Consider the following 57671-nt stretch of genomic DNA (forward strand, 5'->3'; position numbering starts at 1 on the left):
AACCGAGGATGCAACCGGCCAGGCCCGCCATGATCGCCGCCAGCGGCAGTACCGTCCAGAAGCCCAGGCCCAGGTACTGGTAACCGAGTGCCAGGCCGTAGGCGCCAATGGCGTAGAACGCCACGTAGCCCAGGTCGAGCAGGCCGGCCAGACCGACCACGATGTTCAAGCCGAGGCCGAGCAGCACGTAGATCAGGCCGAGGATGACCACGCCCAGCAGGTAGGAGTTGGAGAAAAACGGGAAGACTACGGCGATGACAATCAACAGCGGGATTATCCAGCGCAACCGTGATTTGTAATCCGGTGGCAGCACGTGCACGCCGGAGCCAGTGCTTTCAAAACCTTCGAGGATTTTCAGGCCTTTGGGGGTCTGCAGGAACAGGCTCAGGGCAAAGCGCCCCGCCATGACGATCGCGACAATCCAGGCCACGCGCGTCGTTTCCAGATTGAAGCCGTATCCGTCGAGGACCACGCCGACAATCGGGCCGAACACAATCAGGGCAACCAGACCGGCAAGAATCGCGTCAACCAGGCTTCTTTTGAGATCAATGGTTTTTTTAGTGGTTGAAGACATCGCTTACACCTTCGACACAAGAGGACGGCCGAGCAGGCCTTGGGGCCGAAAGACCAGAACGAGAACGAGCAGCGAGAAGCTGAAGACGTCTTTGTAGTCCGAGTTGACCAGGCCGGAGAACAGCGACTCGGAGATCCCGAGAATGATCCCGCCGAGCATCGCTCCCGGTAGCGAGCCAATCCCGCCGAGTACCGCAGCGGTAAACGCCTTGATCCCGATGATGAAGCCGGCATAGAAGTCGAAAGTGCCGTAGTTCATGGTGATCAGCACGCCGGCCAGGGCTGCCATGGCTGCACCGATGATGAACACGTAGGAAATCACCCGGTCGGTGTTGATCCCCAGGATCGAGGCCATCTTGCGGTCTTGCTGGGTCGCGCGGCACATGCGGCCGAGCTTGGTGTACTTGATGATGTAGGTCAGCAACGCCATGCCGGCAAATGCTGCGACCAGAATGAACACCTTGGTGTAGGTCAGTTGCACAAAACCTGTGCCGACCTCGACACGCCAGGCCCCCGTAAGCAGGGTGGGTACGCCTTGTTGCTTGGCGCCCTGGGCGATCTGTGCATAGTTTTGCAGGATCAGGGAGATGCCGATGGCGCTGATCAGCGGTGCCAGGCGGGTGGAGTTACGCAGGGGTTTATAGGCGACGCGCTCGATGACCCAGCCATACACCGCCGTGACGATGATGGTGAAGATCAGCGTGCCGAGCATCAGCAGCGGGAAGGATTCAATACCGAAGTATGCCAGCAGAGCCAGACTGATCGCCGCGAGGTAAGCGGAAATCATGTAAACCTCGCCATGGGCGAAGTTGATCATGCCAATGATGCCATAGACCATTGTGTAGCCGATGGCGATCAGGCCATAGACCGACCCGAGGGTCAGGCCGTTGACCAGTTGCTGCAGGAAAATACCATCCATAACGCAATCTCACGCAGTGAGAACCTGCGCACCGTCGGTGCGCGGTTCTTCTAAGGAAAATACAGATATACGTCGGAGCAATGTCAGTCAGGATCAGACTTCACACCACAGCCCCCCTGTAGCAGCGAGCTTGCTCGCGATTGCGGTTTAACATTCAACGAATGCGTTGCCTGTCAGTCCGTCATCGCGAGCAAGCTCGCTCCTACAGGGGAACTGTGGATTCAGCCGATCGAGTCAGCCCTTACTTCTGTTTTTCCAGCTGGTGGTATTTGCCATCCTTGTCCCACTGGTAAACCACGTAGTCGGAGACTTTCAGGTCGCCCTTGCTGTCCCAGGTCTTTTCACCCATGACAGTCTTGACCGGGTTCTTCTTCAGCCACTCAGCCGCTTTTTCGCCACTGTTGGACTTGGCGCCGTTGAACGCTGCCGCCAGGGTCTGAACCGAAGCGTAGGCGTACAGGGTGTAGCCTTCAGGCTCGGTGCCAGCTTTGCGGAACGCATCCACCACAGCCTTGCTGTCTGGCAGCAGGCGCGGATCAGCGCCGAAAGTCATCAGCACGCCATCAACGAATTGCGGACCGCCAGCGGTGGTCACCAGTTCGTCGGTCACGATGCCGTCATCGGACATGAACTTGACGTCTTTCAGGCCTTGCTCACGCAGCTGGCGAACCAGAGGACCGGCTTCAGGGTGCAGGCCACCGAAGTAAACGACATCGGCGCCAGCGCCGCGGACTTTGGTAACAATGGTGCTGAAGTCTTTTTCGCCGCGGGTCAGGCCTTCATACAGCACTGGCGTAACGCCGCGCTTGACCAGTTGAGCCTTGGTAGCATCAGCCAGGCCCTGGCCGTAGGTGTCCTTGTCGTGCAGCACGACCACTTTTTTGCCCTTGAGCACATCGACAATGTAATCGCCAGCGACGATGCCCTGCTGGTCGTCACGCCCGCACATACGGAACATGGCGCTCAAGCCGCGCTCGGTCACCTGTGGGTTGGTGGAACCCGGGGTGATGGCGATAATGCCCGCTTCGTCGTAGATCTCGGAAGCCGGGATTGTCGACGAGGAGCAGAAATGGCCGACCACGCCTGCCACTTTCTGGTTGGTCAGGTCCTTGGCGACCGTCACAGCCTGTTTCGGTTCGCAGGCGTCATCGCCCTTCACCAGTACGATTTTTTCCCCGTTGACACCGCCTGCTGCGTTGACCGCATCGGCCGCAGCCTGTGCACCCTTCATGTACTGCTCGCCAAATGCCGCGTTAGCGCCAGTCATGGGACCCGCCACACCGATTTTCACATCAGCTTGTGCAAACGCAGAAACACCCAACGCAGCTGCCACTGCGAGGGCCAGAAAGCCTTTCTTGTAAAACGTCTGGGACATGAGGTGGTGCTCCAAGGTTTTTTTTAGTTGGCACTGCGACTTCACTGAATGCTCAGAGCAAGGGCCGTGCCATCGGTTTTTTATTCTTGAAAAAGTCGCTGAGTTATTGTTATTCCGACTGTTTTGAACCCGTCTTCATTGGGCGTGCAACCGTCTAAACCGCAGAAGGTAAAACCATTAATTCCCGAAGGCGCAACCCGCCCGCGCCATCATTGCAACCGCGACACCAAACGACGTGCAACCAGCCTGTAACATCGTGCGTCACCGAAGTGCACACCGCTGGTGCGGGACTGCTACAACCCGCACCATTACAGGCTAGTCGCTGCTCGAAAAAGCGCCGCTTTTCAGTAACATCTTTCAACAATCAAATGACGATGCGCAGGCACTGGCCTGCGTGATACAGCGAGAAGCCCGCCTCGTAGAGGCAACTGCGTATGCCCACGCCTGTCAGGGGTTGCATGGGTGCAAACGGAATCGGCAACGCCTGAGGATTGCCGTTACACAGGTAATCGGCAAACGCCTTGCCAACCACCGTCCCCGTGGTGACCCCGCGCCCGTTGTATCCGGTGACTGCCACTATTCCGGGCGCTGGTTCGAACAGGCGCATCAGGTGATCCGGGGTGAAGGCGATGCAGCCGGTCCAGGTGCACTCCCACTCCACCGGCTTGAGATAGGGGAAGTAATGCTGCTGTACCCGATCCGCCCACGCCTTGAGGAACCACACCGGCTTTTGATTGCCGTTGCCGAGGCTACCGAGCAGCAGACGCCCGTCTTTATCGCGACGAATACTGCTGAGCACTTGCCGGGTATCCCAGGACCCCTGGCCACCGGGCAGGATCTGTTGCGCGGCTTCTTCAGTCAGCGGGACTGACGCCACCTGGTAGTAATAACCGGGAAAGAAATTACGCCGCAGTTCGGTCCAGTCGCCCTCGGTGTAGGCGTTGGACGCGATGACCACCTGTTCGGCCAACACCGAACCCTGCGCAGTCTGCACCGACCATTTCTGGCCCTGACGCTCCAGCCGAGTCACCGCTGAATGGTCGAACAGCTGCCCGCCCAGGCCAATGGCTGCCTTGGCCAGGCCACTGGTGTAGGCCATCGGGTTAATCGTACCGGCACGCCGATCCAGCAGTGCGGCGGCAATTTTGCGGGTACCGGTGGCTTGCTCGCAGGCCTGGCCTGTCAACAATTCCACAGGCGCGCCGCGACGTTTCCATTGTTCTTCACGACTGCGCAGATCCGCTTCGCCACGGGCGTTATGCGCCATGTGCAGCGTGCCTTCGCGGCGCAATTGGCAATCGATGTTGTACTTGTCGACCAGGCTGAACACCAGGGACGGCGCTGCACCGAGCATGCGATTGAGCTGACTGCCCACTGCCTCGCCGAACCCGGCTTCGATCTCGTCAGGCGGGATCCACATACCGGCGTTGACCAGGCCGACGTTACGCCCGGAACCGCCATGCCCGGCCCGATGCGCTTCCAGCACACAGACCGTCTTGCCCTGCTCCAGCAGATGCACCGCCGCCGACAGCCCGGTGAAGCCCGCGCCAATCACGCAGACATCGGCCTTGACCTCGCCTTTGAGCGAAGCATTGTCGGGCCTTTGCGGCGTCAGTTTTTCCCACAGACATTCTTCGCGTAGCGGCATTGCCAGACTCCAACAGAAACCTAACCAACACATCAAAAGATCGCAGCCTTCGGCAGCTCCTACACAACCGCAGCCAGGCACGATCCTGTAGGAGCTGCCGAAGGCTGCGATCTTTTCAAGCTCACCACCATCACTTAGTCAAACGTGATCCCCTGAGCCAACGGCAACTCCAGCGAATAGTTCACGGTATTGGTCTGGCGACGCATATAACCGCGCCATGCATCCGAGCCCGACTCGCGTCCGCCGCCGGTCTCTTTCTCGCCACCAAATGCGCCACCGATTTCCGCGCCGCTCGGGCCGATGTTGACGTTGGCAATACCACAGTCGCTGCCGACCGCTGACATGAATTGCTCGGCTTCGCGCACGTCAGTGGTGAAGATGCACGAAGACAGGCCTTGAGGCACTGCATTGTTCAGGCGCAAGGCTTCCTCGAAATCCTTGTAACCGACCACGTAGAGAATCGGTGCGAAGGTTTCGCTGCACACTACATCGCTCTGCTCCGGCATCTCGACGATCGCAGGCTGAACGTAATAGGCGTTCGGGTATTGGTCTTCCAGCTGGCGCTTGCCGCCGAATACCCGGCCACCTTCGCTCAAAGCCTGCTCCAGCGCGTCCTGCATGTTCTCGAAGCTGTGCTTGTCGATCAGCGGGCCAATCAGGTTGCCTTCCAGCGGGTTGCCGATGCGCACTTTTGAGTAAGCGGCTTTCAGGCGGGTCACGATCTCTTCTTTGACCGATTCATGGGCAATCAGGCGGCGCAAGGTGGTGCAGCGCTGGCCGGCGGTGCCGACAGCACTGAACAGGATGGCGCGCACGGCCATGTCCAGGTCGGCACTTGGGCCAAGGATCATCGCATTGTTGCCGCCCAGCTCAAGGATGCTGCGGGCAAAACGCGCAGCGATTTTCGGGGCCACTTCGCGGCCCATGCGGGTGCTGCCGGTGGCGCTGACCAACGCCACGCGCGGGTCATCCACCAAGGCTTCACCGGCATCGCGACCGCCAATGATGACCTGGCTCAAATGCGGCGGTGCGTCGCTGAAGTTTTTCAGCACCCGATCAAACAGTGCCTGGCATGCCAGGGCGGTCAGCGGAGTTTTCTCGGACGGCTTCCAGATCACCGGGTTACCGCACACCAGTGCCAGGGTGGTGTTCCAGGCCCAGACGGCCACCGGGAAGTTGAACGCGCTGATCACCCCGACCACGCCCAGCGGATGCCAGGTCTCACGCATGTGGTGGCCCGGGCGCTCGGAGGCGATGGTCAAACCGTACAGCTGTCGTGACAAACCGACAGCGAAATCGCAAATATCGATCATTTCCTGAACTTCACCCAGGCCTTCCTGGGTGATCTTGCCCGCTTCCCACGACACCAGCTCGCCGAGGTCGGCCTTGTATTCGCGAAGAATGTCACCCAGTTGGCGCACCAATTCGCCCCGGCGCGGTGCCGGCACCTTGCGCCACAATTCGAACGCATGATCGGCACGACTGATGTGCTGCTCGACTTCGGCAGCCCCTTCCCAGTTGACGGCAGCAATCTGGCTGCCATCGATCGGTGAGTGCACCGGCACTTTGCCGTTCTGGTACAGGGCCGGGTTTACACCAAGACGATCAAGCAATGCGGCAACCATGGGTCACTCCTCAAACAAAAGACAGAACGTGTGCAGCCGCACGATCACGGCTGATCAGGCCTGTAGTTTTAGCTTTCCGGAGGTTACTCAACAAACGACCTTTAAGAGAGATATCATTCCGTTTATTCATGCTGTGCATTGCTGGCAATAAAGAGACAAGAAGAAAGGATCGCCCATGCTGAACAAACGCTACCTGCCATCGATCACCGCGCTGCAGTGTTTCGAGGCTGTCACCCGGCATTTGAGCTTCACCCGGGCCGCCGAAGAGCTGAACCTGACCCAAAGCGCCGTTAGCAAACAGGTGGCGCAACTTGAAGAGTTATTGCAACACCTGCTGTTTCGCCGGGTGCGTCGCCGCCTGCAGATGACTCCGGCAGGCGATCTGTACTTGGTGGAGGTACGAAAAATCCTCACTCAGGTCGAGATGTCGACCCATTATCTGCGTTCCTACGGTGGAGAAACCGAAGTCCTGCGGGTCTCGACGCCGCCGACCTTTGGCGCGCGCTGGCTGGTGCCGCGCCTGAAAGGCTGGCGCCTGCGGCATCCGTCGATCCATCTGGACCTGTGCAGCGAACAGGAAGCCGATGATTTGCTGCAAGGCCGCAGCGACCTGGCGTTCTACTTTGGCCAAGGGTCACGCCCGGGCACCGAATGCCTGAAGCTGTTCAGCGAGGAGCTGGTTCCGGTGTGTGCCCCGGGCAGCCTTCCGGCCACACCTTTCACCGACCCAACCCAGCTCGCTGACCTGGTCCTGCTGCAAAACGCCTCCCGGCCACAGGCCTGGCACGACTGGTTCGACAGTCAGGGCTATCACACCGAACACAGCTACCACGGGCCGCGCTTCGAAACCTTCTACATGTGCATCCGCGCCGCCCAGGTAGGCTGTGGCGTGGCGTTGTTGCCCAGGTTTCTGGTGGAAGAGGAATTGGCCGACGGCAAACTGGTCATACCCTGGAAGCATGCGATGCCCAGCACTGATTCTTACTACCTGGCATACCCGGAACATTCGGCGGACGTGCCGAAGGTGCGCGATTTCGTGAAGTGGATGCTGGAGCAGATTGATAGCCCGGAAATGCCGCAAAACTGAGGCATCACACCGTCTTCTGCGGGAGCGAGCCTGCTCGCGATAGCGTCGACACATCCGACATTCAGGTGACTGACACACCGCTATCGCGAGCAGGCTCGCTCCCACGGGATCTCCAGCGTCTAAAAAATCGCTGGCAATAACTGCCGTTGATATGCGCCACTAGCCCCATTCATTGAATCAGCTGCAATGTCGCCGCCACAGGCCGCGGCCAGCCTGGAGAACCCCGTTATGAGCGACAGCGTATTTGCCGATCGCATCGTGCAGAACCTGCTCGACACCGACTTCTACAAACTGACGATGATGCAGGCGGTGCTGCACAATTACCCGAACGTGGAAGTGGAATGGGAGTTTCGTTGCCGCAACAGCGAGGATCTGCGCCCGTACCTGGCCGAGATTCGCTTTCAGATCGAGCGCCTCGCCGAGCTGAGCCTGACCGCCGATCAACTGGGTTTCATGGAGCGCATCAGCTTCATGAAACCGGATTTCCTGCGCTTTCTCGGACTGTTTCGTTTCAACCTGCGCTACGTGCACACCGGGATCGAGAACGGCGAGCTGTTCATCCGTCTGCGCGGGCCCTGGCTGCATGTGATTTTGTTCGAAGTACCGCTGCTGTCCATCGTCAGCGAAGTGCGCAACCGCTATCGGTACCGGGAAGTCGTCCTGGAACAGGCGCGCGAGCAGCTTTATCGCAAATTCGACTGGCTGACGGCCAATGCTGCTGCCGATGAGTTATCCGAGCTGCAGGTCGCCGATTTCGGCACCCGCCGCAGGTTTTCCTACCGGGTTCAGGAAGAAGTGGTGAACGTGCTCAAGCACGACTTTCCCGGGCGTTTTGTCGGCACCAGTAACGTCCACCTGTCCCGGGAGCTGGACATGAAGCCCTTGGGCACCATGGCCCACGAATGGATCATGGCGCACCAGCAACTCGGACCGCGCCTGATCGACAGCCAGATTGCCGCGCTGGATTGCTGGGTCCGCGAGTATCGGGGCCTGCTCGGCATCGCACTGACTGACTGCATTACCACCGATGCCTTCCTGGGCGATTTCGACCTGTACTTCGCCAAGCTTTTCGATGGCCTGCGCCACGACTCCGGGGATCCGATAATCTGGGCGGAAAAAGCCATCGCCCACTACCACAAGCTCGGCATCGACCCGATGAGCAAGACCCTGGTGTTCTCCGACAGCCTGACGCTGCCCAAGTCCCTGGAAATATTCCGGGCGCTGCGCGGGCGGATCAATGTCAGCTTTGGCATCGGCACCAACCTGACCTGCGATATTCCAGGGGTTGAACCGATGAGCATCGTGCTTAAAATGGCCGCCTGCAACGGTCAGCCGGTGGCCAAGATTTCCGATGAACCGGGCAAGACCCACTGCAAAGACCCCAACTTCGTCGCCTATTTGCGACACGTTTTCAAAGTTCCTGCCGCCCTTTCCAGCACATCAAGCAAGGAGTGAATTCATGCAGGCCGTACAGCGTGAGATTGCTGAGCAGCTCAAGGTTCAACCACCATTCGCCGACGATGCCGCCCTTGAGGCTGAAGTCGCTCGACGGATCACGTTCATTCAGGATTGCCTGGTCAATTCCGGGCTCAAGGCCCTGGTGCTGGGGATCAGCGGCGGCGTTGATTCCCTCACCGCCGGCCTGTTGGCCCAGCGTGCCATGCGCGAGTTGCGCGACAGCACCGGTGACGACAGCTACAAGTTCATTGCCGTCCGCCTGCCCTACGAGACCCAGTTCGACGAACACGATGCCCAGGCGTCGGTGGATTTCATCGAACCGGATGAGCGCCACACCGTGAACATTGGCCCGGCAGTCAAGGCGCTGGCCAGCGAAGTCGCAGCGTTCGAAGGCAAACACGCGGTGTCGGTCGACTTTGTGCTGGGCAACACCAAGGCGCGTATGCGCATGGTCGCCCAATACACCATCGCCGGCGCGGCCCATGGCCTGGTGATCGGCACTGACCATGCGGCGGAAGCGGTGATGGGATTCTTCACCAAGTTTGGTGACGGCGCCTGCGACCTGGCGCCACTGAGCGGGCTGGTGAAAAACCAGGTGCGCAGCATCGCCCGCAGCTTTGGCGCACCGGAATCGCTGGTGGAGAAGATCCCCACTGCCGATCTCGAGGACCTGTCCCCGGGCAAGCCGGATGAGGCGTCCCATGGGGTGACCTATGCCGAAATTGATGCTTTTCTGCATGGCGAGCCGGTACGTGAGGAAGCGTTCAGGATTATTTGTGAAACGTACAACAAGACCCATCACAAGCGAGTGATGCCGTTCGCGCCTTGAATGCGGCGGCGCCTGTACCGGCGCCATCGCGGGCAAGGCTTGCCCGCGATGAACGCTGACGCGGTCAAAGGCCAGGCACAAAAAAAAGCGTCCGCAATGGACGCTTTTTTTGAAGCTGATTCGCTTACTTCAGTGTAACCGTGCCTTTCATCATCGAGATGTGGCCCGGGAACGAGCAGAAGAAACCGTATTTCTCATCCGCACTCAGCTTCGACACATCAAAAGTCACCGAATCGGTTTCCTTGGCGCCGATGATCTTGGTGTGGGCGATGATGCGGGTGTCGCCGTCTTTCAGGTAGTTCTTGTCGATACCGGCAGCCAGGCCATCGGTGGCGATCGGCTGCATGTCAGCTTCTTTACTCAGCACCCAGTTATGACCCATGACGTTCTTCGGCAAGCTGCCAGAGTGGGTCAACTCGACGGTGAAGGTTTTGCAGCTCTTGTCGATCTCAATGGCCTTGCTGTTGAAGGTCATCTGGTCGGTGGAGTCGATGGTGGTCTTGCACTCGGCAGCCATCAGTTGGCTGCTGGCCAGTGTCAGCAGGGATACCGCAACAAGTTTGGCAAACATGGTGAATCTCCAAGGCAGGGTTAACAAAAGTGCGAATGGACAGAAGACTGCCTGAAAACTGCGCAAGTTCCTATGACCTGAATCAAAAATTGTATACAACTTTCGGGCTATGACACCGATCGAAACAATCTACCAGCCAGATGCCTGGCCCGGCCCTATCATCGGTCCATCGCCACCTACCTGGAATCCGTCATGACCCTCAATAGCCTGTTGTGCAGCCTGCTTGCCGCGTATGCCTGTGGTGCCAGCGGCAGTTACGAAACCCCTGCCCGCGACCTTTAACCCTTGGATCGCTAACGCCGTGCCTTTACCCTGTGGTCATCGTGACCGTGGAGCAAAGCATGTCATTAGCATCCGTTTGTGTTTTCTGCGGTGCCAGCACTGGCACCCACCCGGCTTATCGTGAAGCGGCTATCGCCCTTGGGCGCGCCATCGCCGAACGCAAGCTGACCCTGGTATACGGCGGTGGTGCCGTGGGTTTGATGGGGATAGTCGCGGATGCCGCCCTGGCAGCCGGCGGGGAAGTCATTGGTATCATTCCGCAAAGTCTCAAGGACAAGGAAATCGGCCACAGCGGCCTGACTCGCCTGGAAGTGGTTGACGGCATGCATGCGCGCAAGGCGCGGATGGCCGAGCTGAGCGATGCTTTCATCGCGCTGCCCGGCGGCCTCGGCACCCTGGAAGAACTGTTCGAGGTCTGGACCTGGGGCCAGCTCGGCTATCATGCAAAACCGCTCGGCCTGCTCGAAGTGAACGGTTTCTACAGCAAATTGACTGGTTTTCTTGATCATATCGTCGGCGAAGGCTTCGTTCGCGAAGCGCACCGTGACATGCTGCAAACGAGCGAATCGCCGCAAACCCTGCTCGACGCACTGGATGCCTGGCACCCGGTGGTCACGCCAAAATGGGCCGAGCAAAAACCCAGCTAACGGCTCGGGCCCGATACAGGGCAGAATATGCGCCGCTCAACCTCACCTTCGACCCAAGAGGATCGCCCATGGCTAAACCTAATTATTCCTTCGCCAAACGTCAGAGAGACTTGGCCAAGGAGCAGAAGAAAGAGGAAAAGCTTCAGCGCAAGAAAGCTACAGCTGAAGAAGAAGCAGCAGCACTGAACCCGGATGCCGAAGGTGAAGTGGCTACAGACGAAACCGCAGCACCGAAAGATCAGGCGCCTGACGCCTGAGACCCTCAGGGCCGGATGATCTGATCAGGCCCACCGGATCTGTGTCCAGGGTTGGCAGCAGTGCTGCTGACCCTGTAGGAGCTGCCGAAGGCTGCGATCTTTTGATCTTGCTCTTCAAATGTTCTGGAGACGCTCAAGATCAAAAGATCGCAGCCTTCGACAGCTCCTACCGGGGGGATGCGCGTTAATCCAGCGGCATCACCGTGACCCGAACTTCGGGGTCATGATTGCCCCCGCCCAGAATTACCCCGCGCAACGGCGACACATCCGAAAAATCCCGGCCCCAGGCCAGGGTGATGTGCTCCAGTGCCGGCTGCACGTTGTTGGTCGGATCAAAATCGACCCAACCCAGTACCGGACAAAATACCGAAACCCAGGCATGCGAGGCGTCGGCGCCGATCAGGCGTGGCTGGCCGGGTGGTGGCTGAGTCAGCAGGTACCCGCTGATGTAACGCGCTGCCAGGCCTCGGGAGCGCACGCACGCGAGCATCAGGTGGGCGAAGTCCTGGCAAACCCCTCGCCGCCGCTCCAGGACCTCCACCAGAGGCGTGGCGACCTGGGTCGCTTCGGCATCGAAGGTGAACTCGCTGAAAATCTTCTCCATCAATGCCTGAACGCCAAGCAGCAACGGCCTGCCCGGCGCAAAACAACTTTCCGAGAACTCGACGAAGTTGCGCTTCAAGTGCACATAGGGCGATTCGAACCGGTAACGGCAGGCTTCCAGTATCTCGCGGGAAAGCGGCTGGCTGCTGTAGGTCAGCGCGCTGCGGGTATCTTCCCATGCGGGGGAGCGGTTGAAGTCCAGCATCGGCCGGGCCGTCACTTCAATGGTCAGGCTGGCATTGACCAGCAATTCGTCGTGGGGGCGCTCGAACGCCAGGCGGGTCAGCGGATTGCCGAACACGTCCAGTTCATCCCGGCGTGAGGTGGGATCGGGACTGATCTGCAAACGCTGATCCGTGCAATGCTGCCAGGCGCAAGGCCGTGGCCACAGGTGCGCCAGCTGCTGGGCGAGCGACACCGGGCTGTCGTAGTGATAGTGGGTGTCGTGAAAAATCTGGTAATGGGCGCTCATCAGACGGACACCGTACGCTGGCTGACATCATCGACATGGGCGAAATGCCGCAGTGCCAGGCGATCGGAGGCCTGGCCGCTGGCTTCGGCGATTTCCTGCAGCAGATCGGCCAGGCCTTCGACGGCGGCGCGTACGCTGGCTTCGCCAAACAGCGAGTTTTGCAGGCACCCCAGGTCGAACCGGGCCAGGCGCTCGACCAGTTGCGGCAAACCGGTCTCACGTGGCGCACCGAAATCGTCATTCAGTCGCTTGAGGGTACGATTGACCAGCTTCAACTGGAACAGCACGGCATGGGGGTTCTGCTCGTCCAGGAGCAACAGGTCCAGTACCGGGAGCAGTTGCGCCACCGCCAGATACCGCGAGCGATAAGTGATGCTGCTGTTGCCCAGTTCCAGCAGCCATTCCAGGCCCGCCTGATCAAAAGGACCGGCGCCGCGCAGGAAGGCGGCAAGGCTGGCGCTGAGAAATTGCAGCCGTTCGATGCGCCGACCGATCATCAGAAAGCGCCATCCCTCATCGCGGGTCATGTCGTCCAGGGCAAAACCCGACAGCGCGGCCAGGGACATCACCAGTCGGTTGAGAAAGTCCAGCAGCTCACCGAAGTCAGGCTCGGCGGTTTCCAGTTCCATGGCTTCGCGTTGCAGCTCCACCAGGGCCTGCCAGTTTTCCCGCGAGAGCTTGCCGCGCACCTGCGAGGCTGCCCACTGCAATCGCTGCAGGTTGGAGCGCAGGCTGAACGACCAGTCATCCCCGAGCAGCGCGGCAAGCAGGCGTTCCTGCAGTTCGCCCTCATCGGGCAACAGCATCAGGCGTTCTCCAAGATCGACTGCGGCTTGCAGCGCTTGCGGATCGTCGCCATCGACATAACGAGCGAGCATGATGCGCAGCAACCGGGCGCTGTCATCACAGCGTTCGCAATAGCGACCGAACCAGAACAGGTTTTCCACCACCCGCGACGGCAGGTAGGGGTCGCGACGAACCAGGTCATGCACCCCTATCGTGCGTCGGGTTTTCCATTGTTCGCCGGTGGGTGGACGATCGCCCAGCACCCAGGTGTCCTTGCTGGCGCCGCCCCGTTGCATCGACACCACTTCGGCGTCCGCGTCGGCGGCGACCCGGGTCAAACTGCCAGGTAAAACGCGATAACCCTCATTGCTGGCGACCGCATACATGCGCATGCCGATGGCACGAGGTTGCAACTGGCCGTCTTCAGCCTGCCACACCGGGGCCTGGGATAACTGCGCAAGTTCTTGCGCCACATAAGCGTAAGGGCGCGCCTGCATGCGCTCGGCAAGCTCTTCGCGCTGTTTTTCACTCAGGTCGCGGCCAAACACCGGGGTAAAACTCTGGGATGGAAAGGCCGGCTTGATCAGTAGTTCGGGCAGCTTCTCCAGTGCCTGCGCCAGCACCGGCGCCTCGCCGCACCACCAAGTGGCGATGGACGGCAGTATCAGCTCCTCACCAAACAGGAACTGACTGATCCGCGGCAGAAAGCCGAGCAGGCCCGGCGACTCCAGCACGCCGCTGCCGAGCGCATTGGCCACCAGCACCCGGCCCTGCCGCACCGCCTCGAGCAATCCTGGCACGCCAAGGGCTGAATCGGTGCGCAATTCGAGCGGGTCGCAGAAGTCATCATCCAGCCGGCGCATGATCGCGTGCACGCGGCGCAAACCGCTCAGTGTCTTCAGGTAGACCGTGGCATCGCGCACCGTGAGGTCACCACCTTCCACCAGCGGATAGCCGAGTTGCCGCGCCAGGTAGAGATGCTCGAAATAGCTTTCATTAAAACGGCCGGGCGTCAGCAACACGATCAGCGGCGCCTCGGCGTCGCTCGGCGCCTGGCGCGCCAGGGTCTCCTGCAGCGTGCGGAAGAAACCGGCCAGGTGCTGCACCTTCAGGTCACGGTACAACTCCGGGAACGCGCGCGACACGATGGTGCGGTTCTCCAGCGCATAACCCGCGCCAGAAGGTGCCTGGGTGCGGTCCGCCGTTACCCACCAGCGACCATCCGGCGTACGCGCCAGATCGACGGCATACAGGTGCAAAAAAGCCCCGTCAGGCGGCTTGATGCCCTGGCAGGGCCAGAGGAAATTGTTGTGGCCGAACACCAGCTCGGCCGGCAACAGCCCCTCGGCAATCAAGCGTTGCGGGCCATACAGGTCTGCCAGCACGGCATTGAGCAGGCGCGCGCGCTGGGCGATGCCGGCCGACAATTGCTGCCACTCATCGACGGCGATTACATGCGGCAGCAAGTCCAGTTCCCACGGCCGATCCGCGCCTTTGGGGTCGGCGTAGACGTTGTAGGTCACACCGTTTTCGTGGATCTGCCGGGTCAACAGGGCCTGACGCTGCATCAATTGCGCAGGGGTGCTGCGCTGCAATTGGTCGAACAACCGACGCCAATGCGCGCGCACGGCTCCGCTGTCGTCGAGCAGTTCGTGGTAATTGCCCGCCGTCGGCGGGTAGCGGTCAAGCAGGTCAGGCATGGAAAGCTCGGCAGACAGCAAGGAACGGTCAGACTAACGCACGCTCATGACACCCGGATAGACGAAAAACCCGGGCGTCGCGTACGGTTCAAAAACGTCGTAAATCGAGCGTCATTGGCAGCTCGTCGTTGATATCCAGAAGGGGCACCGGCAGTTTTCCGGGGCTGTGGCCGATACGGAAGAACCGCGCCATGCGCCGGCTCTCGGCTTCGTTCGCGTTCACCGGCAAGCTGTCGTAGTTGCGTCCTCCCGGATGAGCCACGTGGTACTGGCAACCGCCCAGTGAGCGTTGCATCCAGGTGTCGAGCAAGTCGAACACCAATGGCGCGTGAACCGGGATGGTTGGCTGCAGGCAGTTGGCCGGTTGCCAGGCGCGAAAACGCACGCCGGCGACAAACTCGCCGACTCGTCCGGTCGGTTGCAGGGGCACGGCAACGCCATTGCAGGTCAGCAGGTAGCGCTGTGGCGGCAAGCCGCTGAGCTTGACCTGCAGGCGCTCCAGGGATGAGTCGACATAGCGCACGGTGCCACCAGGCGCGCCCTCCTCGCCCAACACATGCCAGGGTTCCAGCGCCTGACGCACCTCCAGTTCGATACCGCTGACCGCGTAGTCGCCCACTTTGGGAAAGCGAAATTCCAGGTGTGCGGCGAACCACTCGGCACGCACGGGATAACCGGCCGAATTCAGGTCGAGGATAACGTCGGCAAAATCCTGTTCGATGAAGTGCGGCAACAGGAAACGGTCGTGCAGTTCGGTGCCCCAGCGCGCCAGTTTCGGCGGCGCATAGGGTTCACGCCAGAATCGTGCGACCAGCGCCCGCAGCAGCAGCTGTTGGGTCAGGCTCATGCGCGCATGGGGTGGCATTTCAAAGGCGCGCAGCTCCAGCAAGCCCAGGCGGCCGGTTGCGCCATCCGGGGAATACAGCTTGTCGACGCAGAACTCGGCACGGTGCGTGTTGCCCGTCACGTCGATCAGCAGGTTTCGCAGTAACCGGTCCACCAGCCACGGCGCACACTCTTCGCCAGGCTCGGGCATCTGCGCAAAGGCGATCTCCAGTTCATACAACGCATCGTTGCGCGCCTCATCGACTCGCGGCGCTTGCGACGTGGGGCCGATGAACAGTCCCGAGAACAGGTAGGACAGGGAAGGATGGTTATGCCAGTAGCTGATCAGGCTGCGCAGCAGGTCCGGACGCCGCAGGAACGGCGAGTCGGCCGGCGTCGCACCACCCAGGACAAAATGGTTGCCGCCGCCGGTTCCGGTGTGGCGGCCATCGATCATGAATTTTTCGGTGGTCAGGCGAGTCTGGCGCGCCTGTTCGTAAAGAAACTCGGTTCGTTCGACCAGTTCGTCCCAGGTGGCAGAAGGCTGGACGTTGACTTCGATCACACCCGGATCAGGCGTGATGCGGAAGTTGCTCAGGCGCGGATCGCTCGGCGGCTCGTAGCCTTCCAGCAACACCGGGCAATGCAACTCCTCTGCGGTGGCCTCGATGGCGGCGACCAGTTCCAGATAGTCCTCGGCCCGTTCCAGAGGCGGCATGAACAGGTACAGTCGACCCTCGCGCGCTTCGGCACAGAAGGCGGTGCGGGTCAGCCAGTCGGCGGATTCGTCTAGCTTTGGCGCGCGCTCCTCGACCACTGCCGGTTGGTCCTGGCCTTGCAACTGAGCCGAGTCGGGCAACTGCGGGAAATCCTGGTTCGGATCCCGGGGATGGATAAATGGATACTCTGCAGCCTTGACCCAGGGTTGCGAGCCCAGCGGCAAGCGGTACCCCAGGGGTGAGTCACCGGGTACCAGCCGGCAATGCTCATCGCGCAGGTACCAGCGACCGCTTTGCCACTGGTCACCCTTGGCAGTACGTGCCAGGGGAAGAACCTGTCCGATGACCTTATCCAGGCCCTGGCTGAAGACCTTGCGCAGGCGCGCCCGCTCCAAGGGCTCTTCCAGGCGCGAATCTTCGGCGCTGACGTTCTGGGGCAACGTGCCTTCGCGCCAGAGGTAATAGAAATTGTCTTCGTAGGCAGGAAACACAAAGCGCGTGGGAATTTTCAGACGTTCAGCCACGCTTGCCAGGAAACGCCCGGCCAGTTCGCCGTCAGCGCCGTAGTCCTCCTGCTCGTCGGCAATCAACGCGCCGTTGCTCCAGATCGGCACGCCGTCGCGACGCCAGTAGCAGTTCAACGACCAGCGCGGCAGTTGCTCACCGGGGTACCACTTGCCCTGGCCAAAATGCACAAGGCCATTGGGTGCGTAGTGCTTGCGCATGCGCTCGAACAGTTCAGCCGACAGGCGCCGCTTGTCCGGACCGAGCGCGGCGGTGTTCCACTCCGCGCCGTCCGGGTCGTCGATGGAGACAAAGGTCGGCTCGCCGCCCATGGTCAGGCGTACGTCACTTTCCAGCAGGTCTGCATCGATCTGGCGACCCAGGGCCTGAATTGCCAGCCATTGGTCTTCGGTGTAGGGCCGGGTGACGCGAGGCGCTTCCCAGATGCGCTCAACGGACATCTCATGGGTAAATTCGCATTCGCACGGTTCCACCAGGCCGCTGATCGGGGCCGCAGAGCCCGGATCGGGACTGCAGGCCAACGGAATGTGGCCTTCGCCGGCAAACAGCCCGGAGGTGGCGTCCAGGCCGATCCAGCCGGCACCCGGCAAATAGACTTCACACCAGGCATGCAGGTCGGTGAAATCCACCTCGGTGCCGGAAGGACCATCGAGACTTTTCACATCGGCGGTCAGCTGGATCAGATACCCGGACACGAAACGCGCCGCGAGGCCAAGGTTGCGCAACAGTTGCACCAACAGCCAGGCGGAGTCGCGGCAGGAACCGCTCGCGTGTTCGAGCGTGTGCTCGGGCGTCTGCACACCCGGCTCCATGCGAATCAGGTAGCCAATGTCTTCGCTCAAGCGCTGGTTGAGGCCGACCAGGAAGTCGACGCTGGGCAAGGGTGTGCGGTCGATGCCGTCGAGGTAGGCCTTGAACTTCGGTGTGAGCGGCAGGGTTTCCAGGTACGGCGCCAGTTCCTTGCGCTCGTCGGCTGCATAGGTGAACGGGATTTTCTCGGCATAGGGCTCGAGGAAAAAGTCGAAGGGATTGAAGACGGCCATCTCCGCCAGCAGATCGACTTCGATACGCAGCTCTTCGGTTTTTTCCGGAAACACCAACCGCGCCAGGTAATTGCCCTGGGGGTCCTGCTGCCAGTTGATGAAGTGCTGCTCGGGCGAGACTTTCAGCGCATAGGACAAGATCCGCGTGCGACTGTGGGCGGCCGGGCGCAGCCGCACAATCTGCGGTCCGAGTTCGACGGCGCGGTCGTAGCGGTAATGCGTGACGTGATGCAATGCGACATGTATCGACACGGCGTGCCTCCTGCGAGCCTTAAGCGTATTCGAAAGCGCGCAAGACTTATGCCATCCAGCAGCGCTGGCGCTTTCACAGATTTGCTTAGGGCAGTACAGCACCAAAATCGGGCGATGCGGGAATTTGGTTGGGAGTGATTGCACGCAAATGTGGCGAAGATCAAAAGATCGCAGCCTTCGGCAGCTCCTACAGGGGTACGCATTCCAACTGTAGGAGCTGCCGAAGGCTGCGATCTTTGATCTTCAAACGCAAAACGCCAACCCGAAGGTTGGCGTTCTGTTAGCTGCTTTAAGCGTTTAGCGCGGCACAACCGGCTTGCGCGCGGGCTTGGGGCCTTTGCCTTTGGCCGCGTCCTTGCGCTCCTTGGCCGCTTGCTGATTGCGGGCAAACGCCGCAGCCTTGGCCTGTTCACGCTTGTCCCACGGGTTGGCGCCATCGCTGGCACGCGGTGGCAGGCCAGTGTGCTGGGTAAGAATCTTGGTGGTCTTCTCCCCCGCCACTTTATGGCTACCCGCCGGCGTCGAGTTCTTGCGACGAGCGCTCTGGTAACTGTCGGTGGCCGGCTGATGTAGCGGGATCAACTGGTTCTTGCCCGGGCCGATCAGGTCGGCGCGGCCCATGCGGGTCAGCGCTTCACGCAGCATCGGCCAGCCCTTCGGGTCGTGATAACGCAAGAACGCCTTGTGCAGGCGACGCTGCTCTTCGCTTTTGACGATGGTCACGGCGTCGCTTTTGTAGGTGACCTTGCGCAGCGGGTTCTTGCCCGAGTGGTACATCGCGGTGGCGGTGGCCATCGGCGACGGGTAGAACGCCTGCACCTGGTCGGCCCGGAAGCCGTTGCCCTTGAGCCACAGGGCCAGGTTCATCATGTCTTCATCGGTGGTGCCCGGGTGGGCAGCGATGAAGTATGGAATCAGGTACTGCTCTTTCCCGGCTTCCTTGGAGTACTTCTCGAACATGCGCTTGAACTTGTCATAGCTGCCAATGCCCGGCTTCATCATCTGGTTGAGCGGACCTTCCTCGGTATGTTCCGGGGCGATCTTCAGGTAACCACCAACGTGGTGGGTCACCAGTTCCTTGACGTATTCCGGCGACTCGACCGCAAGGTCGTAGCGCAGGCCGGAAGCGATCAGGATCTTCTTCACACCCGGCAGCGCACGGGCGCTGCGATACAGCTGGATCAGCGACGAGTGATCGGTGTTCAGGTTCGGGCAGATGCCCGGGAACACGCACGACGGCTTGCGGCACGCGGATTCGATTTCCGGCGTCTTGCAGGCAATGCGGTACATGTTCGCAGTCGGGCCGCCGAGGTCGGAAATGACGCCGGTGAACCCTGGCACCTTGTCGCGGATCTCTTCGATTTCGCGAATGATCGACTCTTCGGAACGGTTCTGGATGATCCGGCCTTCGTGCTCGGTGATCGAGCAGAAGGTACAGCCGCCGAAGCAGCCACGCATGATGTTCACCGAGAAGCGGATCATGTCGTAGGCAGGAATTTTTTCCTTGCCGTAGGCCGGGTGCGGAATGCGCGCATAGGGCATGCCGAACACGTAGTCCATTTCTTCGGTGGTCATCGGAATCGGCGGCGGGTTGAACCAGACGTCGACTTCGCCGTGCCTCTGTACCAGGGCACGGGCGTTACCCGGGTTGGTTTCCAGGTGCAACACACGGTTGGCGTGGGCGTACAGAACCGCATCACCACGGACTTTTTCTACCGATGGCAGGCGGATGACGGTCTTGTCACGGGTCATGCGCGGGCTGGCCAGGATCTGCACGACCTTGGCTTCACTTGGATCTTCAACCGGCCCCTTTTCTTGCTCGATGGCGCAGGCCTGGGTGTCCTGGGTGTTCACGTACGGGTTGATGATCTTGTCAATCTTTCCCGGACGGTCAATGCGCGTGGAGTCGACTTCGTACCAGTCCTTCGGGGTGTCGCGACGGATGAACGCAGTGCCACGCACGTCGGTGATGTCTTCGATCTTGTGCCCGTAGGACAGACGCTGGGCGACTTCGACGATCGCACGCTCGGCGTTGCCGTAGAGCAGGATGTCGGCGCAGGCGTCGATCAGGATCGAGTTGCGTACCCGGTCCTGCCAATAGTCGTAATGGGCGATGCGGCGCAGAGAGGCTTCGATGCCGCCGAGTACGATCGGTACGTTTTTGTAGGCTTCCTTGCAGCGCTGGCTGTACACCAGGCTTGCGCGGTCCGGACGTTTGCCCGCCAGGCCGCCAGGTGTATAGGCGTCATCTGAACGGATTTTCTTGTCGGCGGTGTAGCGGTTGATCATCGAATCCATGTTGCCGGCCGCGACGCCGAAGAACAGGTTCGGCTCGCCGAGCTTCATGAAATCGTCTTTGGACTGCCAGTTCGGCTGGGCAATGATCCCGACGCGGAAGCCCTGGGACTCCAGCAGCCGGCCGATGATTGCCATGCCGAACGACGGATGGTCAACGTAGGCATCACCGGTGACTATGATGATGTCGCAGGAATCCCAGCCAAGCTGATCCATCTCCTCCCTGCTCATTGGCAGGAATGGCGCTGGGCCGAAACATTCGGCCCAGTACTTGGGATAGTCAAATAACGGCTTGGCTGTTTGCATGACGATGACCGGTGTTGAGATGAAAAATCGCGGGCGCGGAATATAGCACAAAATTTAACCAATTCCGACGGTAATGGTCGGAAATTACGTCGCCGCCATCGCGGGCAAGCCCGCTCCCACAGGTTCGGTGAGATTCTCTCGGGAGCGGGCTTACCCGCGATGAGGCCCTCTCAGGCGCTACAGCTTATTCGTCGTCGAAGTTGTAGCTACCCGGCGCGAGGTTTTCGAAGCGGGTGTACTTGCCGATAAACGCCAGGCGCGACGTGCCGATCGGGCCGTTTCGCTGCTTGCCGATGATGATCTCGGCGATGCCCTTGTGCTCGGTCTCAGGGTGATAAACCTCATCCCGATACACGAACATGATGACGTCAGCATCCTGCTCGATCGCTCCGGATTCCCGAAGGTCGGAGTTGATCGGGCGTTTGTTCGGACGTTGTTCCAAAGACCGGTTGAGCTGGGACAAAGCCACCACCGGGCAATTGAATTCCTTGGCCAGGGCCTTGAGGGAACGGGAGATCTCGGAAATCTCGTTGGTCCGGTTATCGCCACCGGAACCTGGAATCTGCATCAATTGCAGGTAGTCGATCATGATCAGGGCGACATCGCCGTGCTCACGCACCAGGCGCCGGGTACGCGCACGCATCTCCGACGGGCTGATACCGGCCGTATCGTCGATGAACAGCTTGCGGTCGTTGAGCAGGTTGACTGCCGAGGTCAGGCGCGGCCAGTCATCGTCGTCGAGGCGACCGGCACGGACCTTGGTCTGGTCGATACGCCCCAGAGACGACAACATACGCATGATCAGCGATTCACCTGGCATCTCCAGCGAGTACACCAGCACGCACTTGTCGCTGCGCAGCACGGCGTTTTCCACCAGGTTCATCGCAAAGGTGGTTTTACCCATGGATGGACGGCCGGCGACGATGATCAAGTCAGACGGCTGCAGGCCGCTGGTCATGCCGTCGAGGTCGGTGTACCCGGTGGACAGGCCGGTAATCGCGTTGTCGGTATTGAACAAGGTGTCGATGCGGTCGATGGCCTTGGTTAGCAGGTCATTCACGCTCACCGGGCCGCCGGTTTTTGGCCGGGCCTCGGCGATCTGGAAGATCTGCCGTTCCGCTTCGTCGAGAATCTCTTCTGCCGTGCGGCCTTCCGGGTTGAAGGCACTGTCGGCAATTTCAGAAGCAATGCCGATCAGTTGACGCAAGGTCGCCCGTGCGCGAACGATCTGCGCATACGCCTTGATGTTGGCGACGGATGGCGTGTTCTTCGCCAGTTCACCCAGGTAACCGAGGCCGCCGACCTGCGAGGTCTGACCTTCCTTGTCCAATTGCTCGGCAAGGGTCACGACGTCGATCGGCGAGTTCTGGTCAGCCAGCTTGGCGATCGCGCGGAAGATCAGGCGGTGGTCATGCCGATAAAAATCGCCATCCGAAACTTGATCGAGCACGCGTTCCCAGGCGTTGTTGTCCAGCATCAGACCACCGAGCACAGCCTGTTCGGCCTCGATGGAATGCGGCGGCACCTTCAGGGCAGCGGTTTGCAGATCGTATTGCTCAGGAGCGGAGATATCGTTCATGGCCACTTGAATAGGTTTGTGAAAAACAGGAACTGCAGAAAGACAAAGGGCACGACCTGTGAACAGGATCGTGCCCGATGTTACCGGCAAGCACCCGAGGGTGCCAGCCGACAAGTGCTGCTTAAGCTGCTACCACGACAACGCGTACGGTGGCTTCAACTTCGGCGTGCAGGTGCACGGCTACGTCGAATTCGCCTACGTTGCGGATGGTGCCGTTCGGCAGACGAACTTCGCTTTTTGCAACTTCAACGCCAGAGGCGGTCAGTGCATCAGCGATGTCGTGGGTGCCGATCGAACCGAACAGCTTGCCTTCGTCACCAGCGGTGGCAGTGATAGTCACTTCCAGCTCAGCCAGTTGGGCGGCACGGCTTTCAGCCGAAGTTTTACGGTCTGCTGCGGCTTTTTCCAGCTCAGCGCGACGCTCTTCGAACGCAGCCAGGTTGGCTGGGGTCGCAGCGGTAGCTTTGCCGTAAGGCAGCAGGTAGTTACGACCGTAACCAGCCTTAACGTTCACTTTGTCACCCAGGTTGCCCAGGTTGGTGACTTTTTCCAGAAGGATCAGTTGCATGTGAAAATCCTCTTAACTTTTAACCTTCACCGTTCGCGCTATCGGCGTCTTTCGGCGCCAGACGACCGCGAAAATCAATCAGGCTGTCGACGATGGCCAAGACCACCAGCAACGGATAGATCAGCTGCATGAACAGCAACAGCGTGACGTACAACCCCACCAGCCAGAACCTGGCCAATCGCTTCTGCGCTACCAGCCCATGCATCAGGGACAGTGCGGCAAACACCAGCGGTACGCTGCACAACGGCGTCAGCATGGCCATCTGTGGACCGATGTTCGGCCCCAGAAGCATGCACGCCAGCAGCAACATCGCTGGTAGAAGCGGGAATCGGATGGCGCGAAATTCGCGACCAAAACCACCCGGGTTGTACAACAACGCCTGCCAGTAGCGCCCGACAATCAGGCTCAGCACACTGACGATTTGCAACAAGGCCGCAATCAGGCCGGTCAGGACCGGTGCAATCAGGGACGCAAAATGCGCTTGCTCGTCTACCGACAACTTCTGGTAGACATCACCGAGTAGCGACGGCATGACCTTTATCAAGGCCTGCGCCAGCATCTCGATCTGGGGACCAAAAGCGATCCCCAGCACCACTGAAAACACCACTCCCATCGCTATGCTGACCAGCAGCACGCGGTTCCAGGACTCACTTGCGCGCAAAACCAACGCAAGGCTCCAAGACCCCAGCAACACCAGAAGTGAGCGAGGGTCATCGGCATAAAGCCACCAGACCAGGGCCGGCAGCAGTCCCAGAGCAAGAACGCTCGTCGCGTCCTTCAATCCGCGCCGCAGGAGCACGAAGCATCCCGCAGCAGCACCCAACCAATACAACAACGGCAATGCCGCGCATCCAGCCACTACCAGAGTGGCCTGCATACGGCCGCGCATGATGAACTCAGCTATGGCACGCATGCATTCAATCCTTTGCTACGAGTCGACTGCCCGGTCTCAGCGGCCGTGGCTGTCGGTGTAGGCCAGCAGGGCCAGGAAGCGGGCGCGCTTGATAGCGGTGGCCAGCTGACGCTGATAACGAGCTTTGGTACCGGTGATGCGGCTTGGAACAATTTTGCCGGTCTCGGATACGTAGGCTTTCAGAGTGTTGAGATCTTTGTAATCGATCTCTTTCACGTCTTCAGCGGTGAAGCGGCAGAATTTACGACGACGGAAGAAACGTGCCATGTAATAGGCTCCTCAAAAGGTCCGTGGATTACTCGTCAGCGTTATCGCTGTTGTCGCTGTCATCACTATCAGCGCTTTCAGCGCCTTCGTGCTCAGGACGGTCGCGACGCTCACGGCGCTCACTGCGGTTTTCTTCAGCCTTGAGCATCTCGGATTGGCCGGTAACGGCTTCTTCGCGACGGATGACCAGGTTACGGATCACTGCATCGTTGTAGCGGAAGTTGTCTTCCAGCTCGGCCAGGGCCTTGCCAGTGCATTCAACGTTCAGCATCACGTAGTGAGCCTTGTGAACATTGTTGATTGCGTAGGCCAGTTGACGACGGCCCCAATCTTCCAGACGGTGGATTTTGCCGCCGTCTTCTTCGATCAGCTTGGTGTAACGCTCAACCATGCCGCCGACTTGCTCGCTTTGATCCGGGTGGACCAAAAAGATGATTTCGTAATGACGCATGAATGCTCCTTACGGGTTGTAGCCTGCCGCTCAAAAGCGGTCAGACAAGGAGTGAATGACACTTATGGACTTGCTTGCGATAGACACATGCGTGCCTGCCGTCACAGCAAGGGGCGCAATTGTAGAGAAGGGGCGGAAGAGGTGCAAGGTAATTGGTGATTATTTGAACAATCACCGCGATACCGGCCGGACACCTGTAGGAGCTGCCGAAGGCTGCGATCTTTTGATCTTAAAAACCAAAATCAAAAGATCGCAGCCTCGTTTCTCTCGGCAGCTCCTACAAGTCCTGCGTAGTGTCAGGACTTTTTGCCAGTCCCGGCTGCCTTGACGCTACGCTGGCGCTGGGCTTCGAACAGGCACACGCCCGTTGCCACGGATACGTTGAGGCTGCTGACGCTGCCAGCCATCGGCAGGTGAACAAGGTAATCGCACAGGTCGCGGGTCAGGCGACGCATGCCGCTGCCTTCTGCACCCATGATCAGGATAGTCGGGCCGGTCATGTCCTGTTGATACAGGCTCTGTTCGGCCTCGCCCGCCGTGCCGACAACCCACAAGCCACGCTGCTTGAGCTTTTCAAGCGTGCGCGCAAGGTTGGTCACTGCAACCAACGGAATCACTTCCGCTGCGCCACAGGCGACCTTGCGCACTGTCGGGGTCAAGGTGGCTGACTTGTCCTTCGGCACGATCACCGCCAGCGCTCCGGCCGCATCGGCCGAACGCAGGCAGGCGCCAAGGTTGTGCGGGTCGGTTACGCCGTCGAGCACCAGCAGCAGTGGAGCGCCGTCGGTGCGATCGAGCAGCTCGTCCAGCATCGCCTCACCCCAGACCTGGCTCGGACTCACATCCGCCACCACGCCCTGGTGTACGCCCTCAACCCAGGCGTCGAGCTCCCGACGCTCGGCATTGCCGACCGCCACGCGATTCTCGGCAGCGAGTTCGATCAGGGTTTTCACGCGCGGGTCGCTGCGACCTTCCGCCAACCAGATCTGCTTGACGCGTTTCGGGTGATGGCGGAGCAGCGCTTCTACGGCATGTACGCCGTAGATTTTTTCCAACTGACTCATGACTTGGCCTTAGGTTTACGCGCCCCGCCGCTTTTGGCTGGGGCCGAGCCCGCTTTTGGCGGGCCTTTACGGTGTTTGCTTGGCTTGCTGCCGGGAGCCTTGTCAGGCGCCGACCGTCCGGTCTTTCCCCCAGACGCCGCTTTACCGCCGCTTTTCGCTTCAGACAGCAATGCCTGCTTCAATTCACGACTTTTGCGCAGCTCGGCATTTTTTGCCGCCGCATCGCTCGGACGATAGGCTTCGACAGCCTTCTCCTTCGCTGGACGACGGCCTGTTTTCGCGGCAGCCGGCTCGGCAACGGTTTTAGCCGTGGACTTGCTGGCTGGCTCGGTTTTTTCAGTTCCGCGCTTCTTGCGGCCGATTGGCGCGCTGATGGTTTTTTCAGCCATCTCGAAGTCGATCTTGCGCTCGTCGAGGTCAACGCGCATCACGCGCACTTCAACGGTATCGCCAAGGCGGAAGCTGCGACCGGTGCGCTCACCGGCGAGGCGGTGGTGCACAGGATCGAAGTGGTAGTAATCCCCAGGCAGCGCGGTGACGTGCACCAGGCCTTCGACGTAGATATCGGTCAGCTCGACGAACAGGCCAAAACCGGTCACGGCAGTGATCACACCCGGGAACGATTCACCCACGCGATCTTTCATGAACTCACACTTGAGCCAGTTCACTACGTCGCGGGTCGCTTCGTCGGCGCGGCGCTCACTCATCGAGCATTGCTCGCCGAGCTGCTCGAGGGCGGCTTCGTCGTACGGATAGATCCGCGCTTTCGGGATGGTCATCGCGCCAGCACGGCGAACGTGCGGGGTGTCCTGCTTCGAATGGATGACGCTGCGGATCGCCCGGTGCGTGAGCAGGTCCGGGTAGCGGCGGATCGGCGAAGTGAAGTGGGTATAGGCTTCGTAATTCAGGCCGAAGTGGCCCTGGTTATCAGCGCTATACACCGCCTGACTCAGGGAACGCAGCATGACGGTCTGGATCAGGTGGAAATCCGGACGGTCCTTGATGCTGGCCAGCAACGCCTGGTAATCCTTCGGCGACGGGCCGTCCTTGCCTTTGTGCAGGGACAGGCCGAGCTCACCCAGGAACGCGCGCAGTTTTTCCAGGCGTTCCGGTGGCGGACCGTTGTGAACGCGATACAGAGCCGGAATTTCGTGCTTCTTGAGGAACTCTGCGGTGGCCACGTTGGCCGCCAGCATGCACTCCTCGATCAGCTTGTGCGCATCGTTACGAACGGTCGGACGGATTTCGGCAATCTTGCGCTCGGTGCCGAAGATAATCCGGGTTTCCTGGGTTTCGAAATCGATCGCGCCGCGCACGTGACGCGCGCCCAGCAGCACTTTGTAAAGCGCGTAAAGCTGCTTGAGGTGCGGCAGGACATCGTTGTACTCGCCGCGAAGCTGACGCGCCTCGGTGAGTTTCGGCGTTTCCAGCATCGCGCTGACCTTGTTGTAGGTCAGGCGGGCGTGGGAGTGGATGACGGCCTCGTAGAAGCAGTAGTCAGTCATCTCGCCCGTTTTGGAGATTGTCATCTCGCAAACCATGGCCAGGCGATCGACGTGCGGGTTCAGCGAGCACAGGCCGTTGGACAGCTGCTCCGGCAGCATCGGAATCACGCGCTCGGGGAAGTACACCGAGTTGCCCCGAACCTGGGATTCGTTGTCCAGGGCCGAGCCGATTTTCACGTAGCTGGAGACGTCGGCAATTGCCACGTACAACTTCCAGCCGCCGGAGAACAGGCGCAGCTTGCCCGGCTTGGCTTCACAGTAAACGGCATCATCGAAGTCGCGCGCGTCCTCACCGTCAATGGTGACGAACGGCAGATGGCGCAGGTCGATGCGCTTCTCTTTGTCTTTCTCTTCGACTTCAGGCTTGAGCTTGGCGGCTTCTTTCAACACCGCTTCAGGCCAGACGTGCGGGATATCGTACGCACGCAGGGCGACGTCGATTTCCATGCCCGGCGCCATGTAGTTGCCCACGACCTCGACCACATCGCCTTGCGGCTGGAAGCGTGGGGTCGGCCAGTGGGTGATCTTCACTTCAACGAACTGACCGATCTTGGCATTGGCATTACGGCCCGGCGTGACCAGCACTTCCTGCTGGATTTTCGGGTTGTCCGCGACCACGAAGCCGATACCACCCTCTTCGAAGTAACGACCGACGATGGTCTCGTGGGCACGGGACACCACTTCGACGATCATGCCTTCGCGGCGACCACGACGATCCAGGCCGGAAACACGGGCCAGTGCACGATCACCGTCGAACACCAGGCGCATTTGCGCCGGGCTCATGAACAGGTCGTCACTGCCGTCATCCGGCACCAGGAAGCCGAAGCCGTCCCGGTGACCACTGATGCGGCCGAGGATCAAGTCGAGCTTGTCCACCGGCGCATAGGTGCCACGACGGGTGTAGATGAGTTGAGCGTCGCGCTCCATGGCGCGCAGGCGGCGGCGCAGGGCTTCGATCTGGTCTTCTGTGGTCAGACCAAACTCTTCGACCAGTTGCTCGCGGTTAGCAGGCGAACCCCGATCAGCAAGATGCTGAAGGATCAGTTCGCGGCTAGGAATAGGGTTTTCATATTTTTCCGCTTCACGAGCGGCCTCGGGATCGAGGGACTGCCAATCGGCCATTAGAGAGTTTTCACCTTGTCTATATGCGGTTAGTTTGGCATAGGCGTAATGAAACGGGAAATTTCAGGCTGCGAGAGCCTGTCCAAAGCCCTTTATCGACACCTCAACGCCGATTTAAATGCCACTGGTAACATTTTGCAGGTTTTTTTGATGCCAGGGGTTTACAGTTAAAAAGACGCTCCGTATAGTGCGCGCCATCGACGACGGAGACGTTGCCGATACTGCCCAGATGGTGAAATTGGTAGACACGCCAGCTTCAGGTGCTGGTGACCGCAAGGTCGTGGAAGTTCGAGTCTTCTTCTGGGCACCAATTTCGAGCTTGAGATTAGATCAATTTCAAGACTCGCACAAAAACCCGCGAAAGCGGGTTTTTTGCATTATAAGCTTTTGATTTATTAAAATTAAATCAGGGGTTTACAGATCAAAAAGCTCTCCGTATAGTGCGCCACATCAACAGCGGCAACGCTGAAGATTATGCCCAGATGGTGAAATTGGTAGACACGCCAGCTTCAGGTGCTGGTGACCGCAAGGTCGTGGAAGTTCGAGTCTTCTTCTGGGCACCAATTCAAATTCAAGGTTTCGGCCTTGGATTTCACAGAAACCCGCGAAAGCGGGTTTTTGCGTTTCTGGCTTCCAGAAATCTGTATTTGGCATAAATTCCCCTGTAGGAGCTGCCGAAGGCTGCGATCTTTTGATCTTGATTGTTGACTGATCTGAAGTCGCTGAAGATCAAAAGATCGCAGCCTTCGGCAGCTCCTACGGTGGGTTGGCGTGCATTCGCCCTTTTCCATCACAGGCATTCCCACCCCGCAAAGCGCACTTGAGAAACAATATCGTTTATCATTGTTTCAAGTTTTTGCAATGCGACAGTGAGGAACCCTGCGAATGATGCTTCGAAATACCCTGCGCCGCGGCCTGACCATCACCCTGCTCGGCCTGGCAATCGCCACTCCCCTCACCCAGGCTGCTGATCCAGTTTCCCTGACACTCTATAACGGTCAACACAAGGAAGTGGGCGACGCCGTCGCCAAGGCCTTCGAAGCCAAGACCGGCATTCACGTCAATGTGCGCAAGGGCAGCAGCAACCAGCTGGCCAGCCAGGTTGTAGAAGAGGGCGAGCGCTCGCCTGCCGACGTGATCTATACCGAAGAATCGCCCCCGCTGAACAAACTCGGGCAACAGGGCGTGCTCGCGCCTACCGATGCGGCCACCCTCGCCGTGCTGCCCAAGGACTATGTTGCCGCAGACGGCACCTGGATCGGCATCACCGCCCGGGTTCGCGTCGTCGCCTACAACCCCAAGCTGATCGACGAAAAAGACCTGCCGAAATCGGTGATGGAGTTCTCCGACCCGAAATGGCAAGGCAAAGTCGGCTTCGTGCCCACCAGCGGCGCATTCCAGGAACAGGCAGTCGCCATCATCAAGGTGCACGGTATGGACGCCGCCGAAGAATGGCTGACCGGCCTGCGCGCATTCGGCAAGACTTACAGCAACAACATGGTCGCCCTCAAGGCTGTTGAAAACGGCGAAGTCGCTACCGTGCTGGTGAACAACTACTACTGGTTTGCCCTGCAGCGGGAAAAAGGCCAGCTGGACTCCAAACTGCATTACTTCACCGGCGGTGACGTCGGCGGGCTGATCACCGTTTCCAGCGCAGCCGTGCTCAAGTCCAGCAAGCATCCCAAGGAAGCCCAGCAGTTGCTGGCCTACATGGCGAGCGAGGAAGGCCAGCGCGTGATCACCCAAACCACCGCCGAGTACCCGCTGCACAAAGGCATGCAATCGGACCGCGGCCTCAAGCCGTTCAGCGAGCTCGAAGCACCGAAAGTCACCCCCGCCGACCTCGGCAATGCCGATGAAGCACTGGACCTGGAACGTGACGTTGGCTTGAACTGATGAGCGCATCGTTATCCGCCCCCGCCTCGCGCGGGGGTTATGTGCCAAGGCGCAAGGGGCCTTCTATCTGGCTGTTACTGCCGGTTTTGCTGTTGGTTGTGCTCAGCCTTCTACCGCTGGTGTATGTCGGCCTCAAAACCTGGCAGGCCGGCTGGGCCGAGGCGCTGCATTTGCTCTGGCGGCCGTATGTGTTCGGCCTGCTGCGCAATACCCTGGCACTGATGATCGGCGTGACGGTCGCCTGTGGGGTGATCGGGCTGTCGCTGGCTTGGCTGCTGGAACGCAGCAACCTGCCAGGGCGGCGACTATGGGGGGTGATTCTATGCCTGCCATTCGCGGTACCCGCGTTTGTCAGCAGCTTCACCTGGGTGTCTCTGAGCGCAAGCTTTGAAGGCCTGGGCGGGGCGATTCTGGTGATGACCCTGTCCAAGTACCCGCTGATCTTCCTGCCCGTCGCTGCCACCTTGCGCAATCTGGACCCGTCACTGGAAGAGTCCGCCCGCACCCTCGGGCAGAATCGCTGGGGCGTGTTTTTCCGGGTCACGCTGCCGCTGCTATGGCCGTCCTTGCTCGCAGGTTCCCTGCTGATTGCCCTGCACATGCTGGTGGAATTCGGCGCCCTGTCGATCATTGGCCTGCAGACTTTCACTACAGCGATCTACCAGCAGTTCGAGCTGGAATTCAGCAACGCCAACGCGGCAATGCTTTCGGCGGTACTGTTGGCGCTGTGCCTGATACTGCTCTGGCTCGAGCTTAAAGTGCGCGGCAAGGGTCGACACGTGCGCACCGGCCAGGGCGCGGCGCGACAGGCTGCACAGGTTCGCCTGGGGCCGTGGGCTGTCGCGGGACAGGCGTACTGCCTGATGCTGGCAATCATCGGCAGCGGCATTCCTTTGGGGATGCTGGCGTACTGGCTGGCGGTGGGTTCGTCGGCGGCCTTTCCCGTAGCAGCGATCAGCGAGGCGCTGCTGTCGTCGCTTGCTCTTTCGCTGGGCGGCGCGGCGCTGTGTCTGGTGCTGGCAGTGCCGGTGGGCTTGCTGGTGGTGCGCTACAAGGGCCGGCTGGCGATCTGGGCCGAGCGCCTGCCCTACCTGCTGCATGCGTTGCCAGGCCTGGTGATCGCACTGACGCTGGTGTATTTCGCCCTGCACTACGTACCGGTGCTATACCAGACTTCGGCATTGCTGCTGATCGCTTATGCGCTGCTGTTTCTACCGCTGGCCCAGGCACCGATCCGCACGGCATTGAACAAGGCTGCGCCGCAGCTGGAAGAGGCGGCTCGCACGCTGGGAGCGTCGTCCTTCAGCGCGTTTTGCCGGGTGACGCTGCCGATCATTTTCCCGGCGCTGGGGGCGGCGTTCGCCCTGGTGTTCCTTGACGCGATGAAGGAGCTGACGGCCACGCTGCTGCTGAGCCCGACCGGGCTCAATACGCTGGCGACTGAGGTGTGGGCGCATACCGCGAATGTGGAATTCGCGGCGGCAGCGCCTTATGCGGCGCTGTTGATTCTGGTGTCGGGGTTGCCGGTGTATTTGTTAACTACCCGGATGTATCTCAGCCGCTGAGACCGCTATCGCGGGCATGGCCGCGATAGCGTCAGACCTGCCAATACAAAACCTAAGCCCTGAACTGCCCCAGGCTCGCCTTCAGCTGTGCCGCCAACCCATCCAGCACCTTGCCGCTGGCAGTGGTTTCGACAACCGCCTGAGCGGCCTTCTCCGCTTGGGCATGAATGGTTTCAACCCGTCCCCGCACCGCCTGCGCGCCTTGCGCCTGGTGCGCCGCCGCCTGCGTTGCCAGGCCGATGGCCGCATGCACCTGTTCGACCGAGGCCTGCACCGACTGCTGCAAACGCGCACTGTCACGCAATACCAGCAAGCCTTCATTGGCCTGGCGCCCAGCCTGGCCAATCGCGGCCACAGCCTCGCGTGCGCCTTGCTGCAAGGCGACGATATGCGCCTGAATGTCACCGGTTGAGCTCTGGGTCTTGCTGGCCAACGCCCGCACCTCATCTGCCACCACCGCAAACCCGCGACCGGTTTCCCCGGCACGGGCCGCCTCGATGGCCGCATTGAGCGCCAACAGGTTGGTTTGCTCGGCGATCCCGTGGATCACCGTCAAAACCACTTCAATCTGCTCGCTCTGCAGCGCCAGGCGCTCGATAACCTTGGCCCCGGTATCGACCTGCCCGGCCAGCGCCTCGATCAGGCTGCCCACTTTTGCCGAGGTCCGGGTGTTCTCATCGGTCGCCGAACGAATGTCCACCACCTGCTGCAAGGCGGCCTGCATCGCATGACTTTCCGACTGCGCCTCATCGGCCATTTGCGAGAGCGCCCGCAGGCTCTCGGCCACTTCATCGCGCTGCATCCCCGCCGCCGCATCAGCCCCGGCATTGCGCAGGGTCATCGCGCCGATTTCCACGCCAGTGCGCTGAGCCACATCCCCGGCTTCGCGCACGATGGGTTGCAACTTGTCGACGAAGCGGTTGACCGCCGAGGCCATGTCGCCGATTTCATCCTTGCTGCTGATCTGCACGCGCTTGGTCAGGTCGCCCTCACCCGCCGCAAGGTCGTCCATGGCGGCAATCAGCAGCTTCAGACGGTTGACCACACGCCGGCCGAGCACTACCGCCAATAACAGCAGCACACCAAAGCCAACCACGGCCAGGCTCATGCCTATGCGCCAGCGCAATGTACCCGCGGCCTCCTGCACAGTGGCGGCGGTGTTGGCTTTCATGTCCGAGGCGGTCGATTGCGCCGACTGCAGGCGCGCACGCATGGCCGTGGCGCTGTCGGCAGCGGCGCCCTTGAGGCTGTCGGCGACCAGTTGGTCGCTGCTGCCAATCAACCCCGAGAAGCGCTTGTCGAGGGCCGCCAGGTCGGCTTCAACCGAGGCAGTCGAGACGCCCATCAGGACCTTGCCGATTTCCACCCCATTGGGGTTGATCGAGGCTTCGAGGTAGTAAACCGACGGATCGTTCTTTGCCGCATCCAGCACCTTGTCCAGCGCGCGCTCGCCCTGGCCTTTTTCCAGCAGGGCCTTGTTGATCGGGTTCTCACGGTTCAGATAACGCGTGAGGTGCTGCCCGGTGGCGTCGTCATACACCACAAACAGCACGTTGGGATTGCGCTGCGCCCGGCGGGCGAACTCCGAGAGTGTCGGGACGTCGCTGTCCCACATGGCACGGGGTGCGACCGAGGCCAGCAGCTGAGCCATGTCGTTGGCGGAATCCTTGAGATCCTTTTCCAGGGTCGCACGCAGTTGCGCCTGCTCCTCTTCCAGTTTCGAGGACAAACCCGCCGTGAGGCGCTGACGCGTGCTGGTGGAAAGGTTGTCGAGACTCGACGTGACCTCACGCCCGGCCTGCTCGAGCTCGCCGGACAGCTTTTGACTGTCGGCGCCCAGGCGCACAGCCAAATCAGCTTCCAGCGCAGTCACCGTGCTCCGTGTCAGGGCTACGGCTACCAGTACTTGCACCAAAAGAGCGATACCGAGGGTAACGAACACGGGCCGCAACAAACGGCTTTGTAACAATGAGAGAACGGCTGACACTAGGAATCCCTCTGCTTGACGCCATTAAATTGATGGCATCCCACAAAAGATGCACTTAATGAAGATCACAGCAAAGGTCATGCCGCCGGCTGAGCAGAAACGACAAAGGCCCCAATTAAGGGGCCTTTGTGTTTTACATCAACAGCTTATTAAGCGAACGGGTGACGCAGAACGATGGTTTCGTTGCGGTCCGGACCCGTCGAAATAATGTCGATCGGCGCGCCGATCAGCTCTTCAACACGCTTGATGTAGGCACGGGCGTTAGCTGGCAGCTCTTCAAGGGTTTTGGCACCCACGGTCGACTCGGTCCAGCCCGGCACTTCTTCGTACACAGGCACCAGGCCCACGTAGCTGTCAGCGTCGGTTGGAGCCACGTCCTTGCCTTCTGCATCCTGGTAGCCGACGCAGATATTGATGGTTTGCAGGCCGTCGAGTACGTCCAGCTTGGTCAGGCAGATGCCCGAGATGCTGTTCACATCGATAGCACGACGCAGGATAACGGCGTCGAACCAGCCACAACGACGGGCACGGCCGGTAGTCGCGCCGAACTCGTGGCCTTGTTTGGCCAGGTGCGCACCGACTTCGTCGAACAGCTCAGTCGGGAAAGGACCCGAACCTACGCGAGTGGTGTAGGCCTTGGTGATGCCCAGGATGTAGTCCAGGAACATGGGACCAACACCCGAGCCAGTCGCAACGCCACCAGCGGTGGTGTTGGAGCTGGTCACGTACGGGTAGGTACCGTGGTCGATGTCCAGCAGCGAGCCTTGGGCGCCTTCGAACATGATGTCTTTGCCAGCGCGACGCAGGTCGTGCAGTTCGGCAGTCACGTCCAGCATCAGCGGCTTGAGCAGCTCAGCGTATTCCTTGCACTCGGCCAGGGTCTTGTCGAATTCGATGGCCGGCTCTTTGTAGTAACCCACCAGCATGAAGTTGTGGTAGTCCACCAGTTCACGCAGCTTGTCTTCAAAGCGCGGCATGTTGAGCAGGTCGCCCACACGCAGGCCACGACGCGCGACCTTGTCTTCGTAAGCCGGGCCGATACCGCGACCGGTGGTGCCGATCTTCAGCTCGCCACGGGCTTTTTCACGGGCCTGGTCCAGCGCAACGTGGAAGGACAGGATCAGCGGGCAGGACGGGCTGATACGCAGGCGCTCACGCACCGGTACGCCTTTCTCTTCCAGCTTGGTGATCTCACGCAGCAGGGCGTCCGGTGCAACCACCACGCCGTTGCCGATCAGGCACTGCACGCCTTCGCGCAGCACGCCCGACGGGATCAGGTGCAAGACGGTTTTTTCGCCGTCGATCACCAGGGTGTGACCCGCGTTGTGGCCACCTTGGTAGCGCACTACGGCGGCAGCATGTTCGGTCAGCAGATCAACGATCTTGCCTTTGCCCTCATCACCCCATTGGGTGCCCAGGACTACGACATTCTTACCCATAACACTTGTCCTCTTCGCGCAAACTTGGTGCCGGCCACGGGCCGACAGGAAAACTCAAGAAGCCAGTGGCGATACTTGCCACAGCCCGTTCTGCTGAATCAATTGCCGGTCGCAGTCCGCTTCACGGGCGGCGGCCAAAGGTTGCCCAGGCAACGCCTGAACGACACGCTGACCCTCACTGCGCAACTGGCAAACCTGCTGCCAGAGTGCCGCATCCGTACTGTCAGGCATCCAGATACCGCCAGACGGTAGCTGGATTTCAGCACGCCCCAGGGTCACCAGGGTTTTCAAATCGGTGGAGAAGCCGGTGGCCGGGCGGGCACGACCGAAGTCGGCGCCGATGTCGTCGTAACGACCACCCTGGGCGATGGACTGGCCAACACCCGGCACGAACACGGCAAACACCACACCGGTGTGGTAGTGGTAACCACGCAATTCGCCCAGGTCGAAGTACAGCGGTAATTCCGGGAAGCGTACGGACAGCCGTTCGGCGATTGCCAGCAGGTCGTCCAGCGCAGCCAGTACCGGCGCCGGCGCATGAGCCAGGCGCTCACGGGCCGCTTCCAGCACTTCACGCCCGCCGCACAGGTCGACCAATGCCCGCAGCATGCCCGACAAATCGGCAGGCAAGCCCTCGGTCAAGGTAATGACCTCGTCGATGGCCTTGCGTTGCAGCGCGTCGAACAACTGCTGCTCGACTTCACCGGACAAACCGGCGGCGCGCGCCAGGCCACGGTAAATGCCTACATGCCCCAGGTCCATGTGCACGTCCGGCACATCGGCCAGCTGCAGCATGGCCAGCATCAGGCTGATGACTTCCACGTCACTGCTCGGGCTACCGTCGCCGTACAGCTCGGCGCCCAGCTGAATCGGGCTGCGCGAGGACGACAAGGCGCGCGGCTGCGCGTGCAGGACGCTGCCGGCATAGCACAGGCGGCTCGGGCCTTCGCGACGCAGGGTGTGCGCGTCGATGCGCGCCACCTGCGGCGTGATGTCGGCACGAAAGCCCATCTGCCGGCCCGACTGTGGGTCGATGACCTTGAAGGTACGCAGATCGAGGTCCTGGCCCGCGCCGGTCAGCAGGGATTCCAGGTACTCGATATGGGGAGTCACGACAAACTCGTAACCCCAGCTCTGGAACAGATCCAACACCTGGCGGCGCGCTACTTCAATGCGCGCTGCCTCCGGTGGCAGTACTTCTTCGATGCCATCTGGCAGCAGCCAGCGGTCTACCGTTGCCATTACGCCATTCCCCTATGATCCGGGCGGCCAGCCGTTGGGCGAGCCTTGAGTGAAGCAGAAAATGGCCGGCTCATGCGCAAATCAGCGCGCATGAACAACAGGGCGAAAAGCCTGCAATCGGCTTCGCCTGCCATTTCCCTCGAAAAACCTGTCGAGTCGTTCAACTCGGGTGCCTGCATAAAAACAGCAATCAAACGTGCAGACGCAAAAAAGCCGGGAATTTCCCGGCTGCCGCATCATACACACGTTTTCCCAAAGGATCACCCCGCCCGAGGCTTTAGCCGCCAGGCGGGGGATGATTCAGGTCAACGCCGTATCAAGGCTTGGCTTTTTCCAGGTAACGGAAGAAGTCGCTGCTTGGGTCGAGGACCATGACGTCGGATTTGTTCGCGAAGCTTTCACGGTAGGCTCGCAGGCTACGATAGAAACCGTAGAACTCCTGGTCCTGGCCGTAGGCCTTGGAGTAGATCGCCGCTGCCTGGGCGTCGCCGTCACCGCGAACCTCTTCAGATTCACGATAGGCCTCAGCCAGCAGCACTCGACGCTGACGATCGGCGTCGGCACGGATGCCTTCAGCCAGTTCGTTACCTTTGGCGCGGTGCTCGCGAGCTTCACGCTCACGCTCCGAACTCATGCGTTCGAATACGCTGCGGTTCACTTCCTTCGGCAGGTCGATGGCCTTGACCCGAACATCGACAACTTCGATGCCCAGCTCTTTTTCGGCCATCTTGTTCAGCGAAGCGGTGATGTCAGACATCAACGCATCACGCTCGCCCGAGACAACCTCGTGCAACGTGCGCTTACCGAACTGGTCACGCAGGCCCGATTCCAGACGACGGGACAGACGTTCGTCAGCGATCTGCTTGAGGCCGGATGTAGCGGTGTAGAAGCGCTCGGCATCTTTCACGCGCCACTTGGCGTAGGCATCGACCATGACGGCTTTCTTTTCCAGCGTCAGGAAACGTTGTGTCGGTGCATCCAGCGTCATCAGGCGCGCGTCGAATTTGCGCACCTGGTTAACGTAAGGCACTTTCACATGCAGGCCCGGCTGAACGTCAGCCTGGACCACGCGACCGAACTGCAGCAACACCGCACGCTCGGTCTGAGCCACGATGTAGAAGCAGTTCCAGGCAGCGATCGCCACGACGACCACGACAATAAGGGCGATCAGCGATTTATTGCTCATCAGCGACTCTCCCTGGTACGTGTCTGCTGTTGCTGCAGATCAGCTGCTGCACGCGCATTCGCTTCATTGCTGGAGGCTGCTGCGCCCGTCACCGGAGCGCTGGTGCTGCGACCACTGTCAATCATCTTGTCCAGCGGCAAGTACAGCAGATTGCTCTGGCCGTTCTTGTTACCGGTCACGAGAACCTTGCTGGTATTGCTGAAGACTTCCTGCATGGTGTCCAGGTACAGACGCTCGCGGGTAACTTCAGGTGCCTTGCGATACTCGCTGACCAGTTTGGTGAAGCGATCTGCCTCACCCTTGGCGCGCGAGACGGTTTCGTCGCGGTAGCCGTTGGCATCTTCAAGGATGCGCTGGGCCTGACCACGGGCTTCCGGCACGACACCGTTGGCGTAGGTTTCAGCCTGGTTGCGCGAACGCTGCTCGTCTTCACGGGCACGGATCACATCATCGAAGGCTTCCTGTACTTCACGCGGTGCCGCTGCGCTCTGCACGTTGACCTGGGTGATGGTAATACCGGTGCGATAAGTATCCATGAAGCGTTGCAGGCGCTCCTTGATTTCGCTGGCCATCAACTCACGACCTTCGGTCAGTACCTGGTCCATGGCGGTGGAACCCACCACATGGCGCAAGGCGCTTTCAGTCGCGTGCTGCAGGCTGATTTCCGGCTGATCGACGCTCAGCACGAAGTCCTGCAGGTTGCTGATCCTGTACTGCACGGTCAGCGGCACTTCGACGATGTTCTCGTCTTCAGTCAGCATTTGACCCTGCTTGGTGTAGGCACGCTCACGCGTGACGTTTTCCAGGTACTTGCGATCGATTGGCGGGAAGTAGATGTTCAAGCCCGGGCCAACCGTTTCGTAGTACTTGCCGAAGCGCAGCACCACGGCTTGCTCCTGCTCGTCGACGACATAGACCGCGCTGTACAGCCAGACAGCCGCCAGCACGACGAGGACGACGCCAAGAATGCCGCCGAAGCCGCCACTCTTGCCCGAACCGCCGCCGTCATCACCACGTTTCTTACCACCACCGAACAACCCGTTCAGGCTTTCCTGCAGCTTTCGGAAGGCCTCGTCGAGATCCGGTGGTCCCTTGCGGTCGCCGTTATTGCGGCGCTTGCCACCCCAAGGATCCTGATTATTCGAGTTGCCACCCGGCTCATTCCAAGCCATAGCGCTCTCCATCTGATAAAGCAAAGACGCACCCACGGCGCGCCGACCAATGCTACAGAATGCCTGCGACTGCGGCACAACCGCTTTCTCAGGCTTTTATTGCAAAGTGTGTTGCTCGATGAACTCTGTCGGCACAACGCCTTCACGGCTGACCAGCCGATTGAGCTCCGAGCGCGGCAATCGAACGGCCAGCAAGCTGACCCCTTCTTCGTCGTATTCTTCTTTCTGCACCGCACCGAGGTCGAAAAACTGCGCACGCAGTCGAGCGAATCGTTGCGGCAAGCGCAAGGTACCCACAAACAGCTCACTGCCCAGCAACTCGGCAATCGCTTGCTCCAGCAACTCCAGGCCACTGCCATCACGCGCCGACAACCAGACCCGTAGAGGCTTGCCGTTTTCGTCGCGCTGGATTTGTGGCTCAACGCCTTCAAGCAAATCGAGTTTGTTATAGACCTCGAGGATCGGCAAGTCCTGGGCACCAATCTCGCCCAGCACCACCATCACCTGTTCGATCTGCAACATGCGATCCGGCTCGGCCGCATCGATCACGTGCAACAACAGATCGGAGTTGCTCGACTCTTCGAGGGTAGACCGAAATGCCTCGACAAGCTTGTGTGGCAAGTGGCGAATGAAACCCACAGTGTCGGCCAGGACGATCGGCCCCAGGTCGTCCAGTTCCAGACGGCGCAAGGTCGGGTCCAGGGTGGCAAACAGCTGGTCAGCCGCATATACATCGGATTTCGTCACGTTGTTGAAGAGCGTGGACTTGCCGGCGTTGGTATACCCCACCAGGGAAACGGTAGGGATATCCGCGCGCGTACGGCCACGTCGCGACTGCTCGCGCTGGCTGCGCACTTTTGCCAACCGGCCCTTGATCTGACGCAGGCGAACCCGCAGCAGACGGCGGTCGGTTTCCAGTTGGGTTTCACCCGGGCCACGCATGCCGATACCGCCACCTTGACGTTCAAGGTGAGTCCAGCCACGAACCAGGCGGGTGCTCATGTGGTCAAGCTGGGCCAGTTCTACCTGGAGCTTGCCTTCATGGGTACGGGCGCGCTGGGCGAAAATATCGAGAATCAGACCGGTGCGGTCAATCACGCGACACTCGAAAACTCGTTCGAGGTTACGTTCCTGACTCGGCGTGAGGATGTGATTGAAGATCACCAGGTCTGCCTTCTCGGCATGGACCAGGTCGCGCAGTTCCTCGACCTTGCCACTGCCGATCAGGAATTTGGCGGTTGGCCGATGACGCGGCACGTTAAAAAACGCAACGGTCTCGGCGCCGGCCGAATTAGCCAACTCCTGAAACTCCTGCGGATCTTCGCGCGCCTCAGGGTCCTGTCCATCCAAGTGAACGAGGATCACTCGCTCACCACCACCGTGGCGCTCAAAGAACAAAGGGGACTCCTATCAGGCGTTACCTGGCTCAGCGTCACCCGCTTCGGATTCGGTTGCGCTAGGCAGACGAATTGGACGAACCGGCACCACTGTCGAGATAGCGTGCTTGTAAACCATCTGGCTCACGGTGTTCTTCAGCAGGATAACGAACTGGTCGAAAGACTCGATCGTGCCTTGCAGTTTGATCCCGTTGACCAGGTAGATGGAAACCCCAACTTTCTCTTTACGTAAAGTATTCAGGTAAGGGTCTTGTAGCGAATGCCCTTTTGACATGTGCCGCACTCCTTTAAGGATTCAAAATAAAAATAGGTAAACAGATGGCTTGTGGCCGTCACACCCCCAAGGATAGACGGCAATTGCAAGGACTCAGCTCAATATGGAGATGGTCCCCAGGTATTTCAAGGCGCGCGGCAGATTGTCGCAATCCAGGCTGTCCAACCAATGTAAGTCAGCCCAGCTGCGCAGCCAGGTGAACTGACGCTTTGCCAACTGGCGCGTAGCAATAATTCCACGCTCCTGCATCTCGGCTTGCGTCAGCTTGCCATCCAGGTAGTCCCAGACTTGTCGGTAGCCTACTGCACGTATAGAGGGCAACCCGGCATGCAGGTCACTTCGTTTACGCAGGGCTACGACCTCGTCAATGAATCCCTGTTCCAACATTAATGTGAATCTTTGTTTAATTCGCTCGTGCAGTACTTGGCGATTCGCCGGGGCAATGGCCAAGTTCGCGACAGTATAGGGCAATTGTTGCCTACCCGAAGCGGCTGCTTCAGTACTTTGCGCAGATTGTTGCAAGCGTAGCGCAGTCATGCTCTGACCGCTCACCCGGTAAACTTCCAAGGCTCGACTAAGGCGCTGGGGATCGTTCGGATGAATACGTGCTGCGGATTCCGGGTCGATGACCGCCAACTGGTCGTGCAGGGCTTGCCAACCCTGGCGCGCAGCCTCTTCCTCGATCTGCGCACGAACGTCGGCGTCGGCCGCGGGCATGTCTGCCAGGCCTTCCAGCAAAGCCTTGTAATAGAGCATTGTGCCACCCACCAGCAGCGGTATTTTGCCGCGGGCGGTGATCTCGGCCATGGCCTCCAGCGCGTCACGGCGGAAATCGGCGGCGGAATAGCTCTGCGCCGGATCGAGAATATCGATCAGGCGGTGAGGGTATTCGGCCAGCAGCTCCCTGGAAGGCTTCGCAGTGCCGATATCCATGCCGCGGTAGACCAGCGCCGAATCAACGCTGATCAGCTCACACGGCAGCACTTTACTGAGTTCGATGGCCAGGTCGGTCTTGCCGGCGGCGGTCGGCCCCATGAGGAAAATCGCAGGAGGGAGCTGGTTCATCAGCGACCGCGCAAGAACAGTTTGTCCAGATCGTCCAGGCCCAGTTGGGTCCAGGTCGGTCGGCCATGATTGCATTGACCGCTGCGCTCGGTGTTTTCCATGTCACGCAGCAGACCGTTCATTTCCGGCAATGCCAGGCGCCGGTTGGCGCGGATGGCGCCATGGCAGGCCATGGTGCCGAGCAATTCATTCAAATGAGCCTGGATGCGGTCACTGGTGCCGTATTCCATCAGGTCCGCCAACACGTCACCGACCAGGCGATTGGCCTCGGCCTGCTTGAGCAGTGCCGGTATCTGCCGGATGGCCAGTGTTTCCGGGCCCAGGCGCTGCAACTCAAACCCCAGGCGCTGGAACCAGGCCTGGTGCTCCTCGGCGCAATCGGCTTCGCGCTGGCTGACCGCCAGGGACTCTGGCACCAACAGCGGCTGGCCACTCAAGCCTTCGCTGGCCATGGCAATTTTGAGGCGCTCGTACATGATCCGCTCGTGGGCGGCGTGCATGTCGACCAGCACCAGCCCCTGGGCGTTTTCCGAGAGGATGTAGATGCCCTTGAGCTGCGCCAGGGCGTAACCCAGCGGCGGAATGTCTTCTTGTCCGGCCGGCAGCGCGGCTGCGTTGGCTTCGGGCAGCGGGGCAAAGAACTCACGGTAGGCCGCCTGCGCTTCAGCTGTCGGCACTGTGGACTGTGGCCGTGGCGAGTATTGATACTGGTAGCCGGCACCCGCGCCCGAACCCGCCGGCGTATTGAACGTCGGCTGGGCCTGGGGTTGCTCCAGCAGCGCGTTGGCCGCCAGGCGCATTTCACCCTGCGGGCCGAACTCGCCGGCATCGATGCCGGTGGGGCGTACGATCGCCGTGGCGACAGGCGCTGCCAGATGATCGTCCGGACGCACATCGCCCAAGGCGCGGTGCAGCGTGCCATAAAGAAAATCGTGAACCATGCGCCCATCGCGAAAGCGCACTTCGTGTTTGGTCGGGTGCACGTTGACGTCAACGCCCGCCGGATCGACCTCGAAGAACAGCACGAAGGTCGGGTGCCGGCCATTGAACAGTACGTCGCGATAAGCCTGGCGCACGGCGTGAGCCACCAGCTTGTCGCGCACCGCACGGCCGTTCACGAAGAAATACTGCAGGTCGGCCTGGCTGCGGTTGAAGGTCGGCAAACCCACCCAACCCCACAGATGCAAGCCGTTGCGCTCGATTTCGATCGGCAGGGCCTGCTCGAGGAAACCCGCACCACAGATTGCCGCCACGCGCCGGGCGCGGGCCGCATCATCGTGCGCCTCATGCAGGCTGAGGATAGTCTTGCCGTTGTGGCGCAGGTGGAATGCCACGTCGAAGCGGGCCAGCGCCAGGCGCTTGATCACTTCCTGCAGGTGATCGAATTCGGTTTTTTCGGTCTTGAGAAACTTGCGTCGCGCCGGCGTATTGAAAAACAGGTCGCGAACTTCCACCGAGGTGCCAACCGGGTGAGCAGCCGGCTGCACGCGGGGCGCCATGTCCCGGCCTTCGGTCTCGACCTGCCAGGCCTGATCGGCGTCGCGGGTGCGCGAGGTCAGGGTCAGGCGCGCCACGGAACTGATCGACGCCAATGCCTCGCCACGAAACCCAAGGCTCATGACCTGTTCGAGGTCTTCCAGGTTACGGATCTTGCTGGTGGCGTGGCGGGCCAGGGCCAGCGGCAGGTCATCCGCCGAGATTCCACGGCCATCGTCACGCACTCGCAGCAGTTTAATGCCGCCCAGCTCGACATCGACGTCAATGCGCCTGGCGCCGGAGTCGAGGCTGTTCTCCAGCAACTCCTTGATCACCGAAGCCGGGCGCTCGACCACCTCACCGGCAGCAATCTGGTTCGCCAGGCGCGGGCTGAGCAGCTCGATACGAGCATCGTTGCCGACGACTGCACTCATTCCTTGGCCGCCAGTTCGGTGCCAGGAATGGTCAGGTGTTGCCCGGCCTTGAGGTCGTCACTTTTCAGGTTGTTCGCGCTGCGCAAGGTGGCCGGGGACACCTGGTAGCGCACGGCAATCATCGCCAGTGTCTCGCCAGGGTTGACCCGGTGATCACGCGGCCCCTGGGCGATCCCACCGGAATCACGCAACCAGGCGATGTAGGTGCCTGGCGGCGGGTTCTGCTGGAAGAATTGGCGTACGCCGCTGCTGATGGAGCGGGCCAGCGCCTGCTGGTGACTCGCCGCGGCGAGTTTCGAAGCTTCGTTGGCATTGGAGATAAACCCGGTTTCCACCAGGATCGACGGGATATCCGGGGACTTGAGCACCATGAACCCGGCCTGCTCCACTCGTTGTTTGTGCAGCGGAGTGACGCGACCGATGTTGCTCAGGACTTTCTGGCCGACGTTCAGGCTGGAGGTCAGGGAGGCGGTCATCGACAGGTCGAGCAGTACGCCAGCGAGCATGCGGTCCTTGTCATCGAGGCTGACATTGCCAGCGCCCCCGATCAGGTCGGAACGGTTTTCGCTATCAGCCAGCCAACGGGCTGTCTCCGAAGTGGCGCCGCGATCAGACAGGGCAAACACCGAAGCGCCGAATGCCGCCGCCGATGGGGCCGCGTCGGCATGGATCGAGACGAACAGGTCGGCGCCTTTCTTGCGGGCAATTTCGGTTCGGCCGCGCAGCGGGATGAAGTAGTCACCGGTGCGTGTCAGTTCGGCGCGGAAGCCTTTCATGCCATTGACCTGACGCTGCAGCTCCCGGGCGATGGCCAGTACCACGTCTTTTTCACGTTGGCCGCGGGAGCCCGAGGCGCCCGGGTCTTCGCCACCGTGCCCGGCATCGATGACCACGATGATTTCCCGCTTGCCAGCCGGGGCTGGCGGCAACTTGACCGGCGGATCGATTGGCGTGACCGGTACCGGCGCCACCTTGGCGACGTTGGTCGGCGCGGGAATAGGCGCGGCATCGGCAGCGTCGTCGAACAGGTCGACCACCAGGCGATTGCCGTACTGGGCGTTCGGCGCCAGGGTAAAGCTCTTGGGAGTCACGGCCTTCTTCAGGTCGATGACCACCCGCAGGTCGGTCGGCGTACGCTGGGCCGAGCGCATGGCGGTGATCGGCGTATTCGCCGAATTGACACTCAATGGTGCACCAAGGGACGCGCCATTGATGTCAATGACCAGTCGATCCGGCGCTGTCAACGTGAAGACACTGTGTTGCACTGGCCCAGACAGGTCGAACACCAGCCTTGTGTTGTCCGGCGCTCGCCACAAGCGAACGCTGTTGACCTTCGATTCGGCCACAGCGTTGACGGTTACCGCCAAAAGCAAAAATCCTACGGCAGCTACCATCGCGCGAAAGCGCATACCTGACCCCATCATTTAATTGAATTCCAATGCCAAAGCGGCACACCAGGACTCGCCACGCGAGCCTTGGGACAAAATTTTCAGCGAACGGCCGCTGTGTTGCGGGCTAATGGTAATGGTCAGGTCGGGCTTTGGCAAAAAGCCTGCACCCTTTTCGGGCCATTCAATAAGACACAACGCGTCATCTTCGAAATAATCCCGTATCCCCAGGTACTCCAGCTCTTCCGGATAGACCAGCCTGTAGAGGTCGAAATGGAAAGCCCGGACCTCGCCGATCTCGTAAGGCTCCACCAAAGTGAAGGTCGGACTTTTTACCGCACCGACATGCCCCAGCCCCCGAATGATTCCCCGTGACAGCGTGGTCTTGCCTGCCCCCAGATCGCCCTCGAGAAAAATCAGACCATGCCCGCCAGTGGTTCGTGCAATGCGCTCGCCAAATGCGCTCATCGCTTCTTCATCAGCCAGGTACAGGTTTACTTCAGACACGGTGCTTGCTCCTCCAACAACTGACGAATGGCCGGGATCAGATCACTGGCCGCCAGCCCACGGCCCGATTTACCTTCTTGCGCACCAGCATTGGCATGCAGCCATACACCCAGGCAGGCCGCGTCGTACGCGTCCATGCCCTGGGCCAGCAACGCACCGACCAATCCTGCCAGTACATCGCCCAAGCCGGCGGTAGCCATCGCCGGATGGCCTTGATGACACAGCGCCAGGCGCCCATCCGGGCTGGCGATCAAGCTGCCGGCGCCTTTGAGAACGACGACAGCTGTATATTTTTTGCTCAACGCGCGGGCAGCAGCTGGGCGGTCCGCCTGGACCTCGGCCGTCGACATGCCCAGCAAGCGCGCGGCCTCCCCCGGGTGCGGAGTAATGATGCAGCCTTTGGGCAAGCTGACGTGCGCCTCGGACAGCAGGTTCAGTGCATCGGCGTCCCAGACTTGCGGCAGCGGTGCGTTGGCAGCGGCCGACAACAGGCTGCGTCCCCAGGCGTCGCGACCCAAGCCTGGGCCGACGACCAGCACAGAGACCTTTTCCAGTATCCCCATCAGCTGGTTCGCGGAGGAAGTTCCCAGCACCATGGCTTCTGGAATCCTGGCCAAAGCGGCGGGCACGTGTTCGCTACGAGTCGCCACGGAGACCATGCCCGCACCACTGCGCAGGGCGCTTTGCGCACTCAGGAGAATAGCGCCGCCGAAGCCCCGATCACCGCCGATAAGCAACACATGGCCAAATTTACCTTTATGTGACGCCGGCGCCCTGGGTGCCAGGCGAGGCAGATTGCCAGTGCCCAGGCGACGAGCGCTGACAGGCGCCCGCCCCAGCAGCTGCGGATCCGCCTGCAGATCGTTGAATACCAACGCTCCTACTTGATCCGCCGCATCGCCGGTGAATAGCCCCAGTTTCAGGCCAATGAACGTCACCGTCAGGTCGGCACGCACGGCGCAGCCAAGGATGCGCCCGGTATCGGCACACAGGCCTGAAGGAATATCCACTGCGACCACTGGCAGGTCGCTGCAATTGATGGCGGCGATTGCACTGGCATAGGGTTCACGTACTTCGCCGCTCAGCCCGGTGCCCAGCAAGGCGTCCAGCACGATGCCACGCAAGCACGACTGCGCATCCCAGGCCTCAATGACGACCTGTTCGGCAACGGCTTCGGCATAAGCCCGCGCCGCATCACCCTGCAGGCGCTGGGGGTCAGCAACAGCCAGCACTCGCACCGACCATCCCGCGCGCCGGGCCAGCACGGCAACCAGATAGCCGTCACCGGCATTGTTACCATGCCCCGCCAGCACGCTCAGTTCGTTCGCCGCCGGCCATTGGCGCACCAGCGCGCGCCAGGTTGCCCGCGCCGCGCGCTGCATCAATTCGAAGCCTGGCGTGCCTGCCGCAATCAGGCTCGCATCAAGCCCACGGACTTGCGCGGCGCTGTACAGCGCGTCGGGTAATTCATCTTTAGTGTGCGGCATGCGTCTTCGGGCTCCGATGTCTGGCAGAATTATACGCACCTCAGCTCCGGTTTCTCTCGCCTCATGCCCGCTATTACTACAGACCTGCCCGCCCTCGCCCAATCCATCAAGGACTGGGGCCGCGAGCTGGGCTTTCAGCAAGTCGGCATCAGCGGCCTCGACCTGGCCGAGCATGAGCAGCACCTGGAGCGCTGGCTGGCAGCCGGCTACCACGGCGAAATGGAATACATGGGCGCCCACGGCAGTAAACGCTCGCACCCGGAACAGCTGGTACCCGGCACCCTTCGAGTGGTTTCCCTGCGCATGGACTACCTGCCGGGTGACACCGAGATGGCCAAGCGCCTGGCACAACCTGAAAAAGCTTATGTCTCGCGCTATGCGTTGGGCCGCGATTACCACAAATTGATCCGTAAACGTGTGCAACAGCTGGCAGAAAAAATTCAGGCGGTCATTGGCCCCTTCGGCTATCGCGCTTTCGTCGACAGCGCTCCGGTGCTCGAGAAAGCGATCGCCGAAAAGGCCGGCCTAGGCTGGATTGGCAAGAACACCCTGGTGTTGAACCGCAAAGCCGGCAGCTACTTCTTTCTCAGCGAGCTGTTCGTCGACCTGCCGCTGCCGGAAGACCCGCCCCACGCCACCGAGCATTGCGGCCGCTGCACCGCTTGCCTGGACATCTGCCCTACCAATGCCTTCGTGGGTCCCTATGTGCTGGATGCCCGCCGCTGCATTTCCTACCTGACCATCGAACTCAAAAGCGCGATTCCCGAAGAACTCCGGCCGCTGATCGGCAATCGGGTGTTCGGCTGCGACGACTGCCAGATGGTCTGTCCATGGAACCGTTTTGCCCGACCATCGGGCGAAAGCGATTTCAAGCCGCGGCACAATCTGGACAACGCTGAACTGGCCGAGCTGTTCATGTGGGATGAAGAAAAATTTCTCGGCAGCACTGAAGGCTCGCCGCTACGCCGGGCGGGTTATGAGCGTTGGCTGCGCAATCTGGCGGTGGGGCTGGGGAATGCACCGTCGAGTATTCCGGTACTGGAGGCGTTGAAGGCTCGGCGCGAGTATCCGTCGGAGCTGGTGCGCGAACATGTCGAATGGGCCCTCAAGCAACATGGACTGCTGTAGGAGCGAGCTCGCTCGCGATGGTCGTCAACGATGACGCTGGGAACCTGGGACCCAGCGGCGCTCTCAGGTTCTTCGCGAGCGAGCTCGCTCCTACAGGAGGCGTTTCAGTCAACGATAACCCGTGCCCCGCAGGCAGGGGGGGGCGTCAGGCTTCGTCGTTATAGACGAACTTGGGCATTTCCCAGTGGAATCGAATCGCCAGCAAACGCAGCAGGAACCCGCCAAACAACGTCACCAGGATGGCCTGCTCGCCGGGCATTTGCAGGTAAATGCACAACATGTAGCACCAGGCTGCGGCGAACGAGACGCTGGCGTATAGCTCGCGGCGGAAGATCAGCGGTATATCGTTGCAGAAGATGTCCCGCAGGATGCCGCCGAACACGCCGGTGATCACTCCGCTGACAGAAGCCACCAACATGCCATGGCCCATTTCCAGGGCGGTCATGCAGCCGATCAGGGTGAAAGCCACCAGACCCACGGCGTCCAGCACCAGGAACAATGAGCGCAAGTGGCGCATCCAGCGTGCCGCAAAGATGGTGAACATGGCTGCGAACGAGGTCAGTACCAGGTATTCCGGGTGTTTGACCCAGGTCAGCGGGTAATGCCCCAGCAGCACATCGCGCACCGATCCACCGCCCAGGGCCGTGACGCAGGCGATCAGCACCACGCCAAACCAGTCCATGCCGCGACGCCCGGCAGACAGGGCGCCGGTCATGGCTTCGGCGGTGATGGCGATCAGGTAGAGCATCAGCAACATGGTGGCGGTCCTTGCAGGAAGGCGCGCAGTCTACTCACTTCGCCGAGGCACCAAAAGAGGGCAAGTGCGGTGCAATCCCCCTTAGGAGCCGCCGCAGGCTGCGATTTTTTGACTTTTCAAGATCAACAGATCGCAGCCTTCGGCAGCTCTTACACAGGGGACGTAGTCCGCAATCAGAACTTGATGAAGTGCTTGCGATAATGCTGCAGCTCGGCGATGGATTCGCGGATGTCATCCAGGGCCAGATGGGTGCTGCCCTTCTGGAAGCTGTCACGCACCTCGGGCGCCCAGCGCGCGGCCAGTTCCTTGAGCGTCGACACGTCGAGGTTGCGGTAGTGGAAATAGCTTTCCAGGGATTTCATGTGCGTATAGAGGAAGCGACGGTCCTGACAGATGCTGTTCCCACAGATCGGCGACTTGCCCTTGGGCACCCACTTCTCCAGGAAGGCAATGGTCTCGGCTTCGGCTTCAGCCATACTGATGCGGCTGTCGCGAACCCGTTGAGTCAAGCCTGAGCCGCCATGCTGACGGGTATTCCACTCATCCATGCCGGCGAGAATTTCATCGCTGTGGTGGATAGCGATCACCGGACCTTCGGCCAAGGTGTTCAAATCACTGTCGGTGACGATGGTGGCCATCTCGATGATGACGTCGGTATCAGGGTTCAGACCGGTCATTTCCAGGTCGATCCAGATCAAATTCTGCGGGTTTTGCATGTGTCGGCTCCTAGGCAATGCTGCGCAGTTTAGCTTAGAGAGGTGGCTGGGCGTGCTAAACTCGCGGCCGTTTTAACTAATCGCTGCATTCTTGATACGGAACACCCATGGCCAAACGCCAACTCAATCGTCGTCAAAACTGGCGCATCGAAAAGATTCAGGGCGAGCGCGCTGCCCGCGCCGCCAAACGCGAGTCCTCGGCTGTCGAGGCACTCGAAGGTGGCGACCTGGGCCCGGAACAGACCGGCCTGGTGATCGCGCACTTCGGTGTACAGGTCGAAGTCGAGGCGCTCGATGGCGATTTGGCCGGCCAGGTATTCCGCTGCCACTTGCGGGCCAACTTGCCTGCGCTGGTAACCGGTGATCGGGTCGTCTGGCGTGCCGGCAACCAGGGCATCGGCGTAATCGTCGCGCAATTGCCGCGCAACACCGAGCTCTGTCGCCCGGACAGCCGTGGCCAGCTCAAGCCGGTGGCGGCCAACGTCGACATGATCGTGATTGTCTTCGCTCCGCTGCCCGAGCCTCACGCCAACCTGATCGACCGTTACCTGGTCGCCGCCGAGCATGCGGGTATTCGCCCGCTGCTGCTGCTCAACAAGTTCGACCTGATCGACGAGCAGAATGCCCCGGCGCTGAATGCCCTGCTGGCGGTCTACCGCACCCTGGGTTATCCGGTGCTGGAAGTCTCTGCGCACCACGGCAATGGCATGGAGCAGCTTCAGCAACAGCTCGATGGGCGCATCAGCGTGTTCGTCGGCCAGTCCGGCGTCGGTAAGTCCTCGCTGGTCAACAGCCTGCTGCCGGAAGTCGACACCCGTGTCGGCCCGCTGTCCGAGCTCTCCGGCCAGGGAACTCACACCACCACCACCGCGCGCCTGTTCCACTTCCCCGGCGGCGGTGAGCTGATCGACTCCCCGGGCATCCGTGAATTCGGCCTGGGCCACGTCAGCCGTGCCGATGTCGAGGCCGGCTTCATCGAGTTCAACGACCTGATCGGCACCTGCCGCTTCCGCGACTGCAAACACGACCGCGAACCGGGTTGTGCCCTGCTCAAGGCCCTGGAAGATGGTCGCGTGCAGCAGCAACGGATGAACAGCTACCGCTCGATCATCGCCAGTCTGCCGGAAAGCACCTACTAAACAGCTGCCCTGCCCCCTCGATACCGAGGGGGTGGGCTCGCTGCTGCCTGCCTGAAACCTGAAACCATTAGACGTCAGATGTTTCTGCAGGGCTTGCCCACGCCTATTGCGCCGGCCCGCCCGGTTTCGGCGCCGCATCCTCGAACAGATTCAACCGCTCGCGAATCTCATGCGCCGGTATCGGCTGCTGGTCGGCCGGCAAGGCATCTGGATCAACCGGAGTGGCCGGGACTTCCCCCGGCGCGCCCTGCCCCTGGGGCAGCGCCCCCGAAGGATCAGCACCTTGCGCCCCTTCAATGGCTTCCTGGGCCTTTTTGGTCAAGACCACTATGTCGATACGGCGATTGACCGGATTGACCGGGTTGACCCGGTCAAACAAGGCCGAAGATGCATAACCGACCACCCGCGCCACCTGCGATTCAGGATAACTGCCCGCTACCAGTGCACGTCGTGCGGCGTTGGCGCGGTTGGCCGAGAGTTCCCAGTTACCAAACTCGCCGCTGCCGGTGTACGGCGTGGCATCGGTGTGGCCACTGATGCTGATCTTGTTCGGTACCGCCTTGATGGTATCGGCCATGGCCAGCAGGATGTCTTCGAAGTAAGGCTTGAGCCGGGCGCTGCCCGAGTCGAACATCGGCCGGTTTTCCGCGTCCATGATCTGGATACGCAAGCCGTTCGGGGTGATCTCGAACAGGATCTGGTCCTTGAATTTCTGCAGCTGCGGGTTCTCGTCGACCTTGTTCTGCAACTCTTGCAGCAACAGTTCCAGGCGCTCTTTCTCGACCTGTTCGGCCATGCCTTCGACCTGTTCGGTATCAATGGTCACCTTGTCCGGCTGCGGCTGGGACTTGACCTCAGGATTGAGCGTGTTCTCCGGCGCCAGGGTCGGCGAGCCGCCCAGATCGATGATGTAGGGCGTGCCACTTTCGGAGAACCCGATAGGGTCCTTGAAGTAGCCGGCGATGGCGATCTTCTGCTCAGGCGTTGCCGTGGACATCAGCCACAACACCAGGAAGAACGCCATCATCGCCGTCGCGAAGTCGGCGAAGGCGATTTTCCAGGCGCCGCCGTGATGCCCGCCGGCTATGCGCTTGACGCGCTTGATGATTATCGGCTGGTTGTTTTCCATGACTCAGCGTCCGCGAACCGCTTGTTCCAGCTCGGAGAAGCTTGGACGGTGCGCCGGGTAAAGGACCTTGCGCCCGAACTCCACCGCCAGCGACGGCGGCATGCCGGAGGCCGAGGCGACCAGCGAAGCCTTGATGGCTTCGTAGACGTTCAACTCTTCCTTGGCATCGTGGGCCAGGGAAGTGGCCAGCGGGCCGAAGAAACCGTAGGCCGCGAGGATACCGAAGAAGGTCCCCACCAGTGCCGCGCCGACGTGCATGCCGATCGCTTTCTGGTCGCCTTCACCCAGGGAAGCCATGGTCACCACGATACCCAGTACCGCAGCCACGATACCGAAACCCGGCATGGCGTCGGCGATGCCGTTGACTGCGTGGGATGGGTGCTCGAGGTCTTCCTTGAGGCTGTAGAGCTCCATGTCGAACAGGCCTTCAAGCTCATGGGGAGCCATGTTGCCGGAGGACATGATGCGCAGGTAATCACAGATGAAAGCGGTCATGCGCTCATCTTTGAGCACAGTCGGGTACTTGGCGAAGATCGGGCTCGCCGCCGCATCTTCGATGTCGCCTTCGATGGCCATCATGCCTTCACGGCGGCTCTTGTTGAGGATTTCGAAGATCAGGCCCAGCACTTCGAGGTAGAAGGCGTGACTGAAACGCGATCCGAACATGCTCAGGGATTTCTTGAGCACGTGCATCGTCATGTAGCCGGGATTGGCCTGCAGGAAGGCGCCGAGCGCCGCACCGCCGATGATCATTACCTCGAAAGGCTGGATCAGGGCGGCAATTTTTCCGTGGGATAGCACGTATCCGCCGAGCACGCTCGCGAATACGACAATGATGCCGATTATTTTAGCCATAGGTAGGAGAGCACTTACTGAGTCGGGTTCAAGGTCATATTCGGAAGTTAAACAATCTCTTCTTCTACTTATCGGCAAAACTGCGCCAGACTATAGCCCGTTCAGGCGAAAAGCCACTTTGGCTCATTCAGCGCGCAGGTAATGCAGACGATGATCACGTCCATCCATGGCTAATGAAACGAACGTTCCAACCCCAAAACCAACGACGCTCGAAGGCTGGATCAAGCTTCTCGACAGCGTCCGGCTGCCCGTACCGCAGGCCAGCCATGACCGGGTATGCCAGGCGATTCGCAACAGCCGCAGCTCACTGCGTGACATCGCCGAACTGATCCAGGGCAGCCCGGCCCTGGCGCTGAGCGTGATTCGTGAAGCCAATCGGCAGGTGCGCAGCGGCCTTGGCGAACCGGCGGAAAACCTGGAAGTGGCGATCAATCGTCTCGGCCTCAAACGCACTGAAGAACTGCTCGCCCGCCTGCCGACGCTGCCCCAGATGCAAATCCCCGCGACCTTGCGCCAGTTGCAGCTGATCAGCCAGCACGCGACCCAGCAGGCCAACGGCTTTTTCGCCAGCCGCCTGGCCCGGCTCTGGCAGGACATCCATTGGGGTAGCCTGCTGTTTCTGTCACCACTATGGCCGATGGCGCTGATCTACCCGCAGTTGCTCGAAGAGTGGGAACGGCGCGTGATTCACAGAGGTGAATCCGCACGCAAGGTCGAACAACAGTTGTTCGGCTTGCGTTTGCTGGACATTTGCCAGGCCCTGGTCGATCTGTGGCGCCTGCCGATCTGGGTGCAGCAGGGTTACCGCCTGTTGCTCAAGGAACAGCGCGAACTGGTCAAGGTGCTGCGCATTGCCCGCGACAGCGACCACCCGTTGCGCCAGCAGAATCGCCTGGATGACGACCCGACCCTGCGTCGCTGGCTCAATCAACCTGCCAACACCGTACTACTGGCCAATGGCCTGGCGCTGTCGGCACAACAAGCCTGGGACAGCCCCCACAGCAGACGCTGGCAGCACCTGACCAGCCTGTACCTGCAATTTTCGATGGACGAGGTACAGCAGCAATTGCACCAGCAGGCTGCCAACAGCGCCCGCTACCATGCCATGCCGGACCTCTGGCACCCGGCGGTCTCACTGATCTGGCCCTGGGACACCCCGCGCCAGCAGGCAGGCTCGCAGCCGACCCCGCCACCGACTGCGCAAGACCTGGCCAAGTGGCGCAAGGTGTGTGCCGAGTTGCTGGTGGAGCCGAGCCGCTTTGCCAATGCGATGCACCTGACCACGTCCGCCAGGGATGCCCTGGTTGCCTGCGGCATGCGCCGGGTGCTGATCCTGATGGCTGATCGCACTCACGCCAATTTACGCGTGCATCAGAGCGCCGGACTGCCCAAGGACGCCGCCAGCCTGAATTTGCTGGTCAGCCAGAGCACCGTGCTGCAACGCCTGCTCGCCCAGCAGGCCCAGGTGCGCCTGACCCCGGAAAATAACGCACAATTTTCCGCATTGCTCCCGGCCAGCCTGCGCACGCTGTTTGGCGGCGAGCATTTGCTGCTGCGTTCACTGGTCAATAATGGCCGGGTGATCATGCTGGTGGTGGCGGACCAGGGTGGTGGACCGTTCTCGGATATCACCGTACAAGCCTTCGGCAAAACCGCGCAGTGCATCGAGAAGGCGCTGCACAGCTTTAGCCACCGTGGCCAATGAGGCTGCGTTACAATCCCCCTTTTTGTGCTCTGGAGACCTCACATGTCTGACTTCTCTGGCTTGGCGCTGGTCATCGAACCCGGCGACCTGCTCGCCCGTCTCGACGCGTGCAATCTGATCCTGGTGGACCTCACCAGCAGTGCCCGCTACGCCCAAGGGCATATTCCTGGCGCGCGCTTTGTCGACCCCAAGCGCACGCAACTCGGCCAGCTACCCGCTCCGGGCCTGATCCCGCCACACGCTGCACTTGAAGCGCTGTTCGGCGAACTGGGCCACCACAAGGATGCGGTGTACGTGGTGTATGACGACGAAGGCGGCGGCTGGGCCGGACGCTTCATCTGGCTGCTCGACGTCATCGGCCACAAGCACTACCACTATCTGGATGGCGGCCTGCTTTCCTGGCTGGCGGATGGCCTGCCGGTCTCGACCGAGGTCCCGGCTTCGGCGGGAGGCCCGGTAAGCCTGACCTTGCACGACGAACCCACGGCCACCCGAGAGTACCTGCAAAGCCGGATTGGCGCCGCCGACCTGGCCATTTGGGACGCGCGCGCCCCGCAGGAGTATTCCGGCGAGAAGGTCCTGGCTGCCAAGGCCGGACACATTCCCGGAGCGATCAATTTTGAATGGACCGCCGGCATGGATCAGGCGCGCAACCTGCGCATCCGTACAGACATGCCGCAAATCCTGGAACAACTGGGGATAACCCCGGACAAAGAAGTTATTACTCACTGCCAGACACACCATCGCTCTGGCTTCACTTATCTGGTGGCCAAGGCGCTCGGTTATCCGCGGGTCAAGGGTTACGCCGGCTCCTGGGGCGAATGGGGCAACCATCCCGACACCCCCGTAGAGATCTAAGGTTTTTAAGGACAGTTAATGAACAAGCGTCTGTTTATCCTCAGCCAATACCTGCTGCCTCATCACTTGCTCTCGCGACTGGCCGGCTGCATTGCCGAATGCCGTGTGCGCTGGTTCAAGAATGCCTTCACCGCCTGGTTCGCCAAGCGCTACCAGGTGGACATGTCCCAGGCGCTGGTCGAAGACCTGACTGCCTATGAACATTTCAATGCGTTCTTCACCCGCGCCTTGAAAGAGGGCGCGCGCCCTCTGGACGAAACGCCGGGGGCGATCCTGAGCCCGGCCGATGGCGCAGTCAGCCAGCTTGGCCCGATCGAGCATGGTCGCGTTTTCCAGGCCAAGGGCCACAGTTTCAGCGTGCTGGAATTGCTCGGTGGCGATGCGGCCAACGCTGCACCGTTCATGGGCGGCGACTTCGCCACCATCTACCTGTCGCCGAAAGACTATCACCGCGTGCATATGCCCCTGGCCGGCACCTTGCGTGAGATGGTCTATATCCCGGGCCGCATTTTCTCCGTCAACCAGACGACTGCTGAAAACGTGCCGGAGCTGTTCGCTCGCAACGAGCGCGTCGCATGCATTTTCGACACCGAGCGCGGGCCGATGGCCGTTGTGCTGGTCGGGGCAATGATTGTTGCCTCGATCGAAACCGTCTGGGCAGGCCTGGTCACTCCGCCCAAGCGTGAACTGAAAACCTTCCGCTACGACGAAGCCGCCCGTGCGCCGATCCACCTGGAAAAAGGGGCGGAATTGGGGCGCTTCAAGCTGGGTTCGACCGCCGTGGTGCTGTTCGGCCCGGACCAGGTGAAATGGGCTGAAGGCCTCGGTGCGCTGTCGCCAGTGCAGATGGGTCAAGCGCTGGGCTTGCCGAAGGCCTGATAACCGGCCTGTCCCGGTAGGAACTGCCGCAGGCTGCGATCTTTTGATGTTAGAAACAAAGTCAAAAGATCGCAGCCTTCGGCAGCTCCTACCAGGGGCGGCGTTGTTTTTGTTACCCGGGATCAAAAGATCACCGCCTGCGGCAGCGCCTATACGGCCTGATTCCTGCTATCGTTTTGGCCATGAATGAGACCACCCCACTCCAGCTGTTACGTGCACCGCTTCCTCAACAGACTCGCCTGTCGTTCTGTGAGCCAACCCCGCGCGATCTCAAGCGCTGGATCGCCAACCTGCCCAAGGCTAACATTGGCGAAACTGCCCGCTTGCTCTATCAGGGCCTGGGCGAACTCAACCAGTTGCTCACTCCCAGTGACAATCGCCTGCAATTGCTCGAGTTGTTGCGACCAGAGGTGTACTACGTCTGCAAACACCTGGAGCGGCACTTCCTGCATCAGGCGATTGTGCTGGACGAGCGCTCGCGCAAGATCGCCAACCTATGCCAGGCATTGCAAAGTCACCTGGCGATTGGCTACAAGCAGATCGTCCTGCGCGTGTCACCGCGCTTCAGCAAGGATCGCGCCCCGCTCTTGACTCAAGCGCTGCAACGGGCGATCCATTGCCTCAACGGGCCGTTGATGCGCGCGACGCAGCTGTATTGCCCGGCGCCGGAAGGCGTCTGGGTGGAGCTGCATCAACTCTACCGAATCGCCTGCTCGCACCAGCTCCAGCGCCAGAATGTGCGCGACGAATTGGCCAGCCAGACGCAAAACCTCAGCATTGAGCAGACCTATATCACGGCGCTGCTGATGGGTGCTGCACGCTGCAATCAACTGCGGCAGAACCAGATTGCCCGTCTCGCCGAAGTGCTGGAGTCATGGAGCTCGCTGATACGCCTGAATCCGGGCCAATCGGTCGAAGGGCTGTTCGCCGTCGCACCAATGCTCGATACCGCTCCGCGCTACCGCTCCAAATTCAGGAGCGAACAGCAGGACGATTTGCTGGCCATTGACACCACCCCGCTGGTGGCGGCCATCGACGCTCATCTACACAAGACCGACTCGGCCCAACCTCTGCTGGTGCCGACGGGTTTGAGCCTGGATACCTTGCAACACCTGAGTGCCGCCTGGGGGCAGACCGCCGAGCGCAGTTTTCAACGCACGGCAAGCCAGGGCCAACTGACCCTGTGCGTCGGCATGAGCGCCCTGCATTTCTATCTGGGTGGCCAGCGCTCGTTCAGTGAGCTGCTGAAAAACCACGGCGGCCGACAGGCGAAATTTTCTGCGCTGTCGTCGGCGACCAAGGGCCAGGACCAATGGAGCCACGCCTTCGACGTGGCGCCGGAGGGCAACACCCACGACCTGCTGCCCTACGAAGAAATCGAATACCCCCAGCTGCAAAACGATGATGGCAATGACACGGCCGACAGCAATCGGCATTTTCCGACTTATGTGTTGCCAGTGGTCAACCACAGCCCGGGAGGCTATTGCCTGGCGTGGCCCGGCGAAGTACCGGCCGAGCTTCAGGCGGGTGAGATGGTCGGCATCGAGGATGTCGCGGGCCAGGGCTGGAGTATCGCGGTGGTGCGCTGGATTCGCCAGGTTCGTGGCGGCGGCACACAAATGGGCATCGAACAGGTTGCACCCTACGCAGAGCCCTGTGGCCTGCAGCTGGTGCGCACCCATGATGATCACAGCCACTACCTGCGCGGCCTGTTATTGCCCGCG

At 60.6% G+C, this 57671-nt stretch carries 46 protein-coding genes and 2 tRNA genes (2 of these 48 only partly in view); 15 read left to right on the forward strand and 33 right to left on the reverse strand.

All coding sequences use genetic code 11. The annotated features are described in order from the left end of the window. The 5 genes from livM to amaB all read right to left on the reverse strand — a co-directional run. Positions 1-574 carry the start of a high-affinity branched-chain amino acid ABC transporter permease LivM gene (livM, locus tag IMW75_RS04670; RefSeq protein ID WP_045058938.1) on the reverse strand. The gene continues 710 nt to the left of window position 1, outside the view, so the window shows 574 of its 1284 coding nt (coding positions 1-574); the start codon lies at positions 572-574; the stop codon falls past the left edge of the window. Positions 575-577: 3 nt separating this feature from the next. Further along, complete coding sequence (locus IMW75_RS04675) at positions 578-1492, reverse strand: ABC transporter permease subunit (RefSeq protein ID WP_045058937.1); 915 nt, start codon at positions 1490-1492, stop codon at positions 578-580. A gap of 241 nt (positions 1493-1733) precedes the next feature. After that, positions 1734-2867 carry a branched-chain amino acid ABC transporter substrate-binding protein gene (locus IMW75_RS04680; RefSeq protein WP_045058936.1) on the reverse strand — a complete coding sequence of 378 codons (1134 nt, stop codon included), beginning with the start codon at positions 2865-2867 and terminating at the stop codon, positions 1734-1736. A gap of 364 nt (positions 2868-3231) precedes the next feature. Continuing rightward, entirely contained in the window at positions 3232-4515 is a 1284-nt protein-coding gene (gene amaA / locus IMW75_RS04685) for an L-pipecolate oxidase (RefSeq protein WP_045058935.1), read from the reverse strand. 134 nt (positions 4516-4649) lie between these two features. Continuing rightward, positions 4650-6140: an L-piperidine-6-carboxylate dehydrogenase gene (amaB, locus tag IMW75_RS04690; RefSeq protein WP_045058934.1), complete on the reverse strand. Its 1491-nt coding sequence runs from the start codon at positions 6138-6140 to the stop codon at positions 4650-4652. Positions 6141-6315: 175 nt separating this feature from the next. Here amaB and IMW75_RS04695 point away from each other — a divergent pair, with 175 nt between their 5' ends. The 3 genes from IMW75_RS04695 to nadE all read left to right on the forward strand — a co-directional run bounded on the left by IMW75_RS04695 (position 6316) and on the right by nadE (position 9514). Beyond that, positions 6316-7227 carry a LysR family transcriptional regulator gene (locus IMW75_RS04695; RefSeq protein WP_045058933.1) on the forward strand — a complete coding sequence of 304 codons (912 nt, stop codon included), beginning with the start codon at positions 6316-6318 and terminating at the stop codon, positions 7225-7227. A gap of 228 nt (positions 7228-7455) precedes the next feature. Then, positions 7456-8682 (forward strand): nicotinate phosphoribosyltransferase, encoded by a 1227-nt coding sequence (gene pncB / locus IMW75_RS04700; protein ID WP_045058954.1) that lies wholly within the window; start codon positions 7456-7458, stop codon positions 8680-8682. Positions 8683-8686: 4 nt separating this feature from the next. Beyond that, the gene (gene nadE, locus IMW75_RS04705) at positions 8687-9514 is read left to right on the forward strand and encodes an ammonia-dependent NAD(+) synthetase (RefSeq protein ID WP_045058932.1); all 828 of its coding nucleotides are present in this window, start codon (positions 8687-8689) and stop codon (positions 9512-9514) included. A 124-nt stretch (positions 9515-9638) separates the two neighbouring features. Here nadE and azu read toward each other — a convergent pair whose 3' ends face one another. Then, a complete protein-coding gene (gene azu / locus IMW75_RS04710; RefSeq protein ID WP_045061819.1) occupies positions 9639-10085 on the reverse strand; it encodes an azurin in 447 nt (148 codons plus the stop codon). 341 nt (positions 10086-10426) lie between these two features. Between azu and IMW75_RS04715 the strand changes: the two genes are divergently transcribed. Beyond that, positions 10427-11014, forward strand: a complete 588-nt coding sequence (locus IMW75_RS04715) for an LOG family protein (RefSeq protein ID WP_045061820.1) — start codon at positions 10427-10429, stop codon at positions 11012-11014. A gap of 68 nt (positions 11015-11082) precedes the next feature. After that, on the forward strand, positions 11083-11271 hold the full coding sequence (locus tag IMW75_RS04720; protein WP_045061821.1) for a hypothetical protein: 189 nt from the start codon (positions 11083-11085) through the stop codon (positions 11269-11271). A gap of 184 nt (positions 11272-11455) precedes the next feature. Here the strand turns inward: IMW75_RS04720 and IMW75_RS04725 are convergent, their stop codons facing one another. From IMW75_RS04725 to rnr, 11 genes are all read right to left on the reverse strand, one after another. Next, positions 11456-12346: a transglutaminase family protein gene (locus IMW75_RS04725; protein WP_045061822.1), complete on the reverse strand. Its 891-nt coding sequence runs from the start codon at positions 12344-12346 to the stop codon at positions 11456-11458. After that, the gene (locus IMW75_RS04730) at positions 12346-14832 is read right to left on the reverse strand and encodes a circularly permuted type 2 ATP-grasp protein (protein ID WP_205892003.1); all 2487 of its coding nucleotides are present in this window, start codon (positions 14830-14832) and stop codon (positions 12346-12348) included. Before IMW75_RS04730 ends, IMW75_RS04725 begins: the two co-directional genes overlap by 1 nt. A gap of 88 nt (positions 14833-14920) precedes the next feature. Next, positions 14921-18196 (reverse strand): transglutaminase family protein, encoded by a 3276-nt coding sequence (locus IMW75_RS04735; RefSeq protein ID WP_205892004.1) that lies wholly within the window; start codon positions 18194-18196, stop codon positions 14921-14923. Between the two features lie 297 nt (positions 18197-18493). Then, the gene (locus tag IMW75_RS04740; protein WP_045061825.1) at positions 18494-20797 is read right to left on the reverse strand and encodes a YgiQ family radical SAM protein; all 2304 of its coding nucleotides are present in this window, start codon (positions 20795-20797) and stop codon (positions 18494-18496) included. A gap of 184 nt (positions 20798-20981) precedes the next feature. Beyond that, complete coding sequence (dnaB, locus tag IMW75_RS04745) at positions 20982-22376, reverse strand: replicative DNA helicase (RefSeq protein WP_045061826.1); 1395 nt, start codon at positions 22374-22376, stop codon at positions 20982-20984. A 121-nt stretch (positions 22377-22497) separates the two neighbouring features. Further along, positions 22498-22944, reverse strand: a complete 447-nt coding sequence (gene rplI / locus IMW75_RS04750) for a 50S ribosomal protein L9 (protein ID WP_008035347.1) — start codon at positions 22942-22944, stop codon at positions 22498-22500. A 19-nt stretch (positions 22945-22963) separates the two neighbouring features. Further along, positions 22964-23857, reverse strand: coding sequence for a hypothetical protein (locus tag IMW75_RS04755; protein ID WP_045061827.1), 894 nt, complete (start codon positions 23855-23857; stop codon positions 22964-22966). A 36-nt stretch (positions 23858-23893) separates the two neighbouring features. Beyond that, positions 23894-24124: a 30S ribosomal protein S18 gene (rpsR, locus tag IMW75_RS04760; RefSeq protein ID WP_002551829.1), complete on the reverse strand. Its 231-nt coding sequence runs from the start codon at positions 24122-24124 to the stop codon at positions 23894-23896. 28 nt (positions 24125-24152) lie between these two features. Then, entirely contained in the window at positions 24153-24575 is a 423-nt protein-coding gene (gene rpsF / locus IMW75_RS04765; protein ID WP_003217491.1) for a 30S ribosomal protein S6, read from the reverse strand. 296 nt (positions 24576-24871) lie between these two features. Continuing rightward, on the reverse strand, positions 24872-25639 hold the full coding sequence (gene rlmB / locus IMW75_RS04770) for a 23S rRNA (guanosine(2251)-2'-O)-methyltransferase RlmB (RefSeq protein ID WP_045061828.1): 768 nt from the start codon (positions 25637-25639) through the stop codon (positions 24872-24874). Beyond that, positions 25636-28266, reverse strand: a complete 2631-nt coding sequence (gene rnr / locus IMW75_RS04775; protein ID WP_205892005.1) for a ribonuclease R — start codon at positions 28264-28266, stop codon at positions 25636-25638. The genes rlmB and rnr overlap by 4 nt, the downstream gene beginning before the upstream one ends. 223 nt (positions 28267-28489) lie before the next feature. Here rnr and IMW75_RS04780 point away from each other — a divergent pair. The 4 genes from IMW75_RS04780 (at position 28490) to IMW75_RS04795 (ending at position 31727) form a co-directional block, all read left to right on the forward strand. Further along, a tRNA-Leu gene (locus IMW75_RS04780) sits at positions 28490-28576 on the forward strand. 166 nt (positions 28577-28742) lie between these two features. After that, positions 28743-28829, forward strand: a tRNA-Leu gene (locus IMW75_RS04785). Positions 28830-29151: 322 nt separating this feature from the next. Then, entirely contained in the window at positions 29152-30162 is a 1011-nt protein-coding gene (locus IMW75_RS04790) for an extracellular solute-binding protein (RefSeq protein WP_205892006.1), read from the forward strand. After that, entirely contained in the window at positions 30162-31727 is a 1566-nt protein-coding gene (locus IMW75_RS04795; RefSeq protein ID WP_045061831.1) for an ABC transporter permease, read from the forward strand. The genes IMW75_RS04790 and IMW75_RS04795 overlap by 1 nt, the downstream gene beginning before the upstream one ends. A 52-nt stretch (positions 31728-31779) precedes the next feature. Here the strand turns inward: IMW75_RS04795 and IMW75_RS04800 are convergent, their stop codons facing one another. From IMW75_RS04800 to IMW75_RS04855, 12 genes are all read right to left on the reverse strand, one after another. Continuing rightward, positions 31780-33714 (reverse strand): methyl-accepting chemotaxis protein, encoded by a 1935-nt coding sequence (locus IMW75_RS04800; RefSeq protein ID WP_045061832.1) that lies wholly within the window; start codon positions 33712-33714, stop codon positions 31780-31782. Between the two features lie 149 nt (positions 33715-33863). Beyond that, positions 33864-35153, reverse strand: a complete 1290-nt coding sequence (locus tag IMW75_RS04805; protein ID WP_045061833.1) for an adenylosuccinate synthase — start codon at positions 35151-35153, stop codon at positions 33864-33866. A 54-nt stretch (positions 35154-35207) separates the two neighbouring features. Then, on the reverse strand, positions 35208-36395 hold the full coding sequence (locus IMW75_RS04810) for an ATP phosphoribosyltransferase regulatory subunit (protein WP_205892007.1): 1188 nt from the start codon (positions 36393-36395) through the stop codon (positions 35208-35210). 316 nt (positions 36396-36711) lie between these two features. Then, positions 36712-37581 (reverse strand): protease modulator HflC, encoded by an 870-nt coding sequence (gene hflC, locus IMW75_RS04815; protein WP_045061835.1) that lies wholly within the window; start codon positions 37579-37581, stop codon positions 36712-36714. Next, positions 37581-38753, reverse strand: coding sequence for an FtsH protease activity modulator HflK (hflK, locus tag IMW75_RS04820; protein ID WP_045061836.1), 1173 nt, complete (start codon positions 38751-38753; stop codon positions 37581-37583). Before hflK ends, hflC begins: the two co-directional genes overlap by 1 nt. Positions 38754-38849: 96 nt before the next feature. Further along, entirely contained in the window at positions 38850-40151 is a 1302-nt protein-coding gene (gene hflX / locus IMW75_RS04825) for a ribosome rescue GTPase HflX (RefSeq protein WP_045061837.1), read from the reverse strand. Between the two features lie 12 nt (positions 40152-40163). Beyond that, complete coding sequence (hfq, locus tag IMW75_RS04830; RefSeq protein ID WP_007902656.1) at positions 40164-40424, reverse strand: RNA chaperone Hfq; 261 nt, start codon at positions 40422-40424, stop codon at positions 40164-40166. 93 nt (positions 40425-40517) lie between these two features. After that, positions 40518-41489 (reverse strand): tRNA (adenosine(37)-N6)-dimethylallyltransferase MiaA, encoded by a 972-nt coding sequence (miaA, locus tag IMW75_RS04835; RefSeq protein ID WP_205892008.1) that lies wholly within the window; start codon positions 41487-41489, stop codon positions 40518-40520. Next, a complete protein-coding gene (mutL, locus tag IMW75_RS04840; protein WP_045061839.1) occupies positions 41489-43399 on the reverse strand; it encodes a DNA mismatch repair endonuclease MutL in 1911 nt (636 codons plus the stop codon). Before mutL ends, miaA begins: the two co-directional genes overlap by 1 nt. Continuing rightward, positions 43396-44823, reverse strand: coding sequence for an N-acetylmuramoyl-L-alanine amidase (locus tag IMW75_RS04845; protein WP_045061840.1), 1428 nt, complete (start codon positions 44821-44823; stop codon positions 43396-43398). The genes mutL and IMW75_RS04845 overlap by 4 nt, the downstream gene beginning before the upstream one ends. Next, a complete protein-coding gene (tsaE, locus tag IMW75_RS04850) occupies positions 44824-45294 on the reverse strand; it encodes a tRNA (adenosine(37)-N6)-threonylcarbamoyltransferase complex ATPase subunit type 1 TsaE (protein ID WP_205892009.1) in 471 nt (156 codons plus the stop codon). It lies immediately after the preceding gene. Further along, entirely contained in the window at positions 45282-46781 is a 1500-nt protein-coding gene (locus IMW75_RS04855; RefSeq protein WP_045061842.1) for an NAD(P)H-hydrate dehydratase, read from the reverse strand. The genes tsaE and IMW75_RS04855 overlap by 13 nt, the downstream gene beginning before the upstream one ends. Positions 46782-46844: 63 nt before the next feature. On the opposite strand from IMW75_RS04855, the gene queG reads away from it, so the two are divergent. After that, positions 46845-47909 (forward strand): tRNA epoxyqueuosine(34) reductase QueG, encoded by a 1065-nt coding sequence (gene queG / locus IMW75_RS04860; protein WP_205892010.1) that lies wholly within the window; start codon positions 46845-46847, stop codon positions 47907-47909. 145 nt (positions 47910-48054) lie between these two features. Here queG and IMW75_RS04865 read toward each other — a convergent pair whose 3' ends face one another. Further along, on the reverse strand, positions 48055-48666 hold the full coding sequence (locus IMW75_RS04865) for a trimeric intracellular cation channel family protein (protein ID WP_045061844.1): 612 nt from the start codon (positions 48664-48666) through the stop codon (positions 48055-48057). A gap of 173 nt (positions 48667-48839) precedes the next feature. Beyond that, positions 48840-49382, reverse strand: coding sequence for an oligoribonuclease (gene orn / locus IMW75_RS04870; protein ID WP_045061845.1), 543 nt, complete (start codon positions 49380-49382; stop codon positions 48840-48842). 107 nt (positions 49383-49489) lie between these two features. Between orn and rsgA the strand changes: the two genes are divergently transcribed. Beyond that, positions 49490-50521, forward strand: a complete 1032-nt coding sequence (gene rsgA / locus IMW75_RS04875; RefSeq protein WP_045061846.1) for a small ribosomal subunit biogenesis GTPase RsgA — start codon at positions 49490-49492, stop codon at positions 50519-50521. Positions 50522-50624: 103 nt separating this feature from the next. Here rsgA and motB read toward each other — a convergent pair whose 3' ends face one another. Together motB and motA are read right to left on the reverse strand one after the other, a co-directional pair. Beyond that, entirely contained in the window at positions 50625-51650 is a 1026-nt protein-coding gene (motB, locus tag IMW75_RS04880) for a flagellar motor protein MotB (RefSeq protein WP_205892011.1), read from the reverse strand. A gap of 3 nt (positions 51651-51653) precedes the next feature. Continuing rightward, positions 51654-52505 carry a flagellar motor stator protein MotA gene (gene motA / locus IMW75_RS04885; RefSeq protein ID WP_045061849.1) on the reverse strand — a complete coding sequence of 284 codons (852 nt, stop codon included), beginning with the start codon at positions 52503-52505 and terminating at the stop codon, positions 51654-51656. Between the two features lie 166 nt (positions 52506-52671). Between motA and IMW75_RS04890 the strand changes: the two genes are divergently transcribed. From IMW75_RS04890 to IMW75_RS04905, 4 genes are all read left to right on the forward strand, one after another. Next, positions 52672-54210, forward strand: a complete 1539-nt coding sequence (locus IMW75_RS04890) for an HDOD domain-containing protein (protein WP_205892012.1) — start codon at positions 52672-52674, stop codon at positions 54208-54210. Positions 54211-54252: 42 nt separating this feature from the next. After that, positions 54253-55068 (forward strand): thiosulfate sulfurtransferase, encoded by an 816-nt coding sequence (rhdA, locus tag IMW75_RS04895; RefSeq protein ID WP_045061851.1) that lies wholly within the window; start codon positions 54253-54255, stop codon positions 55066-55068. Positions 55069-55086: 18 nt separating this feature from the next. Then, complete coding sequence (asd, locus tag IMW75_RS04900; RefSeq protein WP_045061852.1) at positions 55087-55947, forward strand: archaetidylserine decarboxylase; 861 nt, start codon at positions 55087-55089, stop codon at positions 55945-55947. A 182-nt stretch (positions 55948-56129) separates the two neighbouring features. Further along, positions 56130-57671, forward strand: partial view of a molecular chaperone gene (locus IMW75_RS04905; protein WP_205892013.1) — the 5' portion only. It continues 237 nt past the right edge of the window; the window shows 1542 of its 1779 coding nt (coding positions 1-1542); its start codon is at positions 56130-56132; its stop codon lies off the right edge, out of view.

The sequence above is a fragment of the Pseudomonas gregormendelii genome, assembly GCF_017114825.1.
Taxonomy (GTDB): Bacteria; Pseudomonadota; Gammaproteobacteria; order Pseudomonadales; family Pseudomonadaceae; genus Aquipseudomonas; species Aquipseudomonas gregormendelii.

What these genes read in the sequence shown, in the direction of transcription:
- IMW75_RS04695 (WP_045058933.1), top strand. Translation starts at nt 6,316, where the DNA reads ATGCTGAACAAACGCTACCTGCCATCGATCACCGCGCTGCAGTGTTTC.
- IMW75_RS04865 (WP_045061844.1), bottom strand. Translation starts at nt 48,666, where the DNA reads ATGTTGCTGATGCTCTACCTGATCGCCATCACCGCCGAAGCCATGACC.
- rpsF (WP_003217491.1), bottom strand. Translation starts at nt 24,575, where the DNA reads ATGCGTCATTACGAAATCATCTTTTTGGTCCACCCGGATCAAAGCGAG.
- motB (WP_205892011.1), bottom strand. Translation starts at nt 51,650, where the DNA reads ATGGAAAACAACCAGCCGATAATCATCAAGCGCGTCAAGCGCATAGCC.
- rnr (WP_205892005.1), bottom strand. Translation starts at nt 28,266, where the DNA reads ATGGCCGATTGGCAGTCCCTCGATCCCGAGGCCGCTCGTGAAGCGGAA.
- IMW75_RS04720 (WP_045061821.1), top strand. Translation starts at nt 11,083, where the DNA reads ATGGCTAAACCTAATTATTCCTTCGCCAAACGTCAGAGAGACTTGGCC.
- queG (WP_205892010.1), top strand. Translation starts at nt 46,845, where the DNA reads ATGCCCGCTATTACTACAGACCTGCCCGCCCTCGCCCAATCCATCAAG.
- hflC (WP_045061835.1), bottom strand. Translation starts at nt 37,581, where the DNA reads ATGAGCAATAAATCGCTGATCGCCCTTATTGTCGTGGTCGTCGTGGCG.
- IMW75_RS04810 (WP_205892007.1), bottom strand. Translation starts at nt 36,395, where the DNA reads ATGGCAACGGTAGACCGCTGGCTGCTGCCAGATGGCATCGAAGAAGTA.
- hflK (WP_045061836.1), bottom strand. Translation starts at nt 38,753, where the DNA reads ATGGCTTGGAATGAGCCGGGTGGCAACTCGAATAATCAGGATCCTTGG.
- pncB (WP_045058954.1), top strand. Translation starts at nt 7,456, where the DNA reads ATGAGCGACAGCGTATTTGCCGATCGCATCGTGCAGAACCTGCTCGAC.
- IMW75_RS04725 (WP_045061822.1), bottom strand. Translation starts at nt 12,346, where the DNA reads ATGAGCGCCCATTACCAGATTTTTCACGACACCCACTATCACTACGAC.
- mutL (WP_045061839.1), bottom strand. Translation starts at nt 43,399, where the DNA reads ATGAGTGCAGTCGTCGGCAACGATGCTCGTATCGAGCTGCTCAGCCCG.
- IMW75_RS04715 (WP_045061820.1), top strand. Translation starts at nt 10,427, where the DNA reads ATGTCATTAGCATCCGTTTGTGTTTTCTGCGGTGCCAGCACTGGCACC.
- hfq (WP_007902656.1), bottom strand. Translation starts at nt 40,424, where the DNA reads ATGTCAAAAGGGCATTCGCTACAAGACCCTTACCTGAATACTTTACGT.
- motA (WP_045061849.1), bottom strand. Translation starts at nt 52,505, where the DNA reads ATGGCTAAAATAATCGGCATCATTGTCGTATTCGCGAGCGTGCTCGGC.
- rlmB (WP_045061828.1), bottom strand. Translation starts at nt 25,639, where the DNA reads ATGAGTCAGTTGGAAAAAATCTACGGCGTACATGCCGTAGAAGCGCTG.
- IMW75_RS04890 (WP_205892012.1), top strand. Translation starts at nt 52,672, where the DNA reads ATGGCTAATGAAACGAACGTTCCAACCCCAAAACCAACGACGCTCGAA.
- IMW75_RS04805 (WP_045061833.1), bottom strand. Translation starts at nt 35,153, where the DNA reads ATGGGTAAGAATGTCGTAGTCCTGGGCACCCAATGGGGTGATGAGGGC.
- IMW75_RS04795 (WP_045061831.1), top strand. Translation starts at nt 30,162, where the DNA reads ATGAGCGCATCGTTATCCGCCCCCGCCTCGCGCGGGGGTTATGTGCCA.
- miaA (WP_205892008.1), bottom strand. Translation starts at nt 41,489, where the DNA reads ATGAACCAGCTCCCTCCTGCGATTTTCCTCATGGGGCCGACCGCCGCC.
- nadE (WP_045058932.1), top strand. Translation starts at nt 8,687, where the DNA reads ATGCAGGCCGTACAGCGTGAGATTGCTGAGCAGCTCAAGGTTCAACCA.
- IMW75_RS04855 (WP_045061842.1), bottom strand. Translation starts at nt 46,781, where the DNA reads ATGCCGCACACTAAAGATGAATTACCCGACGCGCTGTACAGCGCCGCG.
- IMW75_RS04755 (WP_045061827.1), bottom strand. Translation starts at nt 23,857, where the DNA reads ATGCGTGCCATAGCTGAGTTCATCATGCGCGGCCGTATGCAGGCCACT.
- rsgA (WP_045061846.1), top strand. Translation starts at nt 49,490, where the DNA reads ATGGCCAAACGCCAACTCAATCGTCGTCAAAACTGGCGCATCGAAAAG.
- azu (WP_045061819.1), bottom strand. Translation starts at nt 10,085, where the DNA reads ATGTTTGCCAAACTTGTTGCGGTATCCCTGCTGACACTGGCCAGCAGC.
- IMW75_RS04845 (WP_045061840.1), bottom strand. Translation starts at nt 44,823, where the DNA reads ATGATGGGGTCAGGTATGCGCTTTCGCGCGATGGTAGCTGCCGTAGGA.
- IMW75_RS04740 (WP_045061825.1), bottom strand. Translation starts at nt 20,797, where the DNA reads ATGCAAACAGCCAAGCCGTTATTTGACTATCCCAAGTACTGGGCCGAA.
- rplI (WP_008035347.1), bottom strand. Translation starts at nt 22,944, where the DNA reads ATGCAACTGATCCTTCTGGAAAAAGTCACCAACCTGGGCAACCTGGGT.
- IMW75_RS04675 (WP_045058937.1), bottom strand. Translation starts at nt 1,492, where the DNA reads ATGGATGGTATTTTCCTGCAGCAACTGGTCAACGGCCTGACCCTCGGG.
- IMW75_RS04730 (WP_205892003.1), bottom strand. Translation starts at nt 14,832, where the DNA reads ATGCCTGACCTGCTTGACCGCTACCCGCCGACGGCGGGCAATTACCAC.
- dnaB (WP_045061826.1), bottom strand. Translation starts at nt 22,376, where the DNA reads ATGAACGATATCTCCGCTCCTGAGCAATACGATCTGCAAACCGCTGCC.
- rpsR (WP_002551829.1), bottom strand. Translation starts at nt 24,124, where the DNA reads ATGGCACGTTTCTTCCGTCGTCGTAAATTCTGCCGCTTCACCGCTGAA.
- amaB (WP_045058934.1), bottom strand. Translation starts at nt 6,140, where the DNA reads ATGGTTGCCGCATTGCTTGATCGTCTTGGTGTAAACCCGGCCCTGTAC.
- IMW75_RS04680 (WP_045058936.1), bottom strand. Translation starts at nt 2,867, where the DNA reads ATGTCCCAGACGTTTTACAAGAAAGGCTTTCTGGCCCTCGCAGTGGCA.
- IMW75_RS04790 (WP_205892006.1), top strand. Translation starts at nt 29,152, where the DNA reads ATGATGCTTCGAAATACCCTGCGCCGCGGCCTGACCATCACCCTGCTC.
- rhdA (WP_045061851.1), top strand. Translation starts at nt 54,253, where the DNA reads ATGTCTGACTTCTCTGGCTTGGCGCTGGTCATCGAACCCGGCGACCTG.
- orn (WP_045061845.1), bottom strand. Translation starts at nt 49,382, where the DNA reads ATGCAAAACCCGCAGAATTTGATCTGGATCGACCTGGAAATGACCGGT.
- asd (WP_045061852.1), top strand. Translation starts at nt 55,087, where the DNA reads ATGAACAAGCGTCTGTTTATCCTCAGCCAATACCTGCTGCCTCATCAC.
- amaA (WP_045058935.1), bottom strand. Translation starts at nt 4,515, where the DNA reads ATGCCGCTACGCGAAGAATGTCTGTGGGAAAAACTGACGCCGCAAAGG.